Source organism: Bacteroidota bacterium, assembly GCA_017303975.1.
GTDB lineage: Bacteria > Bacteroidota > Bacteroidia > JAFLBG01 > JAFLBG01 > JAFLBG01.
The window spans coordinates 1-57,671 of record JAFLBG010000003.1 but is presented as its reverse complement, the minus strand read 5'-3'; the positions used below and the strand labels follow the sequence as shown (position 1 = coordinate 57,671).

Annotated in this window: 42 protein-coding genes (1 of these 42 running past the window's edge); 18 read left to right on the top strand and 24 right to left on the bottom strand. The window is 36.4% G+C overall.

Annotated features, from left to right (window positions below; all coding sequences use genetic code 11):
• From J0M08_01975 to J0M08_01945, 7 genes are all read left to right on the top strand, one after another.
• Nucleotides 1-3,902 carry the 3' portion of a T9SS type A sorting domain-containing protein gene (locus J0M08_01975; protein MBN8701803.1) on the top strand. The gene continues 1,000 nt to the left of window position 1, outside the view, so the window shows 3,902 of its 4,902 coding nt (coding positions 1,001-4,902); its start codon lies off the left edge, out of view; the stop codon is at nt 3,900-3,902.
• A 156-nt stretch (nt 3,903-4,058) separates the two neighbouring features.
• Nucleotides 4,059-6,251 carry a tetratricopeptide repeat protein gene (locus J0M08_01970; protein MBN8701802.1) on the top strand — a complete coding sequence of 731 codons (2,193 nt, stop codon included), beginning with the start codon at nt 4,059-4,061 and terminating at the stop codon, nt 6,249-6,251.
• A 72-nt stretch (nt 6,252-6,323) separates the two neighbouring features.
• Nucleotides 6,324-7,304 (top strand): SDR family oxidoreductase, encoded by a 981-nt coding sequence (locus J0M08_01965; protein MBN8701801.1) that lies wholly within the window; start codon nt 6,324-6,326, stop codon nt 7,302-7,304.
• Between the two features lie 3 nt (nt 7,305-7,307).
• On the top strand, nt 7,308-7,709 hold the full coding sequence (locus J0M08_01960; protein ID MBN8701800.1) for a hypothetical protein: 402 nt from the start codon (nt 7,308-7,310) through the stop codon (nt 7,707-7,709).
• 3 nt (nt 7,710-7,712) lie between these two features.
• The gene (locus J0M08_01955; GenBank protein MBN8701799.1) at nt 7,713-7,988 is read left to right on the top strand and encodes an acylphosphatase; all 276 of its coding nucleotides are present in this window, start codon (nt 7,713-7,715) and stop codon (nt 7,986-7,988) included.
• A 9-nt stretch (nt 7,989-7,997) separates the two neighbouring features.
• A complete protein-coding gene (locus J0M08_01950) occupies nt 7,998-9,113 on the top strand; it encodes a pyridoxal phosphate-dependent aminotransferase (protein ID MBN8701798.1) in 1,116 nt (371 codons plus the stop codon).
• Between the two features lie 35 nt (nt 9,114-9,148).
• Nucleotides 9,149-11,179, top strand: coding sequence for a family 10 glycosylhydrolase (locus tag J0M08_01945; GenBank protein ID MBN8701797.1), 2,031 nt, complete (start codon nt 9,149-9,151; stop codon nt 11,177-11,179).
• Nucleotides 11,180-11,185: 6 nt separating this feature from the next.
• On the opposite strand, the gene rsmA is transcribed toward J0M08_01945, so the two are convergent.
• The 5 genes from rsmA to serS all read right to left on the bottom strand — a co-directional run bounded on the left by rsmA (nt 11,186) and on the right by serS (nt 16,131).
• Nucleotides 11,186-11,962, bottom strand: coding sequence for a 16S rRNA (adenine(1518)-N(6)/adenine(1519)-N(6))-dimethyltransferase RsmA (gene rsmA / locus J0M08_01940; protein MBN8701796.1), 777 nt, complete (start codon nt 11,960-11,962; stop codon nt 11,186-11,188).
• Entirely contained in the window at nt 11,959-12,273 is a 315-nt protein-coding gene (locus J0M08_01935; GenBank protein MBN8701795.1) for a DUF4286 family protein, read from the bottom strand. The genes rsmA and J0M08_01935 overlap by 4 nt, the downstream gene beginning before the upstream one ends.
• A gap of 173 nt (nt 12,274-12,446) precedes the next feature.
• On the bottom strand, nt 12,447-14,270 hold the full coding sequence (locus J0M08_01930) for a tetratricopeptide repeat protein (protein MBN8701794.1): 1,824 nt from the start codon (nt 14,268-14,270) through the stop codon (nt 12,447-12,449).
• Nucleotides 14,260-14,850 (bottom strand): hypothetical protein, encoded by a 591-nt coding sequence (locus tag J0M08_01925; protein ID MBN8701793.1) that lies wholly within the window; start codon nt 14,848-14,850, stop codon nt 14,260-14,262. Before J0M08_01925 ends, J0M08_01930 begins: the two co-directional genes overlap by 11 nt.
• 9 nt (nt 14,851-14,859) lie before the next feature.
• The gene (gene serS, locus J0M08_01920; GenBank protein MBN8701792.1) at nt 14,860-16,131 is read right to left on the bottom strand and encodes a serine--tRNA ligase; all 1,272 of its coding nucleotides are present in this window, start codon (nt 16,129-16,131) and stop codon (nt 14,860-14,862) included.
• 168 nt (nt 16,132-16,299) lie between these two features.
• Here serS and J0M08_01915 point away from each other — a divergent pair, with 168 nt between their 5' ends.
• From J0M08_01915 to J0M08_01900, 4 genes are all read left to right on the top strand, one after another.
• Nucleotides 16,300-16,482: a hypothetical protein gene (locus tag J0M08_01915; GenBank protein MBN8701791.1), complete on the top strand. Its 183-nt coding sequence runs from the start codon at nt 16,300-16,302 to the stop codon at nt 16,480-16,482.
• A 76-nt stretch (nt 16,483-16,558) separates the two neighbouring features.
• Nucleotides 16,559-18,955, top strand: coding sequence for a T9SS type A sorting domain-containing protein (locus J0M08_01910; GenBank protein ID MBN8701790.1), 2,397 nt, complete (start codon nt 16,559-16,561; stop codon nt 18,953-18,955).
• A 9-nt stretch (nt 18,956-18,964) separates the two neighbouring features.
• Nucleotides 18,965-19,714: a hypothetical protein gene (locus tag J0M08_01905; protein MBN8701789.1), complete on the top strand. Its 750-nt coding sequence runs from the start codon at nt 18,965-18,967 to the stop codon at nt 19,712-19,714.
• An 81-nt stretch (nt 19,715-19,795) separates the two neighbouring features.
• Complete coding sequence (locus J0M08_01900; GenBank protein MBN8701788.1) at nt 19,796-21,574, top strand: choice-of-anchor L domain-containing protein; 1,779 nt, start codon at nt 19,796-19,798, stop codon at nt 21,572-21,574.
• Nucleotides 21,575-21,595: 21 nt separating this feature from the next.
• On the opposite strand, the gene J0M08_01895 is transcribed toward J0M08_01900, so the two are convergent.
• From J0M08_01895 to J0M08_01855, 9 genes are all read right to left on the bottom strand, one after another.
• Nucleotides 21,596-23,590 carry a carboxy terminal-processing peptidase gene (locus J0M08_01895; protein ID MBN8701787.1) on the bottom strand — a complete coding sequence of 665 codons (1,995 nt, stop codon included), beginning with the start codon at nt 23,588-23,590 and terminating at the stop codon, nt 21,596-21,598.
• 241 nt (nt 23,591-23,831) lie between these two features.
• The gene (locus J0M08_01890) at nt 23,832-24,104 is read right to left on the bottom strand and encodes an HU family DNA-binding protein (protein ID MBN8701786.1); all 273 of its coding nucleotides are present in this window, start codon (nt 24,102-24,104) and stop codon (nt 23,832-23,834) included.
• Nucleotides 24,105-24,269: 165 nt separating this feature from the next.
• Complete coding sequence (locus J0M08_01885; protein ID MBN8701785.1) at nt 24,270-25,676, bottom strand: TolC family protein; 1,407 nt, start codon at nt 25,674-25,676, stop codon at nt 24,270-24,272.
• 7 nt (nt 25,677-25,683) lie between these two features.
• A complete protein-coding gene (locus J0M08_01880; protein MBN8701784.1) occupies nt 25,684-27,030 on the bottom strand; it encodes a biotin/lipoyl-binding protein in 1,347 nt (448 codons plus the stop codon).
• A 12-nt stretch (nt 27,031-27,042) separates the two neighbouring features.
• A complete protein-coding gene (locus J0M08_01875) occupies nt 27,043-28,761 on the bottom strand; it encodes an ATP-binding cassette domain-containing protein (GenBank protein ID MBN8701783.1) in 1,719 nt (572 codons plus the stop codon).
• A 50-nt stretch (nt 28,762-28,811) separates the two neighbouring features.
• Nucleotides 28,812-29,102, bottom strand: a complete 291-nt coding sequence (locus J0M08_01870; protein MBN8701782.1) for a hypothetical protein — start codon at nt 29,100-29,102, stop codon at nt 28,812-28,814.
• A gap of 90 nt (nt 29,103-29,192) precedes the next feature.
• Nucleotides 29,193-29,486, bottom strand: a complete 294-nt coding sequence (locus tag J0M08_01865; protein ID MBN8701781.1) for a hypothetical protein — start codon at nt 29,484-29,486, stop codon at nt 29,193-29,195.
• A 44-nt stretch (nt 29,487-29,530) separates the two neighbouring features.
• On the bottom strand, nt 29,531-29,842 hold the full coding sequence (locus J0M08_01860) for a hypothetical protein (protein ID MBN8701780.1): 312 nt from the start codon (nt 29,840-29,842) through the stop codon (nt 29,531-29,533).
• 29 nt (nt 29,843-29,871) lie between these two features.
• Entirely contained in the window at nt 29,872-31,308 is a 1,437-nt protein-coding gene (locus J0M08_01855; GenBank protein MBN8701779.1) for an NADP-dependent isocitrate dehydrogenase, read from the bottom strand.
• Between the two features lie 89 nt (nt 31,309-31,397).
• Here J0M08_01855 and J0M08_01850 point away from each other — a divergent pair, with 89 nt between their 5' ends.
• From J0M08_01850 to J0M08_01840, 3 genes are all read left to right on the top strand, one after another.
• Nucleotides 31,398-32,318 carry a LysR family transcriptional regulator gene (locus J0M08_01850; protein ID MBN8701778.1) on the top strand — a complete coding sequence of 307 codons (921 nt, stop codon included), beginning with the start codon at nt 31,398-31,400 and terminating at the stop codon, nt 32,316-32,318.
• 401 nt (nt 32,319-32,719) lie between these two features.
• Complete coding sequence (locus tag J0M08_01845) at nt 32,720-33,421, top strand: response regulator transcription factor (GenBank protein MBN8701777.1); 702 nt, start codon at nt 32,720-32,722, stop codon at nt 33,419-33,421.
• A gap of 25 nt (nt 33,422-33,446) precedes the next feature.
• Nucleotides 33,447-34,493, top strand: a complete 1,047-nt coding sequence (locus J0M08_01840) for a sensor histidine kinase (protein ID MBN8701776.1) — start codon at nt 33,447-33,449, stop codon at nt 34,491-34,493.
• Here the strand turns inward: J0M08_01840 and J0M08_01835 are convergent.
• Complete coding sequence (locus J0M08_01835; GenBank protein ID MBN8701775.1) at nt 34,468-35,478, bottom strand: glycosyltransferase; 1,011 nt, start codon at nt 35,476-35,478, stop codon at nt 34,468-34,470. The genes J0M08_01840 and J0M08_01835 overlap by 26 nt on opposite strands.
• Nucleotides 35,479-35,516: 38 nt before the next feature.
• Between J0M08_01835 and trmB the strand changes: the two genes are divergently transcribed.
• Entirely contained in the window at nt 35,517-36,188 is a 672-nt protein-coding gene (trmB, locus tag J0M08_01830) for a tRNA (guanosine(46)-N7)-methyltransferase TrmB (GenBank protein MBN8701774.1), read from the top strand.
• A 1-nt stretch (nt 36,189) separates the two neighbouring features.
• Here trmB and J0M08_01825 read toward each other — a convergent pair whose 3' ends face one another.
• The 9 genes from J0M08_01825 to J0M08_01785 all read right to left on the bottom strand — a co-directional run bounded on the left by J0M08_01825 (nt 36,190) and on the right by J0M08_01785 (nt 53,204).
• Nucleotides 36,190-36,594, bottom strand: a complete 405-nt coding sequence (locus J0M08_01825; protein ID MBN8701773.1) for a hypothetical protein — start codon at nt 36,592-36,594, stop codon at nt 36,190-36,192.
• A 10-nt stretch (nt 36,595-36,604) separates the two neighbouring features.
• Nucleotides 36,605-37,297 (bottom strand): DUF2306 domain-containing protein, encoded by a 693-nt coding sequence (locus J0M08_01820; GenBank protein MBN8701772.1) that lies wholly within the window; start codon nt 37,295-37,297, stop codon nt 36,605-36,607.
• Nucleotides 37,298-37,315: 18 nt separating this feature from the next.
• Nucleotides 37,316-37,666 carry an MmcQ/YjbR family DNA-binding protein gene (locus J0M08_01815; protein ID MBN8701771.1) on the bottom strand — a complete coding sequence of 117 codons (351 nt, stop codon included), beginning with the start codon at nt 37,664-37,666 and terminating at the stop codon, nt 37,316-37,318.
• 39 nt (nt 37,667-37,705) lie between these two features.
• The gene (locus tag J0M08_01810) at nt 37,706-45,148 is read right to left on the bottom strand and encodes a T9SS type A sorting domain-containing protein (GenBank protein ID MBN8701770.1); all 7,443 of its coding nucleotides are present in this window, start codon (nt 45,146-45,148) and stop codon (nt 37,706-37,708) included.
• A 215-nt stretch (nt 45,149-45,363) separates the two neighbouring features.
• The gene (locus tag J0M08_01805) at nt 45,364-46,362 is read right to left on the bottom strand and encodes a nitronate monooxygenase (GenBank protein ID MBN8701769.1); all 999 of its coding nucleotides are present in this window, start codon (nt 46,360-46,362) and stop codon (nt 45,364-45,366) included.
• A gap of 17 nt (nt 46,363-46,379) precedes the next feature.
• Complete coding sequence (locus J0M08_01800; GenBank protein MBN8701768.1) at nt 46,380-47,039, bottom strand: DNA alkylation repair protein; 660 nt, start codon at nt 47,037-47,039, stop codon at nt 46,380-46,382.
• A gap of 1 nt (nt 47,040) precedes the next feature.
• On the bottom strand, nt 47,041-48,159 hold the full coding sequence (gene carA / locus J0M08_01795; GenBank protein MBN8701767.1) for a glutamine-hydrolyzing carbamoyl-phosphate synthase small subunit: 1,119 nt from the start codon (nt 48,157-48,159) through the stop codon (nt 47,041-47,043).
• A 157-nt stretch (nt 48,160-48,316) separates the two neighbouring features.
• Entirely contained in the window at nt 48,317-51,076 is a 2,760-nt protein-coding gene (locus tag J0M08_01790; protein MBN8701766.1) for a T9SS type A sorting domain-containing protein, read from the bottom strand.
• A gap of 139 nt (nt 51,077-51,215) precedes the next feature.
• Nucleotides 51,216-53,204, bottom strand: a complete 1,989-nt coding sequence (locus J0M08_01785; protein MBN8701765.1) for a T9SS type A sorting domain-containing protein — start codon at nt 53,202-53,204, stop codon at nt 51,216-51,218.
• 146 nt (nt 53,205-53,350) lie between these two features.
• On the opposite strand from J0M08_01785, the gene J0M08_01780 reads away from it, so the two are divergent.
• The 3 genes from J0M08_01780 to J0M08_01770 all read left to right on the top strand — a co-directional run bounded on the left by J0M08_01780 (nt 53,351) and on the right by J0M08_01770 (nt 57,442).
• Nucleotides 53,351-55,198, top strand: coding sequence for a 2-oxoacid:acceptor oxidoreductase subunit alpha (locus J0M08_01780; protein MBN8701764.1), 1,848 nt, complete (start codon nt 53,351-53,353; stop codon nt 55,196-55,198).
• Between the two features lie 60 nt (nt 55,199-55,258).
• Nucleotides 55,259-56,290: a 2-oxoacid:ferredoxin oxidoreductase subunit beta gene (locus J0M08_01775; GenBank protein ID MBN8701763.1), complete on the top strand. Its 1,032-nt coding sequence runs from the start codon at nt 55,259-55,261 to the stop codon at nt 56,288-56,290.
• Between the two features lie 102 nt (nt 56,291-56,392).
• Entirely contained in the window at nt 56,393-57,442 is a 1,050-nt protein-coding gene (locus J0M08_01770) for a site-specific integrase (protein ID MBN8701762.1), read from the top strand.
• The last annotated feature ends 229 nt before the right edge of the window (nt 57,443-57,671 follow it).

The following is a 57,671-nucleotide window of genomic DNA, read 5'->3' as shown; positions in this document are numbered from 1 at the left end:
ATGATGCCGGAATACTGTTAAAAGGCTCTCAAAGCACAGGGAATACGATAAAGGGTAATTTCATAGGATGTTCAAAAACAAAAAATCAGGTAACGGGATTCCCTTACCAGAAAGTAGGGATTAGGTTTGAGGGAGGAGCTAATAATAATTTAGTGGGAGGGCCTTTACTAAACGACTCTAATCTTGTTTTTTATAATGACCTAAACGGAATTGAGCTAGACGGTTCCGGAACATACGCCAACAGAATAACTCAAAATATTATAAAAGCTAAAATAGGGAATGTTTCATTTAAGCCAATTGTATTGCAAAACAATGCACAAGGGGTGGTACAAACCCCTACTATTACAGCAACAGACCTGTATTATATTTCAGGAGTTACACCTAATAGTGGCTATGATCAAGACACCGTAGAGGTATATAAATCAGATCTCTCTAATTGTAATTCAGCACTACAATTTTTAGGGAAAGCAGCTGTTTCCGGCAGTAGTTGGACTTTGTCCGGCAATTACAATCTGCAAAAGAATATAGATAAGGTTTTTGCCACTATCACAAAAAAATCGCCCAACAATAACACCTCCGAATTTTCTGCGTGTTTTACTTATACAAACAGTTGCGACTTAGCTGCAACTATAATCCATACTAACGTTAGCTGCAAAGGCGATAGCAATGGTGTTGCCACCGTAAATCCAATTGGAGGATCATTGCCATATACCTATCAATGGTCTAATGGAAAAACAACGCAAACGGTCAATAATTTGGCATCAAATTCGTATAACGTAGTTGTAACAGAAAATAATGGGTGCACGACAATTGCTTATACCTATATTTCACAACCATTCAAGGCATTACAAATAGATAGTTTAAATATGAAGCCTGCCACTTGCCTACAAAGCAATGGAGAGCTTAATGTATTCCCTAGTGGAGGTTGGCCAAGCAATGGACTTGGAGGCTATCTATTTTCATGGAGCAATGGTGGATCCACCGCACCTATGATTAATGGACTTGCTGCCAATTTTCAAAGTTCTGTTACGGTTACAGATTCATTAGGCTGCTCTATTACCTCCACAAATCAAACAGTTGGTTTAATTCCTGGATTTAGTGCTACACTTACACCTACCAATGTAAATTGTAATGGTAATTCTTCTGGTAGTATAAACACCTCCTTAGCAAATGGTACCGGTCCATATAACTATCTGTGGTCTTACGGAGGTTCTACCACAAGTAACATTAACGGGCTTTTAGCAGGCACCTATAGCGTAACAATAGAAGATTTAGGCTTATTGGGATGTATAAAAACATTTACAACACAAGTTACTCAACCGGCAGCATTAACAGCGGCAGTTACAAGCTCCATAAATGTAGGATGCTTTGGAAATGCAACAGGTGTGATAGATATTGCTCCAGTAGGAGGGACTTACCCTTACACGTTCTTATGGAAGAATGGTGCTACAACCGAAGATGTAACAGGATTATCAGTAGGAACCTATTCTGTGCATATTACTGACAATAACAATTGTGTATTTGACTTGACAAACATTTCTATTACACAGCCTGCAAGTGCTTTAACAGCGGTAGTTTCAAGCTCCTTAAATGTTGCCTGCTTCGGAACTTCAACCGGATCAGTAGATATTTACCCAATAGGTGGAACTTTCCCTTACTCATTCCTATGGAAGAATGGTGCTACAACCGAAGATGTAACAGGACTATCAGTAGGAACCTATTCTGTACATATTACTGATAATAACAATTGTGTATTTGACTTGACAAACATTTCTATTACACAGCCTGCAAGTGCTTTAACAGCGGCAGTTTCAAGCTCCTTAAATGTTGCCTGCTTCGGAACTTCAACCGGATCAGTAGATATTTACCCAATAGGTGGAACTTTCCCTTACTCATTCCTATGGAAGAATGGTGCTACAACCGAAGATGTAACAGGACTATCAGTAGGAACCTATTCTGTACATATTACTGATAATAACAATTGTGTATTTGACTTGACAAACATTTCTATTACACAGCCTGCAGCGCTATCTACTTCAATCAATATAACTAATGTTGATTGTTTTGGAAAATCAACAGGCTCAATTGATATAACTCCTTCAGGAGGTGTTGGAAATTATTCCTTTATTTGGAGTAATGCATCGACAGCGGAAGATGTTACCGGTATTCCTTTAGGTACATATTCTGTACACATAACAGATGGCAATGGATGTTCAATCGATTCTATAAATATAATAATCACTCAGCCTAATCAATTTAGTTTGAGTATTACTGGAGATTCTACTGTTTGTTTCGGTCAAGCTGCAAATCTATCAGCAACGATTGGAAGTGGTTATGCATACCTATGGAGCTCAGGGAATACAACAAGTGCAATAACTACAAGTACTTTATCTATAGATACAACGTATTCGGTATTAGTTACTAATGCAAATGGATGTACAAATACCGCAGCTATATCGGTTACAGTGAATTCATTACCTGCATTAACAATAACAGCGTTAAATACAACAACTGTTTGTTCTGGTACCAAAGTCGGATTAATAACAACCGGAGCAAGTTACTATGCGTGGAATACCTCAGTTAATGGAACGTTTAACGAACTACAAAACGACACTGTATTCTTTACCCCCACAATACCAGGCAACGCTATAACTAGCTTAACCGTATTTGGTACTGACTTAAATACCTGTATAAATACTAAGACAATTGCCATTATTTCTATTGCTGCACCTAGTGCTAATATCGTTTATGCAGATACATTAATATGTAAAAGCGGTACAGCCCTTTTAAAATCAACTAATTCTACAAACTATTTATGGATGCCAGGAGGATTCAATGGACAAAATTATTTTGTTTCACCAACCACAAATACAACTTATTCTCTTGTAATACAAAACAGCAGTGCAGGTATAACTTGCAGTGACACGGCAACAACTACAGTAAACGTAATCCCTGCAGGAACCCTTACAGGTTCCGTAACCTACAGCGGAGGAGCGGTAACACAAGGAACGGCAGTATTACTACGTTATAGTTTTGGTAGCAAAATGGATACCGTACAATTGGTAAATTTAAATGCTACAAATGGCACTTATACCTTTACCAATATTTTACCAGACTCCTTCATTGTATTTGCCGAAGCCGATAAGTCGATTGGAACATACAGCAATACCTACGGCACTTTTTATGCAATACCAAACGATACCATTGCTTGGGATAAAGCCACAAAGCTTGGCGTACAGTGTGCAAACACCTATACCGCAGATATTACTCTATTTGAAGTAGTTCCACCAACCGGCTTTGCTAGAATTGCAGGTACCGTTTTAGAAGGACTAGGCTTTAAGAAAAAAGGAGACCCAGTAACAGATGTAGATGTTAGTCTTGGAAAAAAACCTTCCGGAAGTATTTCGGCTGTAACTCAAACAGACAGCACAGGTCAGTTTGAATTTGAAAACATAGACATTGGAAATTACTTTGTTTATGTAAGCATACCCGGACTTCCAATGGATACCACCTACAGTATTTCTGTAACTCCAACCGACACCGTCTTTACAGGAATAGATTTTGCTGCAGATTCTAATCTAATTACGATTACATCTGCTACACTTACCTCTATTCCAAAATCGGTAATGAGTGATGGATTTATTAAAGTGTATCCAAATCCATATTACGGAAGCACTACAGTAGAGTATAAAATTTCGGAACGCGCAAACGTTTCTGTTAAAGTGTACAATTTACTTGGCGAAGTAATTGCAGAATACAACGAACAGGAGCAATTACCAAATACCTATAAAGTACCGTTCTCTGCTTCAGAGCTAGGACATGGCTGCGGAACATACATGGTAGAGATAAACATAAACGAGTTCAGACAGATAACCAGAATAATCGAATTGGGCGGAAAATAATTGAATTGTAAAAGCTTGGGGGCTGCATGCGATTCTCGCATGCAGCCCCCAAGCTTTTAAGGCTTTTGCGATATTGCTCATTTGTTAGTAATATTATAGATGCTTTTTAAACCCAAGAACTATTCTTTAGTAACAATTGTGTGCATATTTTTTTTATTGCATAGCACATTTGTATTGGGGAAACAAAGTAAGCTTGATAGCCTAAAGCAAATTATTAATAGCACAGCAGAAGACAGCACGCGAGTAATAGCAAAAACAAAAACTTCTAATCTTTTATTAAATACCGATGTCGATGCAGCCTACAAAGAAGCATACGAAGCGCTGCAACTTTCCGAAAAAATAGAATTTAAGAAAGGTGTTCGCATAGCTACACAAGCCATGGCAGAAGCCTTTTTGTACAAAGGCGACTATAAAAGCTCCTTAAACTACTACAACAAAGTAATAAAGTTGTGCTATGATAACAATACAATTGAATCGTTAGTATCGGCTCAAACAGGAGTAGCCGATGTATATATGAACGAGGGCAACTACGACAAAGCAATACAAACACTTAACTACATTCTATCGAACTATAAAGAAATAATTACGACCAATCAAAAAATTATTTGCTACAATTACTTAGCCTCCAGTTACTACTACAAATCAGATTATCAAAATGCCTTGAGCAATTATATACAATCGGCTAATATAGCGGAACAAACAAAAGACAAAGCAGCCCAATCGCAAGGACTCCTAAACATTGGCAACATATACCTTGCACAAAAATTATATACCAACGCACAAAAATACTACCAAGAAGCCCTAAAATTAAATAAAGAAATAAAGGACGAGCGAGATATTGCGTTATGCTACAACAACATTGGTCTGACATATCAACATCTTAATGAATATGATAAAGCACTTGAAAATCATTTCATGTCATTAGAATTGAAAAAAAAATTAAACGATAGAAAGGGCGTTGCAAAATCACTAAACAATATTGGAGCAATATACACCATCAAACAAAAATATGACGAAGCTTTAAAGCTTTACAATGAAGCAATTGAAATACACGAAGAAATTGGAAATGCATCAGGAGTTGCCAAAATGCAACTTAATATAGGTAGCACATTAATTAAAAAGGGGAAAAGCTCCCAAGCATTTAATTATTTAGAAAAAAGCTTGGTGTATTTTAAAGAAATAAACAACAAAGATCTTCAACAACGATGCTACGAGGAATTATCCACTGCAGCATATACTGCGGGCGACTATAAAAAATCATATCAATACTTAGAAAAAAGTGTTGCGCTAAAAGACAGTATTTACGAAGAAGAAAATGCATCTATAATTGCCGAAATGCAAACCAAATACGATACCGACAAAAAAGAAAAAGAAATAGCACTTCTCACAACCGAACAAGAATTGAAAAATTCGAAAATAAAACAACAATTATATATAAATATTGGAATTGCAATTTTACTTCTAGCTGCATTACTTGGCGGAGCATTTATCTTTAGAAACTACAAACAAAAGCAAAAAATAAATGTACAGCTGGCCGAAACTATCATTAAACAGCAGCTTACCGAAGAAGAGCTTCGACACAAAAATGATGACATAACTGCCAGTATTAAATACGCTAAAAAAATACAAGAAGCTATTTTACCTAAAACAGAAAAAATTAGCGAAATATTGCCCGAATCTTTTATTTTATACAAACCTAAAGACATTGTGAGTGGCGATTTTTACTGGTTTTACGACAAAAACGAAGTGTACAGTTTTATAGCAGCAGCCGATTGTACCGGACATGGTGTACCAGGAGCATTTATGAGTATGATTGGAAATAATATTCTTAACCAAATTGTTGGCGAGTCTGTGGTAACCAATCCTTCTTTCATTCTAAATAACCTACACGATGAAATTACAAAAGCATTAAAACAAAATATTCCCGGTTCAGAATCGCGCGATGGAATGGATATTGCACTGTGCAGAATAAACAAACGCACTAAACAAATTGATTTTGCCGGAGCAAACAGACCTCTATACGTAATAAAAAACAATATACTATCCGAAATTGCCCCAACAAAACAACCTATTGGTGGAGGACACATTGAGCGAGTTCCGTTTGTTAACCAAACACTTCAAATGGAAAAAGGAGATATTGTTTATATGTCGTCCGATGGATATGCTGATCAGTTTGGTGGAGCGCTCGGAAAAAAATACATGACAAAAAATTTCAAACGCTTTATTTCTGAAATTGCCTATTTACCAATGCCAATACAAAAAGAAAAACTCAATAATGAGATTGAAGAATGGAAGGGAGACAAGGAGCAAATTGATGACATATTGGTTATTGGTGTGAAATTTTCCTAATTACAGGTCCCCTCCAAAATTTATTTTCCCTACTAAAACGTTTTGCTTAAATTTAGGGCAAGTAAACCAACCATGTCGAAACAAGAACGAGTTTTAATCACAGGTGCTGCGGGCTTTTTGGGCTCCCACTTATGCGATAGATTTATAAAAGAAGGCTACTATGTGGTGGCAATGGACAATCTTATAACAGGCGACCTTCGAAATATTGAACACCTATTTAAGCTTCCCAACTTTGAATTTTACCATCACGATGTTTCAAAATTTGTATATGTACCGGGCGATTTAAAATATATTTTACATTTTGCATCACCGGCTAGCCCAATTGACTATTTAAAAATACCTATTCAAACCTTAAAGGTAAGTTCATTAGGCACTCACAATCTACTTGGTTTAGCCAAAGCAAAAAAAGCGCGCATATTGGTTGCTTCTACATCCGAGGTGTATGGAGACCCAATAGTGCATCCACAAACAGAAGAGTATTGGGGGAATGTAAACCCTGTTGGGCCGCGCGGGGTATATGACGAAGCTAAGCGATTTATGGAAGCCATGACAATGGCATACCATACCTATCATGGACTAGAAACTAGAATAATTAGAATTTTCAACACCTATGGACCGCGTATGCGTTTAAATGATGGACGTGTATTGCCTGCGTTTATTGGCCAAGCACTTAGAGGCGAAGATTTAACCATGTTTGGAGATGGCTCTCAAACACGCTCATTTTGCTATGTGGATGACCTTGTGGAAGGTATTTACAGACTATTGCTGAGTGATTACGCAAACCCCGTAAACATCGGAAATCCGGCAGAGATTACGATAAAAGAGTTTGGAGAAGAAATTTTAAAACTGACTGGTGCCAACCAAAAATTAATTTCGTTACCACTACCGGTTGACGACCCAAAGCAACGTAAGCCAGATATAACAAAAGCCAAACAAATACTAGGGTGGGAACCTAAAGTAGCTAGAGCAGAAGGATTGAAAATAACATTTGAGTATTTTAAAAATTTACCCAAAGAAGAATTATTTAAAAAAGAACATAGACAATTTGCATAATAAATGATTTCGTTTACCTCCAAAATAGCTGATGTTACTATAACAGACAACGTTGTTCACGTTACCTTGAAAGAGGGCGTAAACATTGAGAAAGCAGACCTTGTCTCAATAAATAAGTTGATTTTTGAAAAAATCTCAAACACGAAATACATTTCCATGATTGAACTTGGTAATATCAACCTAGGACACATCAGTAAAGAAGCATTTTCGTACCAAGCAGATAATGAATATGAGCAATATAGCATAGCAGATGTATTTATTGTAAAATCATTAGGATTGAAACTATTGGCAAGTTTTTATTTAGCCACCTTTAAACCCAAAGTGCCAACCAAAGTATTTACCAATTACGAAGATGGTTTGGCTTGGGCAAAAACAATTGAAAAAAAAGCATTAGTAGTTCGATAGTTTATGGCATTCAAAGCAATATCTATAATAGTTACAGGAAAAGTTCAAAAAGTATATTTCAGAGCACTTACACGCGAACTGGCAGAAGGTTTAGGATTAAAAGGACTGGTGCGCAATCAACCAAATGGCAGCGTTTATATTGAAGCGGAAGGAGAAGAAACTCAATTAAATAAATTAATCGAGTGGTGTAAAAAAGGACCTCCGCAAGCTATTGTAGATTCAGTAAATGTTAGTGATGCAGAGCCAAAGTACTATAAGGTTTTTGGCGTTTCGATTTAAATTTTTCTTATGAAATACACAAGAATGCCCATTGAAATTGAATCTCCTGAACAAATGGGATATGAAAACATTAAATACAATCTTACCGAAAGTTCTTTTACGGATGCGGTACTAAAAAATTTGAAAATTGACATATCTACGCTAACTCTTTGTTATGGACACCACGTTGGGAAACAAGAATTATGTGCTTCCATTATTTCAGAAAGCAGCATACTAAAACCAACAGATGTTCTTGTTACGGCAGGTGCGGCTGCAGGCTTATTCATTGTTGCTACATCCTTGCTTGAAAAAGACTCTCACATATTGGTTGTAAGACCCAATTATGCAACTAATATCGAAACGCCTAAAGCAATAGGCTGCGAAATAAGCTATTTGAATCTATCGTTTGACAACAATTTCAAATTAAACATCAACGAGGTTGAAAAATCAATTAAAAAAAACACTGCATACATTAGTATTACAGCACCCCATAATCCAACAGGAACAATAATCTCCGATGAAGACTTAAATAAATTAATTGCATTGGCAGAAAAAAACAATTTATACCTGCTGGTTGATGAAACGTACCGTGATTTATCATTCTCCCAAAAACTACCTATCGCGGCTGAATTATCAGAAAAAGTAATTAGCGTTTCCTCTTTGTCAAAAGCCTATGGATTGCCAGGAATTCGTATTGGGTGGATTATTACGCGTGACACTAACCTTCAAGAACTTTTTTTAGCAGCCAAAGAACAAATTTATGTTTGTAATTCAGTTGTAGATGAAGAAATTGCTTACCAGTTTTTACAAAACAAAACTACAATTTTAGAAAATGTAAAACTTGAAGTAGCCGAAAAAAGAAAAATTTTAGATACTTGGATGCTAAATAATCCTTACCTAGGATGGATTGAACCAGTTGGCGGTGTTGTTTGCTTTCCGAGAATTAAACAAGAAATAAAAATTGATATAGAACTTTTTTACCAAACACTAAACAAAAAATTTGGAACTTTTGTAGGCCCAGGACATTGGTTCGAGCAAGATAAAAGATATATGCGAATAGGATACGGCTGGCCATCTAAAGAAGAATTGCAAATGGGGCTACAGAATATTAGCGAATGCTTTAAACTCTTGCTTCAAAGCAAATAAAGCGTTAAATTCATTTTTGTTTGACACTAACCACTATGCAAAAAAAACTACAACTTCTTTTTTTAATACTATTTTCATTTCATATTATATACGCACAAGCCCCAAAACGAGAACTACGAGGGGCTTGGATAGCAACTGTCTATAATATCGATTGGCCATCATCCACCTCATCTAACGCTAAACAAAGTGAGTTGCGTGAAATACTAGACAGCCTGCAATCAGCTGGAATTAATGCTGTTTTTTTTCAAGTACGACCTTCGTGTGATGCATTTTACCAAAGCTCTATCGAACCTTGGTCTGAATGGCTTATGGGCACACAGGGCACACCTCCACCAAATTCATTCGACCCATTAGCTTTTGCCATTAACGAATGTAGAAAAAGAGGAATGGAATTACACGCCTGGTTAAATCCATTTCGAGCAGTTGTAAGCATTTCTGGTAGTAATATCAGCAACTCACATATTTCTGTTACTCAGCCCACTTGGTGTGTAACGTATGGGAATGTAAAATATCTGAATCCTGGTTTGCCGCAAGCAAGAAAGTATGTGTGTTCCGTGATTAAAGACATTATTACGCGTTATGCTGTTGATGGCATTCACTTTGACGATTATTTCTATCCATATCCAAACGGAAATCCATTTAATGACAATGCAGCATTTGCGGCCGACCCAAGAGGATTTACAAATCAAAACAACTGGAGAAGAGATAATGTAAATCTGTTTATACAAATGGTGCAAGACACCATCAATCATTACAAACCAAGAGTGAAATTTGGAGTGAGCCCATTTGGAATTTGGCGTAACCAAAGCAACGATGCACTTGGCTCTGCAACATCAGGATTAGAAAGCTATGACGACCTATACTGCGATTCTCGACTTTGGCATAAAATGGGATATGTTGATTATACCATGCCTCAGCTCTACTGGAAAATTGGGAACTCTGTTGCAAACTATAGTGTGCTGGCTCAATGGTGGAGTGCTGTACCGAGCACCAATAGCCTTTTGTTTATTGGCCATGCAAGTGAAAACCTCAATCCATTAGGCTCTAATTGGAATATCAGCGAAATAACCAAACAAATTAGATTAAATAGAGGCTCCTACGCAAACGATATTAAAGGCAGCTGTTTTTACAGTGCGAACTCTATTTTATATAACCATAAAAAAATAAAAGATTCGTTGAGCGTAAGATACTATCAATATTACAGCTTGCAACCTACCATGACATGGAAAGACAATGTAAAGCCCAATAGTCCTTCAGGTCTTTCAATTACAACTGCTGTTAATGGATTGGATTTAGATTTAATTTGGACACCACCTACAACTGCAACAGATGGCGAAGGTGCATACAGATATGTAATATATAGAGATACCGGTGCTACCGTAAGCACAAGCCTTGCAGAAAAAATAAGATTTATAACCTACGATAATTTGCCTTACTATACTGATAAAAATGCTGTTCCTGCACCATTTAAAAAAGTAAGTTATAAAGTTACTGCCATAGATACACTGCATAACGAAAGTGCTTTCGCCACAGGCTTTACGTATTGTGCTCCTAATGTAAATGGCGTTTCTATTAACGGACCAACAAATGTAAATTCCGGAACAACAGTTACTCTTTCTGCTTCCGGCAGTTGCTCAAGCTGTTCGTATTTGTGGAGTACAGGAGCTACCACAACTTCTATTTCTGCCGTAATAACAAATAGCACCTCTACAACTTTTTCACTTACCATAAGCAATCCATGCGGAAGCAAAACTACATCAAAACTAATTTATACAAACCCCAGCTCCGTAACAGAAACAGAGGCTGACAAATATTTATCAATCTACCCTAATCCATTTTCAAACAACACAGTTCTGGAACTTAGGTTAGATAAAGCCTCCAAAGTAACAGCAGAATTATATAATACATTAGGGGAATTAACGAGCACTATAATTACAAACGAATTTTATACTTCTGGAATTCACCAACTTGAGTTTACTAAATACATTCCAGAAGGATTTTATACAATTAGAATACAACTTGACGATAAAATTATTTCAAAATCTATACTTAGAATAGAAAAATAAAGAGCATTACTTTTTTTCTATCATCTCTGTAAGACTTATAAAATCAGCAACGGATAGCTGTTCGGGTCGCATTGTGAAAAAAACATGGGAACCAAAATTTGGTTTTATAGTAAATTTTTTAAGTGAATTGCGTAATGTTTTTCTCCGCTGGTTAAAGCCTGTTTTTACAACATCTTTAAACAATACTTCATCGCAACCCAAATCGGCTGCACTATTCCTTTTTAATCGAATTACAGCCGACTTAACCTTTGGCGGGGGAGAAAATACATTCTCATGAACGGTAAATAAATACTCAATGTCGTAATAAGCTTGTAATAGCACAGAAAGAATTCCGTAATCTTTATTTCCATGTTTGGCAGCAATCCTTACCGCTACTTCCTTTTGAAACATACCCACAACCTCCATTGCCAAATGTTTATATTCAATTACATGAAATAAAATTTGTGACGATATATTGTAAGGGAAATTTCCAAGAACCAAAAATGGTTGAGAATAAATAGTATCAAGCTGCGTTTTTAAAAAATCTGCATATATAAAACAAGTGGCTTTATCAGGATATTTATTTTTCAAAAACTCAATCGACTCACTATCTAAATCAATAGCAGTATAAGAAATAGTTTGTTGTTCCTCTAAATACTTTGTAAGTACACCCATTCCAGGCCCCACTTCTATTACACGAGGGTACTCATTTAACAGTGTTAAGCTAGCAACAATTTTACGAGCAATATTCTCATCTCGTAAAAAATGTTGTCCTAAGTATTTTTTTGCACGAACTAGACTCATACTTTTTGATTGCTTACAACTTCCAATAGTGTTCTAAAAGCCACAAACTTATTTGCATATTTCTCCATGTGTTCTTTTTGCATTGCAGCAGCAAACTCTTGTTGATAGCGTTTCATACTATCCATATTTGCGCATGTATATTGAATAGAATAAGTGATGCCTTTTTCTTCATCAACCAATACTTTGCAAATTTTATTATCCAAGAAACACCCTGTACTTAATACGTTGGGAATATGCACACTTTTCATCCAATGTAGCCATTCATCGTGTACATCGGCATCAATATTTACTGTAACGTTATAAATTATCATATTAATAAATTTTATCTCAGTTAAAAAGTTGCAAAATTAAATTGATTACTCATATTTAATTATATTGTTGCCCTCCCTCTAACTAGCCTAAAAAGAAACACCTTCACCAGTTTCTTATTGCTCAATTCTTGACTCTCTCTTAACCAGCATTTCCTTCACCACTCAAAATTCCTTCAAATCCCATCGCCTCTAAGCAATCTAAAACGCTTACGAGCCTCTACCACAAATAAACTGGCCGGAAACTTTGTTAACACATCTTGATACATTGCCATTGCCTTTTCTTTATTATTTAATTTTTGTTGGTACAATTCTGCCAACAAAAATGTGGCATCATCAGCCAAAATATCGTAACTATAATTCGCAATTATTTTTTCTAAATACATAGCGCAACTATCGTATTTACTTTGCTTATAAGCAATTTGATACTTTCTAAAAAGTACATTATCATCCAATGTATGATTAGGGAATAACAAATTAATAGAATCTAATTTTGCAAGTGCACTGGAGTAGTTTGTCTGAAAAAAATACAAGTCAGCCTGCGCAAATAACAACAGCGGAGCCGTATTAGTATCTAATCCTAAATTATCTGCAATTAACAAGGATAAATCCATAGCATCATTAGCAATCAATTTTGAAGTAGCGCCTTTCAACACATCCAACTGAGCTTGCGCCCATTTAAAATCTCCGGTGTAGTATGAAATTTTTGCATTTTTCAATTTAGCCTCCTGTCCTATTGCATCGTACTTATAAGCCTTTTCTACTTGTGAATACGTTAACGATGCTTCCCAAACATCTCCTTTAAACAAATGCACATCACCTAACGCTAGCTTGCATTCTGCTTGTGTAACACTATTTACGCCCGGCAAAGCAATTGCCTCCTGCAAAAGCCCGATAGCGTCTTGATTCTTATTCAAATAAAACGCTTGTATGTGTGCTAATGACTTTAGCAAATTAACGGAAGAAGCCGATTTGCCAATATCTGTAAGTGTTTGAATATAATTGGCTTCTAAGCTTACAATATCTTGCGTTGTGTATATTCCCTTTTCCACAACTTTTTTATACAACACATCCAATAATTGCATGCGTGCATTTATATAGTTTTCATTCTGATTCCCTTTGGCAATAACAAATTCATATGCCTTTATTGCCAAATCATAAGCACCATTCGAGGTAAATATATCTGCTAAACTCATTATCCTTCTCCCCTCTTCTTTTTTTCTTTTATCCAATGCTTTTGCCTGCAATAAAGCTCCTTCAAAATCCTTCTGTTGCATTTGTAACCAAATTAGCAATTCAGAAAAAACAACATTGTCCGATGATTTTTGAATTCTTTTTAGCAGTTCGGTTTTAACTATTTCTATTTTCTTGTCGTCATTCTCTTTGCCTAAAAATGTAATTGCAGCACTCTGCACACTTTGTAAATATCCTTCATTCAACTCCAACAAATCTAAATATTCATTTATCATACTTGCCCAATCGGCTTTAGCCGCATGTACTTCAGCTAATTCGAAATTATAAGGATACATATCCTTCATCATTCGCTGCGCTTTTTTATATGTTGCAATTGCATAATCCCACTCCTTAATTTTCATAAATGCTTGTGCTAGATCTTCTGCCTGCTCTTGACTTGGCTGCAATTGCTTAATTGCTTTTTCGAACTCCTCTTTCATTTTATTTTGCTCGCCTTGTAATCTGTAAAGCCAACCTAAATCAACATTGTAGCGGAGTGTTAATGGATTCTGTTTCACAATACGTTTAACTACTTTCTCTGCGGACTTAAAATCTTTTAGCTCTACCAAACAGCTTAAATAGTTTTCGTAATACGTAATAGGATTTTTAGCAAACAATTTTTCAAAATAAACTAAAGCCTTTTCAAACTCTTTATTCTGAAAATATTGCTGCGCTAATTGTTCATCTACATTTGACTGTGAATGACACAAAGAAGCAAGAAATAAAAAAACAGAAATAAGAAATAAGAATAGTTTGTTAGTTTTCATTCTTCCTTTTTAATTCTAAATCCGTCATTTGCTCAATAAACGTGTTTATTTGCGGTTTCGTATTTTCAAAATCTGCCATTGCAGCTTGGAGTTCATCTACTTTTCTTGGAATAAGTTGTATTAATTGTTCGGCATTCGCTTTCTCTTTTTCATAATATGCGGTGACTTTCGATTCCTCTAATAAATCATGTTTCATGTCGTGAGTCAAACTAGAAATTTGAATTTGAGTAGTATCAACTTCCTTAGTAAAAAAATCTCGTTGAGTTAAAAAATTAGAAAATGAATATTCTAGCAAACTATAGGTAGAAATTAAAGTAGCAGCCGTTTCGTTTAACGTATCATGAAAATTTGTTTGAATAAATAACAAATCCTCCTTAATATCCTTTGCATTATGACGCACCACAGAAGTGTCAATCCTCTGCATGTTCTCAGAAACACTAGTTAGTTGTTTTGACAAACTATCTAAAACAAGTAATTGAGACTTATATTTCTCCTCACCACTTTTGCAAGACACCAATGCAACTAGAGTACAAAAAAATAACGCAATAAAACGAATAGAACTATTACTACCTGCACTCATATACTTAGACTATACTATATAATCGAATCCTGTGTAGGCGGCCAATGCCTTAGGAATAGCAATCCCCCTATCGGATTGGTTATTTTCTAATAACGATGCTACAATTCTAGGCAATGCCAATGCGCTACCATTCAAAGTATGCGCCAACTGAGGCTTTTCAGCACCTTCTCTAAAACGCAATTTCAATCTATTGCTTTGGAACGCTTCAAAATTAGAAACAGAGCTCACTTCTAACCATCTTTTTTGAGCTGCAGAAAACACCTCAAAATCGTATGTTAGAGCCGAATTAAAACTCATATCACCACCACACAATTTCATTATTCTATAAGGCAATTCGAGTTCTTTCAAAAGACCCGCAACAAACTGCACCATATCTTCCAATGTTTCGTATGACTTAGAAGGATGCGCAATTTGAACTATTTCAACCTTATCAAATTGATGTAACCGATTTAGCCCACGCACGTCTTTCCCATAACTTCCGGCCTCTCGTCTAAAACAAGGTGTATATCCACAATTTTTAATAGGCAAATCTTCTGCTTTTAAAATTACATCTCTATAAATATTAGTAATTGGCACTTCAGCGGTAGGAATAAGATATAAACCATCTTCACTTGCAAAATACATTTGCCCTTCTTTATCCGGCAACTGCCCTGTAGCAAAACCAGAATCGGCATTTACCATTATCGGAGGCTGTATTTCCATATAACCTGCAGCAGTGGCTTTATCTAAAAAGTAATTAATTAGCGCGCGTTGCAATCGAGCCCCTTTACCCTTATACACAGGAAACCCCGCACCGGTAAGCTTTACGCCTAATTCAAAATCAATAATATTATATTTTGCGGCCAACTCCCAATGAGGTTGTGCTGTTTCGGGTAATACAGGAATTGTTCCGTGCTCAGCAACCTTTTCGTTGTCTTCCGGCTTTACTCCCGCAGGAACTTTACTGCTAGGCACATTAGGAATTTTAACTAAAATAGACTGAAGCTCCAATTCAACATTTCGTTGCTGCTCTTCCAGCGTTTTTGCAGTTTCCTTTAAAGCAACACTTTTATTTTTTAAATCGTCTGCCTCCGCTTTTTTACCTGCTTTAAATAAATCGCCCACTTGCTTTGCTATTGTATTCGATTCATTTAAAATAGCATCTAGCTCCTGCTGAATTTTTCTTCTATCGGAATCTACCTCAATAGCCTTATCAATTAAATCAAGTTCTTTAAAATTTTTAATTTTTAAGCGAGCAAGCACCTCGTCCTTTTTATCTCGCAAGTAGTTTATTTGTAACATAATGTATTGATTGTAATAATTGCTAAAGTTAAGAATTTGAAAGAGTTAACAAGAAATTTCAACAAAATACTCTCAAAACTATTGTTTTTAAAGAAAGCCATTCTAAACTATTGACTTGTAGCTCATTTTAGATTATATTTACATAACCCATTTTTAACTTAACTTATTATGAAAGCAATTAAAAACAACTGGAGCAATCCATTATTGGTGTTACGTGAATTATTTTCCAATAAAACTCTACTCTCCAAAAAGAACTCGACAGAACAAAACAATTTCTCTCAAGCAAAAAAGAGAATGCACTCCCGTAATTACAATATAATTAGTAATGCGCAACACACACTTGGCTTGTAAAATAAGCCAACACGCACAACTTTTTTTATTGCCGCTAGTTTTGTAAATTTAGAATAGCATTAACAACTATCCTTGTATGAAGAAAATAATTACCCTATGTGTTTATATACTTCTAAGTCACATTTCAATCTCTCAAAATTGGGATGGACTGATAAAAAAAGTTGCATCGGATAGAACAAGCGGAAGCGGCTTTGGGTATTCGGTTGCTATCGATGGAAATTATGCTATTGTTGGTGCGTATCAAGACGATACAGATGCAAACGGAGCAAACACATTAACTGATGCAGGCGCTGCATATATATTTGAAAAAAATTCAAACGGAATTTGGATTCAAAAACAAAAAATAGTCCCTTCCTCCCGCTATTCTTTAGATCAATTTGGGTGGAGTGTAGATATCTCCGGAACCTACGCTGTAATTGGTTCTCATCTTGCACAAGTTGTTTATACCGGACCTACACTTACAGTTCCTGATGCAGGTGCTGTTTGGATTTTTGAAAGACAAGGCAGCGGAACATGGACACAGAAAACAACTTTAATTCCTGATAGAACAGGAACATCTTGCTTTGGATGGTCTGGTTGTACCAACCCACAAACATCAGAAGGGTTTGGATATAGTGTTTCTATTTCCGGGAAAAATGTTGTTGTTGGAGCTCCCGCATCTACCTATTACTACACAGGTACAGACCAAGGCAGCAATTACTTAAACATGGGAAGTGCATTTGTGTATAACCGAAACACTTCTAATACATGGGTTATAACTGCACGTTTAGGGATGGATTGGAATATATACCAAGCCGGAGGGCGATATGGAGAAGCGGTTGCTATTGAAGGGAATCACATCTTAATTGGAGCCCCTAATTATGATATAGCTCCAGTAAACACCTATAGTAATGCCGGTACTGTGTTTGGGTGGCAATATTCAAGCAACACATGGAACTTCGTTCAAACAATTTATAGAACAACACAATATGCAGCCAATGATAATTTTGGAAAATCTATTGACATCCATTATTCAAATGCAATTATTGGAGCGCCAAACGAGGATGAAGACGCAACAGATGCCAATACAATTACCAATGCAGGAGCGGCCTATATTTTCAAAAAAAGCACCATTTCTGGAGCATGGTTACAGTTACAAAAAGTAACAGCAGTAGCGCGTACTGCCAACGATAATTTTGGCAGCTCAGTATCAATTAACTCTAAACTTGCATTAGTAGGTGCATTAAACAATGATAGCGACAAAAAGGAGCTAAATTCACTTTCCAATGCCGGGGCTGCATACACCTACAGCACTTCTAGCCTAGGCGTTTGGGAGCAACTTAACAAACTAACACCTTGTAGCAGAAACACGAGCGACAATTTTGGCTTTGCAGTTGCAATAGATAGTCTTGATGGTTTTATTGGTGTTCCATTAGAAGATGAAGACTCTTTAGAAATAAATACATTATCCGGAAGCGGAGCTATCTACTTAATTACGTCAAACACCAAGCCTATTGCCTCTGCCATAATTAATCAATCTGTATGTGTAAGTGGCGCCATAAATAATATTTCTTTTTCAATTACTGATGAGGACGCCAACTCCGTAACACTTACAGGGTATTCCTCTAACACAACTGTAGTGCCCGATACAGGCATTGTTTTCGGTGGCAGCTCAACGAATAGAAGCATTTCCATCACCCCAAATTCTGGTCAGTATGGAACATCCACAATTTATATTGTTGCCACGGATAATCAGTGTGTAAATGATACAACTTATTTTTCATTAACAGTAAACCCAAGTCCATCAATAACTGTTCAAGCTTCTGCAAATACAATATGCCAAGGGAAAAATTTTTCTGCAACTGCAAGTGGAACAACCAACTATTCGTGGAGTACTGGAGCAAATACAAATAGTATTCAAATACAGCCAAGCACTTCGCAAACATATACTGTTACCGGAACCGATGCAAATGGATGTACTGCAGATACCGCTATTTCTGTAGCTGTAAATGCCCTGCCAACTATAACTTCCGCAGCATCAAGCTATACAACATGTTCAGGAGCCTTAGTTATTTTGTCTGCAAATGGAGCTAGTATTTTTAATTGGCTTCCTATCAATCAAAGCGGTCAATTTGTAAATATAAACCCTACGACTACGACTACTTATACAGTGATAGGAATTGATGCCAATTTATGCACTAACACATCTACGGTAAACGTATTTGTATCCCCTTGTACCGGCATCGACAATAATTTATCCACAGATCAATTTACATTCTACCCTAATCCAACATCAGGAATCTTGCATATAAATAATCCGTTCGGAGAAAATGCAGATATTTCTCTTTTTGATTTAACAGGAAAACGAGTAATCTCCCTTATTAATACGGACAGAAAAACTCTTCTGGATTTAACAAATTTTTCAGATGGCATTTATTTTTTAAGTATTAAATCAACACAACACAGCCTATTCACGAAAATTATTAAACAATAAAATACGTTTATGAATTACTTAAGCAAACTAATTAGTGTTCTTTCAATAGCTTGCATTTTTGCAAATACGAATACATTCTCACAGACTAATAATGTTGGTATCGGGACAAGCGCTCCAGATGCATCATCGGTATTAGATGTTGTAGCAACCAACAAAGGAATGCTAGTTCCTAGATTAACAACCATTCAACGTGTAGCCATACTCAACCCTGCAGATGGTCTTTTGGTTTATGACACAACGGTGGGATGTTTTTATCATTACCAAACTAGCAGTACCTCTTGGATTTCTCTTTGCCCTAGCTCTGGGCCAACAGGGCCGCAAGGTCCAACTGGTCCACAAGGACCTGCAGGTGCAGCAGGAGCTACAGGCCCAGCGGGTCCTCAAGGCCCTCCGGGAATTTCATTAGCACTTACTGGGTATAGCCAAGTAAATGTATATGCAACAAGCCCATTTACACCAACTGCATCTACTCTTATGGGATCTGTTAGCACTACAGTTGGAGCGACTCAAAAAGTGTTTTTACTAATTACCGTTGAAAATAATTCGGCAAATACATACGGAGGTTGTGAGTTTGCTATTTATAGAAATGGCACCTATTTAAAGGCTATAGAACGAAGAGAAGATGGCTACTATACCTTTAGCTGGCTAGATGCATCTCCTGCTTTAGGTTCCAATATTTATGAGGTGCATTACGACAGAAATGGTGGTTGTGGAGGCAATGTATTTACGGGTAGTGTTTATGCATTTGTTATAAACTAGTTGCTAAAATATATACTAGATTTAATTTTTGAGATGAGTTGCTTCAACAAAAAAATTTGGGCTCTCCTTTTTTTATGTTGTTTGCAGTTACTCTTATTCTCACAAAACAACATTCAAACTACCAATACGGTAGATACCAATAAAATTAAAAATGCACTTGCCGGAAACGGTGTTACAATAAGCAATATTGTAGTAAACTGCCCGAGCAGTAGTATGGGACTATTTTCCAATGCAACCACAAGTAATTTGGGGCTTGATTCCGGATTAATACTCACTACAGGAGTTATTTCCGATTTAGACCAAAATAGCAGCTATCAAACCAGTACAGGAAACGGATCTGCCGGAGACCCCGACCTTGGAGGCATTGCGGGGAATAGTGTATTTGATGGGTGTAAAATAGAGTTTGACATAACACCTTACTGTGATAGTTTAAAAATTAGATATGTTTATGGCTCTGAAGAATACCCGGAATATGTAAACTCGGGCTACAATGATGCATTCGCTTTTTTTGTTTCAGGCGCCAACCCATCGGGCGGCAATTATGTAAAAGAGAACATTGCGTTGACACCAGGCAGCAATAGTCCTGTTACTATTAATACAATTAATGGAGGATCCAACAGCTCCCTTTATGTTGACAATACTGCACCAACCCCATCCTCTATTGTGTACGATGGATTTACTGTTCCTTTAGAAGCCAAACTAAATGTAGTACCCTGTAGCACCTACAAAATGATTCTTACCATAAGCGATGCCGGTGATGGTGGTTGGGACTCCGGTGTGATGTTCGAGTATCAAGGATTTACATGCCCCAATCCACCAGTAATTACAGCAAATAATGATACGAGCATTTGTCCGGGAAAAAGTGTATTACTTGCTGCAACCGGAAACCCACAAAACATTTACAATTGGAGTAAAATTGGAACTCCGGGTTATATTTCAACCAACCCACAATTTAGTATAACTCCAACAGACAGCCCTACCATATACAAAGTAGATCCTGGAGCAGGAACTTGCATGCAGCCAGATTTTGTTACCGTAACATTATTTCCAAAACCGGAAGCACAAATTAGTGCAGATACTTTAAGAGGTTGCGGACCTTTATGCGTTTCATTTAGTTATACCGCCACAACATTTCCATTTTCGTGCAAATGGAATTTTGGAGATGGAGACTCCACCCAAACATGCGAAGGCAATCACTGCTACACTACATCGGGTATTTTTGATGTAAAATATAGTTACATAGATACCAACGGTTGCACAACAACATCTGTAAAAGAAAATTATATTGAGGTATATCCTGATGCTGTGGCAGGATTCAGCACCAATTCCAATGAAATGAATTTATTGGAATCGCAACTACACATAAAAGACAATTCTCAAAATTCATCACATTGGGAATATACCATTAACTACGAATCTACTGCGCTAGTTGACACAAACGCCAACCCAATAGTTTGGCTAGACTTATCAAAACCCGACAGTGTATATATTACACAAATTGTCACTACCGATAAGGGATGCAGGGATACTATTTACGATCGTATATATATTAAATCGGCATTTGTAGTTTATGCTCCTAATGCACTAACTCCAAATGGAGATCTTGTCAACGACAAATTTACTATATATGTAATTGGTGCGAAAGCCTATACATTTAGAGTGTTTGATAGATGGGGAGATTTGATTTACCGTGACGAGAACTTAACAATTCAAGACACAGAATTTACTATAAATTGGGATGGGCATGCTAATAGTGGCGAAAAGCTTGCTCAACAAGATGTTTATGTTTGGACACTTGAATTGAGAGATCCCGGAAATAAAATAAAAGATTACATTGGGCACGTATCTATTATCAAATAATAAGCCCAACGTAAAACTCGATTACTTTAAATCGTTGATAATATTTGTTGTTTCGTGCAGATAAAAATCTTTACGTAGATTCTTAACTAAATCCTTATGCTTTGCTCCTTTTAAAGTATCCGATTTGAGTAGGGCATCTTCTACTTGCAAGGCAACTATTTCAAACCCAGATATTTCTTTTGATGTAGCATCTTCAAACTTTTTGCTTTTCTCTTTGCTTTCTTTTTTTTCTGCTATTGCTTTAGAAAGGGTAAGTGGTAAACTCAAATCCTCTTTTACTTCCTTTAACTCCAAGGCTCTTTTTGTAACAGCTGTAAAGCTTGAATTACTTGCTACACGAAGACTACTTGCCTTTTTTATTTTTTCATACTCTATTTTTTTATTCCACAGCTCATACTCAGCCGGTTTTATTTCATCCCAAGGCATTGGATAATCTAAATCCTTTTCACCTGTTTCGATATACGTATATGGATCGGGCAAAATAACATCCGGCACTACTCCTCTGAGCTGAGTAGCTCCACCATTAATTCTATAAAACTTTTGGAATGTTACCTTTAACGAACCAAGTGGCTTTAACGAATCGAATGCCGGTAATAAATAATCATCTAAGTTTATAAAGCGCTGTACAGTTCCTTTACCAAATGTACTATTAGTACCAACAACTATACCTCTTTTATAATCTTGAATAGCTGCTGCTAAAATTTCAGATGCCGATGCACTATTTTGGTTTACCATAACTACTAAAGGGCCATCATAAACCACTTGCGAATCATTATCTTTCAATACTTGCGCAGGATACAATCTTGATTTAACCTGAACAATTGGACCGGATGCAATAAATAACCCTGCCATCTCTACTGCATCTTGAAGCGATCCTCCACCGTTATCACGCAAGTCTAAAATTACACCTTGTACATTTTCCTTTTTTAATTTATTTAACTCCGTACGCACATCAACTGCACAACGCCTTCCGCCCTTCCCGTCAAAATCTGAATAAAAACCGGGCAATTTAATATACCCAATTTTCGATTTGTTATTATTTAAAATTAGTGAGTGCGCATATGTTTCCTCTAACACCACAATATCTCTAACAATTGGAATAGTTGTAATTGACTCGTCTGCTTTTTTTACTGTTAAACGAACCTCAGTACCTTTTTTCCCGCGTATTAATTCAACAGCATCGTCCAAACGCATTCCAACTACATCAACAGGCTCGTTGGCACCTTGTGCCACTTTCAAAATCAAATCTCCGGCCTTTAGGCTTCCTTGGCGCCATGAAGCACTGCCGGGAACCACGTTGGAAACTTTTATATACCCATCTTTCTCTTGCAGCTGTGCACCAATACCTTCAAGCTGACCGGTCATTCCAATGTCAAAATTCTTTTTTTCTTTGGGGGCAAAAAATTCAGTATGTGGATCATAAATAGAGGAGATTGTGTATAGCAAATTATTGTATCTATCTAATGATGATAATTGATTTACTCTTTTAAAAAACTCTTCGTTCGATTTTCGTACTTTCTCCCGTGCATCCTTTTCCATTTCTTCAAAAGATTTTGATTTGAAGGTGGTATCTTTCTTCTCTTTCGCCTTTTCTTGCGCATCAATCATATCGGTAATTCTGGCTAGCACTTGGTATTTTAGCGACTTGCGCCATTCCTCTTTTAATTGATTTTCATCAACAGGATAATCAATTTTATCCGGATCCAACACTACAGATTCTTCTACATCAAAAGTAAATGGTGTGGCAAGAATTTCTTTATAGAAATTTTCGCATTGCTTAATTCGTTGTACATAAAGAGCATTTGCTTTATTGTAAAAATTATGGGTGTGGTCGTTAATGTCATTATCTATTCTATATTCAAACTCACGCAGTTCCTTAATATCCTTTTGCGTAAATATTTTTTTCGAGTAATCTAGTTTTGGCAAATACATTTTAAACACCTTTGCAGATAACGAATCATCCACCGATAATGGTTGGTAGTGAGACGCGCCAAGCGTGCTCATCATCAGTTCCATGGATAATTGACCTCTTTGGACAGAGAATGTCGGAGCTCTAAAAGAAAAGATAAAGACAAAAGCTGTACTTAGTAAAAGAGAAATGAAAATTGGTTTGAATATAGATTTCACTTGTGCTATTTTTAGTTAGTAAATAAACTTACCAAAAAATATTGGGTTTGTGTGGCTTTTAACAGCATTTAACAAAAAGGAGCCCAGTGGTTATAACCACTGGGCTCCTTTTATAAAAAATAAAATATTATTATTTTACTTTAGAAGCTAAATCAGATCCAGCTTTAAATTTTACAACTTTTTTAGCTGCAATTTTAATTGCTTTTCCTGTTTGAGGATTTCTTCCAATTCTTGCTGCTCTTTTAGCAACAGAGAAAGAACCAAATCCGATTAAAGCTAATCTATCGCCTTTTTTTAACGCTTTAGATGTTGAAGTAATAAAAGCGTTTAATGCTCTTTCAGCATCAGCTTTTGTAAGTTTTGAATCTTTTGCAATTGAATCAACTAATTCTGCTTTGTTCATTTTAATTTGTTTATTTATTAGACATTTATTGAATTACAGAGCAAACGTACACCAAAATCCGCCAATAGTCAATAGTTTAAGAAAATACTTTTACACAATTGTTGAAAACAAGGCATTTTAAGCTGCATCAAGCCCAAGAATAAGTAAAATCAAATGTTTTGAGAATTAAAGAGCAAGCAATCCGGCAGACCAATATATAGAATAATACGCCTTTTCATATTTGATTTGCTGCTCTACCAGCTTTAATCGAGCACTTAATAAATTTTGCTCTCGAATATTTATCATAAAAATGGAGCCCTCTCCACTATCAAAATTTGACTTCTCTGCATTTAGCAACCGAAACTGATTTGCCGCTATATTCTTATAAAACCCAACCTGATTGCTTGCATTAACAAACTCCACATAATATGATTTTACCTTGTTGGTATATTCAACTATTTTAAATGTATAATCATAATCTGCGTCTTGCATTTTAGCCTTTGTAAAATTTAAATCGCCCCTTGCTTCCCTTACTAATAAAGGGAAAGAAAAACTAAAACCCCATTTATAATTATTTGAATTATAATTTAAGAGCTGCGAATAATTAGGTGTTACACTCTCGGTTAAAAAATTATAATCTACATCAAGCTTAGGTTTTATCTTCTCGATTTTAAGCAAGCGTTCTGCTTTTAAAAATTGTACTTTATAATTACTGATTTTAATTGCAGGCTGAGTATAAGGAAGGTTCGTAATAATTCTTTCTAACGAATCTTGCTTGATTACTATTTTCTCTTCTAAAGCGGAGAATGAAGCAGGATATGTAGAGCTTGCTAATTGGAGTGGTGTTAATCTTTCTGTCCACAAAAATTCAGATAAATAAATGGAGTTTTTAGCATAGTTTTGCTGTGCTTGAAAATAATCCGCTTTACGTGTTTGATATTGTATAAACGCTTCCACAGTATCAATCTCTGCCCTATCTCCAAATAAATAGCTTGATTTAACTCCATCAAATCTTATCTGAGCTAAATCTAATACATCTTTATATACCAGCAATTGATTATAAGACAAAGCCCATTCCAAATACGCATTAATAGCATCGAACACTAAATTATTAAGCATTAGCTGACGCTCATAAACAGTTGCGTCTTGGTATAATCTTGCTTGTTTTAATGCTGTTCTTCGTTGATCTGTAAACAAGCCTTGCAATAGAGGCACTGAAACTCCACTTGATAAAAGTCCATTGACAGAAGTTGAATTTTCGGGATTCAAAAAAACACCCTCTGAAACATCATAAGCAGCCTTTAGTTTAACTCCAATTCGAGTAGGCATCTCCACCCCATTTTCGTTTATAGAGTAGTAATTTTTATTGTTAAAGTTCTTCTGAGAGAGTTGTGAATAAATATAGGGATCGAACAATCCTTTGTTTTTTAACAACTGCGCTTCACCCATTCTTTTTTGTAAATCGGCTTGCTTTGCGACAGGATGATTTTGCTTTACAATATTTAAAAAATCTTCTAGTGAAAATACGGATAACGAATCTGCTTGAAGCAGCAACGAAAACAATGAAAATAAAATAGCAAATTTAAATTTCATAACTACTTTATTTTTCCTTACTATCTAGTATTGGTTTAGAATTATAATAGTCCGGAGGAAATCCATTAATCTGTCGCCACAGTTCATACCAAATAGGAACATCGTTCATCAAAGCCATGCATTTAGCACCCACACCAATACGTAGTTCTTTAGGCCAAGGCTTGTAGGTTGTATCGGGCACTACCAAAACTCTATATTTTCCATTATCGCTAATAAAGTTGTCAATAGCGGTAACCCTTCCGCTAAACGTACCTACAGATATCTTAGGCCAACCTGAAAAAACAAGTGCAGGCCACCCATCAAACAAAAATCGGACATCTTGCTGTTTGTTTATTAAAGGTAAATTCATTGGATCTACATACATTTCAACCGCTAAATCATACTTAGCTGGCATTATACTAATTAATGCTTCACCTTCCTTAATGGATTCGCCAAGCCCTGTTTTAACAGCCTTTGTTATATACCCATTTTGAGGGGAAGTAACATAGTACATTCCAGACCTAACAGAATAATTCATGTATTGATTCTGCAACTTTGTAACGATTGCTTCTGCATCGTACATACTAGACATGGATGCATATTTTTCTGATTCTGCCTTCCCTAGTTTATCTCTATACTCGTTATCAATAGCACCTAATTCAATTTTAGCATTAATCAATTCGTTCCGTGATGTTAAAAGTTTGTTCTCCGAAGAAATTAACTTAGCATACGTTTCTTGCAACTTAAGCTTTCTAACCTCAAACTCAGTTAACGATTTTAGCCCGTCTTTATAGAGTTTTTCCATTCGTTTAAACTGCTCTTCTGCAACTGCATAATTAGTTTTGGAGGCTTCAAAATCTGCACTGTCGGATGCAATTTTTAAAAGTGCCTGTTGGTATTTATTTCTTGTTTGCTCCAACTTAAGAAGCCGACTTTGAAACAACGCGTCAATTTGAGAATCGAGAGATTTTATTTTTTCTGCGTAGGAAGAAACCGCCATCTCTTTGGCTTTTATTTGTTGGTCGGTATTCTGCAATAAATTAGGGTCGAAATAATCATCTTTTATCTCACTCAAAAATAAAATGGTATCTCCCTTTTTTACATAATCGCCTTCTTTTACAAACCATTTTTCTATTCGCCCAGGAATAATAGAATGAATAGTTTGCGGGCGTTGATCAGGATGCAAGGCAGTTACATTTCCTTTTTCAAAAATATTCTGTGTCCACGGTAAGAAAAGAAATAAAAATAAGAATAAACTTAAAAACCTAATTGCGCGACCAATTTTACGAGTAAGACTTGTAGAAGTAACCTCTTGAAAAGATTCATACGAATCTTCTTTCAATCCTTTCAACTTACTATCAGAAATATTTAACATGTCTTTCTTATTCTATCTAAATACATCTTTAAACCAATCGTACTTTTTAAGCTCTTCCACTTTACCTTCTCCTATAATACTTCCATTTTTTAATACAATTACACGATCAAATTTTTCCGCCAACTCCAAATTATTACTAACAGCTAAAACAGTACAGTCTATTGACCTATCGGATAAAAAATTAACAATTGCATCGGACTTCTTGCTATCAATTTCATCCGTTGGATTTTCTAACAATAAAATTCTGGGGCGATGAACTATACTTCTTGCTAACAGTATTTTACGAACAACACTTCTAGATAATTTTCTTCCTTCGGTTTCTAATATAGTATCAAAACCCTTTTCGGTAGATTTAACAAAGTCGTCCAACAATAGTTTTTCTGATACCCAACGCACCGTATCAAAACTAATTCCACTTCGTCCCATCACAATATTATCATATAATCTTGCCTTAAAAATATTATCATTCGATAAGCTTAATCCAATTTGACTTCTCAAACTTGATTTATTTAGATTTCCACAAGGCAAATTATTAATTAAAATACTGCCGGAGTATTGATTATAAATACCTGCAATCAATTGTAGCAATGTTGATTTTCCGGAACTATTGTATCCTGCAATAACAACTCTTTCGGAGGGTTTAATATCGAGTGATAAATTATTCAGCACAAAACCCTTCTGATTCGGAAACGCAAAAGAAAGGTTTTTGATAGAAATTGATGGACCAGAATTCATCTGCAACACATCTACAGATTCGCCCTCTTCTTTATCTAAAGGCAAATCGGTTAGTGCACTTAATTTTTCAACAGCAGTTAGTACATCGTAAATAGTTTCTGTTGACAGAATCAATTTTTCAACAGAATTTACTACCATTACGATTATTATTTCTGCTGCAACAAATTGCCCTAAATTAATTTTCTGATTTACAACTAAAATACTCCCAATAATAAGCAACCCGCTTGCTACAACAGCCTTAAATGCAATCATACCAAAGTACTGAAGTTGCAAAATTTTAAAATGTTGTTTTCTATAGCCTAAATAATTGGCAGCAACTTCGTCTGTTTTCTGCATTAATAAATCGGTATTAGCCGTAACTTTAAAACTTTTCATTGTACGGCTAATTTCTTCAAGCCAATGAGCCATTTCGTATTTATAATTGGATTCATTAATGCTAGTGGACAAGCCTTTTTGCCCGGTTAGTTTTATAATAAGAAAAATGATAAGTGAAAGTAAAACTCCAAATAAAATAAATGACGGATGGTATAAAGACAACAAAATCAACCCAAATACTATTTGCAGTACCGCTGTTGAAAATTCTATAAGCACCTTCGGCAATCCTTTTTGAATACTCAATGAATCGAAAAAACGGTTTACAAGTTCCGGCAAGTAATATTTATCGGTTGCCTCAAGCTTAATTCGGGGAAGCCTGTAGGAATACTCGAAAGACGTACGTAAAAAAATTCGCTGCTGTAAACTTTCTGTTATTCGAAGTTGCATAACCTGCATAAGTCCTGCAACTATAACTCCTGCAATTACCAACGAAACCAATACTGCCCAAGATGTAGAAAGTTGACCAATAGTAATTAAATTAATGATAGCTTGAATACCTAACGGTAGCGACAATCCAATAATACCAGCCAAAACAGCATACACATATAAATTATATATATCCTTCCTATCGGCCTCTAATAGCTTTAAAAACCTTCGCAAAGGATGTATTTTCGAATGCATAAACAAAATTTAATTAAAGGCCTTAAATATACAACAAAACACAATTAGAACTAAACAGTCGACAACTCTTCTAGTTCAATTTTTACAGAGGCTGTTATCTTTAAACCATTATTGGACTTCCCTGCAAAAGAAACAAGCGCACGTAATTCAGAAGCCGTTTCCCTCAACTCAGCAATTCTTGCTATCGAATTAAAATCTTCCAGACCGGAATGTTCGCGCATTGCTAGAATCTTTTTCTCGTGATATGCAATTTTACTGTTAATCATTGTAAGTAAAACTTCGTTAGCATCTGATGCGTTAAACGAACCTTTTATTAAGCTTAACTCATTTACTGTTTTCATAAATTAATGTTATTTGTTACATGTTTTATAGAAATCCTATGTTTAAAAGAGATGTATGGTTAATTAAAGTTTTGAATGTTATGTTCCTCTCTAATTAGCTACATAATTATTTTTTAACCGATTTTCCTTTTGCGAATTGTTCTTCCCTACCTCTATAGTAGAGTCTAAATAAACAATTCCGGTTATAGAATTTACTGCAGACCTAAGCTCGTACAACTCCTTTTGCAATTGTTTTATCCTAGATTCGCGCATTTTTATATCCTCTTCGTTGTGCGATTTTTGTATTTTATTTTCATGAAACTTTATTTTCACATGAATAATTTGTGTTAGAAGGCTTACCGCATCTTCTTTGCCAAATGCCCCTTGAATTAATTTTATTTTCATTTCAGTTAGTTTTAAGATTTGATATAATTATTTTTTTTGTAGCGCTATATCTTTTTGGTATTAACTCGAATCATGCTATCAAAATAATCGTTGGCAGATACAATAGGAACGGAATTAATAGCGATATCTTGCCCATAGTTAACAGCAATAAATTTTACAATTTCACTAAACAGCAATTGTTTTGTTTGCACTGTAATCACATGATTCAGGGTTTTCACCAAAACTCCTTCTTTAAGAGAATAGGACTCGTTATTATAATCAACAAATGCGGAAGCAACTAACTCCTTTCGAAGTAGTTGCTCCACTACATCTATTGGATTATGATTTTGAGACAAATACAACACTACATTAATCATCTAATTCAGTATTTATAAATTACACCATACTATTGTCCTTGACCCAAAGAAAAACCCTGTACTCCATCAAACGTATAAAGGTTTTCTGTTTTAATTACATCTAAATCGCTATTAAGTGCCTGAGAAATAATTTCCACCACTTCTCTTTTATCTACCGCAGAGCCATCTTTTGATTTGAATCTACATCTCCAATGATCTGTACAAAAAGTTTCCTTGAAACCATCCGGCCAAACTTTAATGCCTCTATTGGTAATCATATTCAGCTCTAAATTTTTGGAACCTAATTTCCGAACCTGCTCTCCTAGTTTATTTACATCTACCCCTCTCCAATGTAGAAATGCATCAAACCCAACAAGCTCTTTCTTCTTGCTAGATTTTCGACTATACGGTTTTAAAACAAGAGCCTCTGATTTAGAATACGTAACAGGTTTTAAAATTGTTGGAAATTGACCTAATCTATCAATAACAGCATCGGCAAATTCAGTAGTACTTACCTTCAATTTACTTATACCTTGCTTATAAATATCATACGTGTGTACTCCATCTTCAAGAGTCTTTAACCAAGCATTCTGAATTTTTTCTGCAATATCGGACTGCCCAATATGATTTAACATCATAATAGCACCTTGCAACAAACCGGATGGATTTGCTACATTCTGCCCTGCCCTTCTAGGGGCCGAACCATGGATAGCCTCAAACATAGAACATTCTTCTCCAATATTTGCAGAACCCGCCAAACCAACAGAACCAGCTATTTGCGCTGCCACATCCGATAAAACATCTCCGTACAAATTAAGCGTAACAATTACATCAAAAGACTCGGGAGTATCTGCCATTTTCGCAGCACCAATATCTATTATCCAATGTTCTTTTTCAATTTCGGGGTACTCAATACCAATTTCATCAAACACTTGATGGAACAAACCATCTGTTTGCTTCATTATATTATCCTTCGTGAAGCAGGTAACTTTTTTTCTGCCTGCCTGTTTTGCGTACTCAAAAGCATAGCGAATAATTTTTTCGCAACCCGGTCTACTTATTAATTTCAAACATTGAATAACTTCATCTGTTTGTTGATGTTCAATACCTGCATATAGATCTTCTTCATTCTCCCTAATTATTACCAAATCCATTGCCTTATGCTTTGTTTCTACAAATGGATGAAAACTTTGACATGGCCTAACATTGGCGTACAATCCCAACATTTTGCGAGTAGTTACATTCAAGCTCTTATAACCTCCACCTTGTGGAGTTGTTATTGGAGCCTTTAAAAATATTTTATTCTTACGGATACTATCCCAAGACTCTTTTGCGATACCGGAAGTATTTCCTGAGAGATAAACTTTCTCACCCACTTCAATTTCCTCGATTTTAATTCTAGCTCCTGCAGCAAGTAGAATTTTGATAGTAGCATCCATAATCTCCGGACCGATACCATCTCCTTTAGCAACTGTTATAGTATTCATGTTAAAAATATTTAGTTATGGCACAAATCTATATACATCTATTCATAAGTTTTTATTTATATTTATTATAGTTATCATAATTTATATTTATGCATTATACTTTACATCAACTACAAATATTCTTAAAAGTGGTATCAACACAGAGCGTTACAAAAGCTTCGGAAGAATTATTTATGACACAACCAGCGGTTTCTATCCAACTAAAAAAATTACAAGAGCAATTTGAAGTTCCTTTAACAGAAGTTATTGGAAGAAAAATACACATTACTGAATTTGGCATTCAACTTGCTAAAATGGCCGAAAAAATACTAAACGAAGTGTATGCCATAAATTACAAAACACTAGCATACAAAGGCGTTCTGGCAGGCAAGGTAAAAATAGCATCGGTATCAACCGGAAAATACATCATGCCCTACTTCATAAGCAGATTCTACAAATCCAACCCCGGTATAGATTTCGTTATTGATGTAACCAACAAGGCAAAAGTAATTGAGAGTCTTGAAAACAATGAAACCGACTTTGCACTCATTTCAACCATACCTAAAAACCTTAAACTAGAAGAGGAGATTCTACTTGAAAACAAACTTTATCTTATAGGAAACAAAGACGCAAATAAGAAGAATGTAACTACAAAAGAACTAAACTCACTTCCTTATATTTTTAGAGAAGATGGCTCAGCAACACGCTTAGCAATGGAAGGATATCTCGACAAACAAAATATTTCTGTTAGAAAAAAAGTAGAATTAACATCTAACGAAGCAGTTAAACAAGCTGTAATTGCTGGACTTGGCTATTCAATAATGCCATTAATTGGAATTAGAAATGAATTAAAGAACAAAGAATTATACATAATAAAATCGCCTAATCTGCCAATGAAATCAAATTGGAGATTGGTATGGCTAAAAAAGAAAGAGCTATCGCATGCTGCAGCAGCATATTTAGAGTACATTAAAAAAGAAAAACAAACCATTCTGTCTACAAATTTCAAATGGGTAACCCAATTCAAATAATAAATTGACACACTATAAAATTCTCTATTGAAAGCTTTTCAACTTAATGATTGCATCATTTAACTAATCATTTTAGGGATTTGGGGCACAATTGTTATGCTATTTTCCTCTTTGCAAATGACAAAAGAATATAGGTAAATAACAATAATCGAAAACAGAATATAAACGAACAGAACATAAAAAAACACTCAAGAAACTAGTAAAGTAAGAGAAGCTACAAATTAAAAGCTCAAATGGACGTATTAATACAACACAACCCAAGGACAAAACAATTAATTAAGGAAGAAAAACCTTGAATACAAATGCAAACACAACACTTCATACTATTTTAACCCATTGTTAACAGTTTAATAATTTTGAGCACGGTTAAATACCTTAAATTAGAGGTAAATAAAAAGCGTATGAGTAGCGAGCATAACCCCATATACAAAATACTGCTGGTAGATGATGAGCCGGATATTTTAGAATTTCTGACATACAATTTGAAGAAGGAAGGGTATGAAGTATTTTCTGCCGGAAACGGCAGAGAGGCTGTATCAATAGCAAAAAAAACAAATCCCCATTTAATTATATTAGATGTAATGATGCCGGATATGGATGGTATGGAAACGTGCAGAGAACTTAGGCAAATCGACTCGTTAAAAAATACACTTATTGCATTCTTGACTGCACGTAGCGAAGATTATTCGCAAATTGCAGGCTTTGAAGTGGGCGCAGATGATTATATAAATAAGCCCATTAAACCTAGGGTTTTAGTGAGTCGCATTAAAGCACTGTTAAGACGCTATAGCACGAGCGAAAAACAAATTGACGAAATAAAAAATGTTGATTTAGATGGACTTGTAATTGACAGAGAGCGCTACGTTATTATTAAGGATGGTGTAGAGATTACCCTACCAAAAAAAGAATTTGAGCTACTTGCATTACTAACTTCAAAACCCGGAAAAGTATTTACTAGAGAAGTAATTCTTGATACAGTATGGGGCGGAGAAGTTGTTGTAGGCGACAGAACAATTGATGTGCACATACGCAAACTAAGAGAAAAAATAGGTGAAGACTGTATAAAAACAGTGAAAGGAGTTGGTTACAAATTTGAATCTTAGCACATTTTACCTATCTTAATTTTCAATGAAACTTACTTCTGCTAGAACCAGCTCTCTTGTTATTGCATTGCTATTAGATTTGTTTCTACTCGCACTACTCATTGGTGTTCGTATTACCAATTATTTTCCTATTTCTACTATTGCTATTATTTCAGCACTGCTTATTTTTGGAGCGGTTTCTTACTATACTGTTCTAATCATTCACAGGCATTTTTTTTACAAAAAAATAAACTCCATAATTGACGATTTATATACTAATGATGCCATAGACAAACGATTACTTTCTCACAAAAACAACAATTCACTTGCTATACTAGAGCTGGCTGTTAGTAGTTGGATTGCAAATAGAAAAAATGATTTAGAAAAAACTAAAAAACTAGAGCTACACAGAAAAGAATATATTGGCAATGTTTCTCACGAACTAAAAACGCCCATCTTTAATATTCAAGGATATATTTCAACCCTGCTAGATGGTGGCATCAACGACCCATCAATAAACGTTAATTTTTTGCAACGTGCAGAAAAAAGCGTAGATAGAATGATTAGCACAATTGCCGATTTAGAAGCTATATCACAACTAGAAACAGGGCAACTGGTACTTGAGTATGAAAAATTTGATTTAATTCCACTTATAAAAGATGTTTTTGAGGCTCAAGAAATAAAAGCCAAAAACAAAAAAATACAACTCTCACTAAAAGACAAATCAGAAAAATCTGTTTTTGTATTTGCCGACAAATTTCGAATTAGACAAGTGTTTACCAATCTCATTGTAAACTCTATTAACTATGGAAAAGAAGGCGGAGAAACAAAAATCAAATTTAGCGATACAGGAACCAACATACTTGTTCAAATTTCAGACAATGGAATTGGAATGAGCAAAGAGCATTTGCCACGAGTATTCGAACGTTTTTACCGAATAGACAAAAGCAGATCTAGAGATCAAGGTGGCACAGGATTAGGCTTGGCTATTGTAAAACACATTATTGAAGCGCACAACCAACATATTGAAGTAATGAGTACCGAAGGCGCTGGCTCTATTTTTTCGTTTACCCTGAAAAAGGCGGTTGGTTAAGCACTTGCTCAAAATCAATTTCATTCTGCTTTTGAAAAACAAACAAATCGCTTTCTTTATGAAACTCAGCCAAGTATTCTTGCTCAGTTTGTCCGGGAGTCGGAATCAATAGCGCTTTTTTATGTAATACATGTAAATCCATTATAGTAGAATAACCCGACCTAGCTACCACAACTTTTGATTGACTTAAAATGGTTTCTAGCTCATTGCCTGTTACCAAATATTTAACTGTTGTATTGGCATTCCATTTTCCGATAGTGCTTGCATTGGTTGTTCCTCTTACCACAAGTACACGTTCTTTTCTAGTATACAATTCCTTCGCTATTTCTTTTTCTAGATTTGTTCTTTGTGGTTCCGGACCACTTAATACCACTGCAATATCGTACTTGCATTCTACCACTTCACCTTTCTTAGAAAATCTAGAAAGTGGATTTATGTATTTACAATTAGTTGGCAAATTTTTTCCATGTGATAAATCCCCTGACAATGAAACCAAAGAATCTACATAATCCGGAATCCAACACTCATTAAATTTTCCAATAAAATATCTATTACCAAAATTCACTATACTTTTAAAAAAGGGCATTCTAATATAAATTTGATGTGTAATAAAAATTGTTCTTACACTTTTATCCCACAATCCATATCTATTATCCGAAATAATAACATCAACAGAATACTTTTTTCTAATTTTTTTTACGGCAATATGTTCTCGAAAAATTGCTAAAAATATTTTAGGTAGCTGCATAAAAACAGACAACAACATGCCTATGTTATAATACTTAACATTGTATGCAGGCAACTCCATAAAAGTCAAATGCGGAAATTCCGCCTTAAGCAAATCCAAAGCAATACCATCAGACGCAATTATTATGCGATTTGACACCTCCAGCTCTTTAATTATTGGAATACAACGTGTAGCATGCCCAAGCCCCCAATTTAAAGGACAAATTAAAATTGTTTTTTTTGTAAATTCGCTGAGCATTTATTAAAAGTAAGATTTTATTCTCGGTTTAAAAGAAAATGGCAACAAGCAAAATAGAACGATTTGAAGAAGTAAAACAATTCCCTAACTGCTTTTACCATTCCTTTGAACAATCACTAAAAGGATCTGTTATGAAGGGCAAATGGAATGAAAATTATTTCAATAACAACAACCCTATTGTGCTTGAATTGGGATGTGGGAAAGGAGAATACACAGTTGGGTTAGGAAAAAAATATGTATCGAAAAATTTTATTGGCGTTGATATTAAAGGAAATAGGATATGGAAAGGAGCAAAAGAATCTTTAGAAAACAATATAAAAAATGTAGCCTTTCTAAGAACTCGCATCGATTTTATTGAAAGTTGTTTCGCTGCCAATGAAGTTTCTGAAATTTGGATAACATTCCCCGACCCACAACCACAAAAAACTAGAGAACGTAAAAGACTTGTATCCACAATGTTTACCAACAGATACAAAAAGCTAATAGTACCGGGTGGTCTTATTCATTTAAAAACTGACAGCGAAGGATTATATTTATATGCATTAGAAATAATAAAACAAGAAGGTTATTCTACGGTTCTTTCAACTGCAAATCTTTACAACGAGACACTTCCTATATTTGATGAGGCAAAGGGAATTCAAACGTTTTACGAAAGCATTTATTTAAAAAAAGGTGTTCCCATTAAATATATTCAGTTTAAAATATCATAAGTCATTTTTTATTCTTTACGTCTGAATAAAGCCTCAACCAATCATCCACAGAAACAAACTTGTTGCTAACCCAATCTTCTACCAACACCACATTATCCTTTTCGAAAACTTTTACCTTGTATTGGTCTATTACAAATGAACCTCTGTATTCTCTCAAAACAAATAAATAAAATAAATCTCTTCCGGCAGGCTTTTTTACAAGTTCATACTTCCAAACAGAACCAACAAATGCCCTTGAAAACATGGCTGCGTTTGCGGGGTCATGCATTGCTTTTATCTTAACAAGTAGTTTATCTTCTATAGCAGTTGAAACTTTCGGTGGAATATTTACAACAACTTCTTGTGAGCTCACACTAAAATTATAGAGTAAGAACAAAGCAACAAAAAACATTTTCAGCTCGTTCATAGTTAATTAATTAACGTAAAGTAAAACTACTTGTTCTTTTAAAAATATATTTTTTGTAGTAAAGTACAGCTATTTCACCAAAAACAACATTTGCAAACAAGCTCAACCAGAGAGACGCAATATAATTATCTATTGGAGCAATTTCCGTACCATAATACAATAGAATCTGAAAAATTCGAAAGGTAACGGCAGAAAGTGTAATTGCAAATGACCTAACCATCCACAAACTGTGCAAATAATAGTTTTTAGCACGAATGTACTTATAGGCGACAAACGTAGTTGTAAACCACAAAATGGCAATCGACATAAAAGGAATAACACCCAAAGCTCCTCCCTTTGTAAAAAAAGACAAATAAAATCCTGCCGGACAAGATATATTTAAAACTGAGGCAATATAAATTTTGCCCAATCCATTATGCACAGATTTATACTTGCGTAATATAGAACGAAAAAATTGTGGAATACCCGATATAATACAAATCATGGCTCCGGTTATATGCACATAAAATGAAGCTCTCCACAAAAACGAGTCGAGCAAATCACTTTTTTCGAGCAAGAAAACATACTTGCCTTGAATAGCATATTCTTTTAAAAGTGAAGAATCGAAAAAATAATAGGGAAAGGAATTATAAATAATAAGAATTGAAAATACAATTATAAGAAGCCAGTAAACTATCCTTAAAATTTTATACACCCTTTGCATGCCACAATTTACATTCTTTTACAGCAAAGTAATTCTAATTTTTTTAGGTAGCGATTCTACTACCAGGTTATAAGAATCGTCTATCCATTCTCTCAAGAGATTGTCTGCCACTTCGCCATTTACCAAAACTGTATTCCAATGCTTTTTACTCATATGATAACCAGGTAACACAGAAGAATATTGGTCTCTTAAATCAATTGCTTTTTGAGGATCGCATTTCACATTGAACTGAAGCGAACTGTTATCAATAGGACAAAGTAAAAAAACTTTGCCTCGCACCTTAAACACTAGCACATCCGGACCAAAGGGAAGAGTTTCTTCTACTCCACGTTTAGAAAGGCAATAATCACGGAGCTCTTCGATATGCATTAGGATTAGATTAAAATGATAATCTAATTGCTAGAAATTTTACTTAACAATTAGCTTTTCAATGATTACTTTTCCTTGCTGCTCAACAGAAACAAGATAAACTCCTACTGCCAATCCGGACACCTCAATACTATTCGAAATACTGGAAGTTTGTTCAGAAGTAATCGAATTATTTTGAAAAACAATCTTACCACTAATATCAGTAATTACTAATTTATCTATCGCTGTATTTTCTGATACTTTTATAGTAATGCTACCATCTAAAGATGGATTAGGATAAATAGAAACAACACCACTAATTGCATTATTGATTGAAACTGGCTTAGAATAAGTATAAGAACCATCAAAGTTTGTTTGCTTTAATCTATAATAAGAAATACCCTTAAATGGGTTCTCATCAACTATTTGGTAGGATATAACCTCACTGGAGTTGCCTGCACCGTCAATTTGCTGTACTGCTTCAAAATCAATTCCATCAGCAGATTTTTCAACCGTAAAATATTCGTTATTTATTTCTGTAACGGTAGTCCATGAAACATCTACCGTTTTATGCTCATTTAATTTTGCACTAAACTCAAGCAATTCAATAGGCAATGGGGTTTGGTCTTTATCTGTTGTGCCCGGATGCCAAGTACCCACAAGCTCTGCAGAGGAAATTTGGTACTTATATACTTTAGGGCTTGTTACAGAACCTGTACTAACAGAATAAGTGCCAGGCGCTGCAGAACCTGCCAAAGAAGGACGTATATGACTTAACGAGCTTGTTCCCCAATTACTTAAACCGGTAAACGTCATAGCTACATCAAAAGTTCCGGCAAGCAATGAGAGACCTGAGGAAGGGTCTCCATTTTTTGCCAAAGCACCAGGAACAGATATCACGTTATTCATATTATGAATACGCTCGATAGTAGCTCCATCGGAAGCATCTACATAACTTACATCTGTTACCGTTACGGCATCATAATGACGAACATTTAATAATCCGGCAGCAGAAACGTTTGTGTTGCTAACTTCAACCGGACGATATTCTGTAGAAGTTCCTACCGGAAATAAACCATAGAAACTACCCGAAGTGCTTGTGATTGCTCCCGTTGGTAACCACCTTGAAAATGTTCCTCCGTAACAAATTCCGGAAGTACGAGACAAGGAAGCGCCTGCACCACTACCTAATGTCAGTGTTTGACCATTCAAATCGAAATTCCCACTTGTCATATTTAACTGATTAGTTACAACCATATTATCTCCTGCAGCAAGTTGCGTAGTACCTCCGTTAGATCGAGTAAATTGATAAAATGTTTCTTCGGTAACGGATGTCCCTGCTGTAATTACCTGCGTACCTGCCCCATTAAAGGTTACTAAACCACTGTTCTGAACAAAAGGATCTGCTGCGGAAGATGAAACGGTCCAATTGCCCCCCACCGTAATATTTCTATTTACGCCAGTAGATAAAACTGCAGTTCCGGATATAGTAAGGTTTCCGCTTACAGATAAATCATTGTTCAAGGTTTTTGTAGCGGCATTTGCAAACTCTACATCTGCGTAGGAAGCGTTATTAGAACCGGGAGTTCCTTCAATCGTTTGAACATTGTTTCTATTGAATGTAATTTTTGAACCTGCTGCTAATGTAAATACTCCTGTCATTTCAGGAACCACAGCTGTACCCGTGTAAAACTGAAGTTCCGATCCTGCTGCCATCGTAACCGCACCAGCACCAATAAGGTTAGTTCCTGCTCCAGAAACATACATTACGCCTGACTGTATATCCAACAAAGTAGCAACAGACATATCTACAGAGAAACTAACTGTGTTAGCCCCAGCAATGCCTGTATTAGTTATTTTTAGCGTTCTAAACTGGGTGGCTACATTGATTGTTTGATTTTGTGTTCCATTAAACTCTACGGTATTTTCGCCCAAACTTGTGGCATCAAAATTTGCCATAGTCATGTTTCTTCCTATTTGAATTAGATTACCCGCATCATTCGCCAGACTTCCTCCTCCACTTACATCTCTACCTACAGTTAGTGTGTTTGTATAGTTTGTATAACTTCCGCTTATTACTAAATCGTCTGTAAATATTAAGCTGCCCAAATCAGCATAAAAACCTTTGGCTGCACCTGTAAAAGTTAAATTACCGGTACCCATGTCAAAATTAGATTGAGCAGGAACTAACGAAAACGTACCGGCAATAGAAACAGCAGTATTACCCGTATTTGTCCACGAACCTGTCGCTCCAATGGTAACATCTCCGCTCAATGTTTTTACACCATTGGCATTACTCCAATTTAAAGGTCCGTTTACAGTGGTTGCTCCTGCATTATTCATTGTACAGCGACCAATAGTAGAATTTACCGCAGCATTGGAGGTTATTGTTTGGCAACTTACTACAGAATTTTGATTCCCACCCATTGTTCCTCCATTTAAAATTAGATCTCCGCAGGTGAATGTTCCTGTTGCGTCTGTTGCAAAATCAATAGTCCCTCCGGTAGAAATGGTTACATCTTCAGCAGTATTTACACTCACAGCGATACCACTTCCTATCCTCAAAATTCCTCCGGTAACATTTAAATAACCGTTACAGGTAATATTAGCGGCTGCAGTAAGCACCGATGTTGTTGTTGAATTTTCAATTATTAAATTAACATACGTTGTTCCTTTTACACTTTGCGCAGCCGATCCGTTGTATCTTACAATATTATTAGCAGTATTTGCAGTTAATCCAGTAATTGTAGCATCCCCTCCAATATAAAGAGTTTTAGAAGCTGCATTAGTGATTGTGCCCACTCCGGTTAAATCATTATAAATAGTAAATGAATTTACATTATTCTGAACGGAGACATTTACTTGTAATGAATACATATGTAAACTTCCGCCTGTACTGTTTATTGTTTTAGCTGTTCCTGTCATCACGTAAGCTCCCGCTGTTGTTCCGCCACTCCATGTTCCACCATCGTTGGTTACGTTTCCGCCAATCGTAAATCCTTCGTTACTTGAATTATTCCATGTACCTGTTCCATTTACCAATAAATTACCTGTTATGGTTTTAGTTCCGGTAGCATCGTCCCACTCTAAAGAACCATCGATAGTGGCATCATTGTTACAGGTAAAATCTACATCCCCAATTCGAGCAGTAGCTCCAGCAGCTACAGATAAAAACTTACAAAACACATCACCGGTATTGTTTCCTGTGTCACCAATTCTTGCAGCTCCTTGCATGGCCAAACCGCCAGTGCCTAAAAAATTAATGGTAACGTCATTTGCATTCACATTTATGTAACCACCTGTCTGAATGATTGAGTTGCCTGCAGCGGCAGGCACATCAAATGTTTCGGTACCATCAAAAAGCATTTCACCACTGGTAAGGGTAAAATTGTTATTTACAGTTACTGTTACCGCATTGGTAAAAACAAAATTGTTAGTAGAAGTTGTATTATTTAACACCAAATTATAAAATGCTTGAGCCTCTGATGAAACTGTTTGTGAAGCTTGATTACCGTTAAACGTAACTGTAGATTGAGCTGCGGTAAATGTTCCGGTATTAAGCCAATCATCGCCAACTTCCATACTTCCAGCCCCTGAAAAGGTTAGAGTCCCATTACCCGCAACGACAGAGGTATAATCATAACCATCTGCAATATCAAGCACACCGGTACTAATTGTTATAGTTCCATCATTAGAAACATTGCCTCCATTTACATTTGCAGTTGTCGCAGCCAAGGCCAAAGAACCTCCTGCATCAACAGTAAGTGTACTGCTAAAGTTTAACGTTGCGATTGAGTTGGTATATGTACCTGAAAACACCACAGCTCCTCCAAATGTTACCGATGCCACCCCGGCAGTGGTTGTTATATTCTTAGTAGCTCCTGTAAATGTATAAGTTCCTGTGCCTGAAGAAAAAGAATCGTCCACCTGTAAGCTTCCTCCTATTGAAAAACTTTCGTTACCACTGGATGACCAAGAGCCATCCGTATCGTTTATAATTACATCTCCGGAAAAAGTTTTTGTTCCCGAATTATCACTAAAATCAATTATACCGTTAATGGTAGCAGTCCCCCCACCGGTAACGCTAAAATCACAATCAGCAATTATAACACCGGTTGCAGTGCTTGGTATGGTAAGAGATGTACAATTAATGTCATATGCTCTATTGGCATTGTCGCTAGTTGTATAGGACGTGCCATCCATTGTTAATGCGCCACAGTTTATTACACCATTACTACCTGTACCATGAATAAAGGAAGCTCCATTCATAGTTGTTGCAGTTCCCAAGTTTGCAATGGTACCTGCAGTATTGTCAAGATATAAATGTCCGTTGGTCGCAAAAGTAGTTGCGCCTGAAACAGTTAGCACATCAGCGGTATTTAAAATTATGTCGCCACTAGTAACAGTAAGATTATTACTAACTGAAGTAGTTAGACCATCAGGAAAAGTAAAATCATTTGTATTGGTAGTATTATTAAGTACTAAATTATAGAACGCTTGTGCTTCTGCTGCAACAATTTGTGATGCTTGATTGCCATTGAATGTAACGGTAGAAACATTCGCATTAAAGGTGCCGGTATTATTCCAATCATCTCCTACCTCCATTGTTCCTGCTCCGGTAAATGTAAGTGTACCCAATCCTGCAGTGCCATTATAATCGTACCCATCTGCAATATCTAACAATCCAGTAGCAATTGTAATAGTTCCATCGTTGGTAAGGTTTCCTCCATTTGCATTCCACGTGCCACTTGTAATTACAATATCACCATTATTTGTAATGGTACTGGCACAGTTAACAGTAGTGGCATTTATAGTAATGCTACCACCACCATTGGTTGTAATAGTGCCAGCAAAATTTAATGTAGCTATTGCATTGGTGTATGTGCCTGAAAAAACTACTGGTCCACTGAAAGTAGCAGAAGCTACACCTGCGGTAGTTGTTATGTTTTTTGTAGCACCACTAAAAGTGTATGTCCCTGTACCAGAAGAAAAAGAATCGTCAATAGTTAAATTTCCGGCAATAGAAATACTTTCATTTCCGCTTGAAGACCAAGAGCCATCGGTGTCATTTATAATTACATCCCCTGTAAAGCTTTTTGTGCCTGTATTATCTGTAAAGTCCAAAACTCCATTTATGGTTGCCGTTCCCCCTCCGGTTACAGTAAAATCACAGTCTTCTATTTGTGCTCCGGTGGCAGTAGATGCAACTGTAAGAGAGGTGCAATTAATATCGTGTGTCCTGCTTCCATTATTACCACCCACCGCAGAAGTCCCGTCCATGGTTAATGCTCCACAATTCACAATTGGATTATTATTAGATCCTTCGATTTGTCCTGCTCCATTTATTTGTGTTGTTGCACCCAAGTCGTAAGTGATAGTTCCTGATACACGCAGAGTTCCACCTGTATTAATGGTAGTAGCATTGGTTACAGCCAAATCATCCGTGCTATCAAAAATAAACTCTCCACTGGTAATAGTAAGATTGTTGGTAATAGAAACAGTAGATCCATCCACTACCGTAAAATCATTCGTAGACGTGGAATTATTCAACACCAAATTATAAAAACTCATGGTTTCAGAGGCAACTTGCTGCGTGGCTTGCGTGCCATTGAATGTAACCGTAGAAACGTTAGGCGTAAATGTTCCTGTATTTGTCCAGTCATCCCCCACCTCCATTGTACCTGCTCCGGAAAATGTTAAATTGCCTGTACTTGTATAATCGTAACTGTCTGCAATATCCAAATGACCTGTGGAAATTGTAATTTCCCCAGTATTAACACAATTACCACCAGTTACATTAAGCGTATTGGCCCCAATAACTAAGGTTGGACCTAAACTAACTGTAAGGGTTCCACCAACATTAGTAGTGGCCCCACCCAAAGTTTTATTTCCGCTTGTAGATAGTGTTAAATTACCATAAGTGGGGACTGAACTAACTGTTTGAGCTGTATTAGCTTGATACGTAACTGTACTTGAAGCGTTTAGTGAAATATTCCCTGCGGTAAAGCCAGAAGGAAAAGCAACTGCAACAGCAGAACCTGTGTTGCCAACTCTGAGCGCAGTAGAAGCAGCCATAGTAAATGTACCCACTGCATTCCCAGCAATATCAAATGTGCTCATGTCAAGTGTTCCGGTTTGAATCCAAAGGTTGTTGTTGACCGTAATAGCACCGCCAAGTGTTTTTACAAAGGCTCCTCCCGAAAAAATTAAATTGTGATAAGTGGTAGATTTTACCGTTTGGGTGTTTCCTCTTGCATAATTGAACGTACAATTCGCTTGATCAGTATCTAGGGTCGTAACATCTAAGGAGGTTCCTGTACCAGCACCAGAATAGTTAATAGTAGTTCCGGCAGCTACTACAAATGTGCCAGCTCCTGCAGATGTTTGCAAACTCGTACTAATATTTAAGGTTGTTAAATTATTTGTTAAGGTTGTTCCGCCATCAACTGAAATATAAGCAATTGTTGCACTGGCTTGATCCCCCAGTATTTGTTGGGCACCACCACCATCAAAATAATAAATACCATTTCCTGAAGTAAAAGTGCCGTCTATATCTAAATTTCCTCGTATTCTAAATGATGGGCTAGCTGTGCAATTCCAATTGCCTCCGGCAGCAATATTTGCATTTCCACCAATTGTTTTAGTTCCTGTTCCGGACGAGAAAGTTGCAGTTCCGTTTACATTAAAATTGCCGGTAACGTTCCAAGTAGAACGACCAATGGAGGTAGTTCCCGCTCCAATAGTTACGTCTCCTGATGCATTTATGGTTGGAGTGTTTCCTCCCAGTGTATTAAAGTCCGCTCCGGTCAAATTAACTGTAGTTACAGCAAACGTTTCATTTATTGAAACAAAACTACCCGTTGAACTAATACTTAAAGCTCCTAATGACTTTGTACCGGTTGTACTGGCAAAATTAACCGTGCCATTTATATTGGTACTAGTAAATGTGTAGCTTTGTCCATTGAAAGTAATAGAAGCCCCGCTAGTAACTTCCATTAGAGAAGCAGAGAGAGAACGGGTATTATTATCTCCGGTTATAGAACAGGTTCCACTCACACTAAACGTACCAGCAGCGGTGCTTATGGTATTGTTGTTATTACCGAATGCAGTAGTACCCCCATTATATATTATGTTTCCTGTAACCACTAAATCTGTATTAGCTGATGTGGTATTGAGAGTCCCCTCATTTTTTATATACCCACCAACACTACTATCGTGACCATAAGTCAACGACCCTCCAAATGAAACCTCCACACTGCCTGTTACAGCCCAAGTTGCGGAAGTTGTCATCGTGCTTCCATTTCGTACAATAAAGACATCGCCTGCTGTAGTAAAATTGGGAGGTTGAACCCCGGCCGTGCCATCAGAGTTTTGAGTCCAGCTTGCTGTTGCATTAGGGTCTGTAGCAGCAATTACAGAGTAATAATTGGCAGAGTAACTATTCATCCACACCAAAAAAAACGAGAAAAGAGAAATATAAAATTTAAAGATTTTATTGACCATAACTATAACTATAACTATAACACTAACTACTTATACTTAGATTATCCTACTTAAGTTACGAAAAAAAGGAATAAAAACAGAAAAAACACTAGCTATTAAACTTAATTTACAAACATTTGTAGGTTAATAAACGTAAGAAAAAAACTAAGTAGACTAAATACGGAACTGGGTGTTCAAAAAAAGCAGAATCACTTTTAAAAAATAGCCGCTATTTGCTAGTGAACAAGATTGGTAAGATTTTTCAATGCAACACTCGTCTCTGATTTCATTTTATCAATTACTTCTTTCACAGAACTTATTTCGTTTATCAATTCTACACTTTGTCCGGCACACCACAAATTATTATAATTACCGGGCTTCACAGCGTTTTCTAAATTTTTCATTCCACGAAACTGCACCAACATTTTAAAATATTTTTTCGTACGCTTGTTGTTTGACAATAATTTTTCGAACCAATTTTGTTTGTAGCCAATCTTTTTAGCAAATGGAGTATTTATAATTGTACAGGGAGTTCCGGAAATTTTTTCTGTGAGCACAATATCATCCATTTTTGCATCAACAATAGCATTTTTATATTCGCTGCTAACAGAAGCTTCTTTAGTAGCAATAAATCGTGTACCCACCGATACGCCCGCTGCGCCCAATGCCAACATAGAAAGCACACCTGCACCGGTTGCTATCCCTCCGGCTGAAACAACAGGCGTATCAGGAAATTTATTTTTTAGCGCAGGCACTAAAATTTGTAAAGATATAGAACCCGCATGGCCTCCGGCCCCCTGCCCCACTGCAATAAATCCATCACAGCCCAATTCAAAACATTTTTGTGCATGCACAATATTAGTAACATCGCAAAAAACTTTAGCTCCATAGCTGTGTGCCATATCAATTACTTGCTTTGGGCTACCGAGCGATGTTATATAAAAAGGCACCTTTTTCTCCACACAAATTTTCAAATGCTTTTCGTAATATATATTTGTTTTTTGCACGATTAAATTAACTCCGTATGTTCCTTTTGCTACCTTATTTTTTTCTGTATTTAGTTTATCAAGTATTTCTGCCAACTCTTTTTCGTCTCTGTAATTCAAAGATGGGAATGACGCTGCAACTCCCGATTTCATACCCTCTACAAGCATAGATTCGTTACTTACCAAAAACATGGGAGCCATAATTAATGGGAAGTCGATATTTAATAGTTCAGTAAGTTTAGTTTGCATTAGTCTTAATTTAGTGGTTAGAATTTCTTGCTTTTTAATTCTCGTATTGCATCTGTTGCAATCCATTTTGCCGATTTTGATTCTTGTGTTAAGATACTCTCAGCACACAAAAGAGCGGCCCTATTTAGTTTTTTATTTCGCTTTCCAATTTGCCGGAGAGCCCAATTAACAGCCTTTCTAACAAAATTTCGCTCATCATTTGCTTCTCGCTGAATGATTGGCAAGAAATTTATAAAAACTGCATCGTCTGCTTTTTTATCATGAACGGCAAGTGCAGCCATCAAGACAAACCCGGCACGTTTTACATATTCTCTTTTATTCTTAGAGAATTCAATTGCTTTGTCAATCGCAAAAGGTGTTTTGTCTAATAAGTTTCCGCATGTTTGATCGCACAAATCCCAAGAGTTAAAATCTGCAACCCACTTATTAAACAAGGATTTGGTTACTTGTTTCGAATCTGCAATCATAGATGCCAATATTCTAGCCTCGTGAATTTCTGTATCCCACAATTGCAATGCTAGAGAATGATTTGTTTTTATTTTTTTTGCAAGTGCTCTAACATTTGGAATAGAAACACCAATTGCTTTAGATACATCAATACCAAAGGAACTCATGCCGGACAACCGACTTGCATCACTTACTTTTTTTAATTCTTTGATAACATCCGAAACTGTCATCCTAGTTTGCAAGCTGCTTAACACTCGACATGTTTTTTACAAAATCATCAAACAAATAACGTGCATCGTAAGGCCCGGGACAGGCTTCCGGATGGTACTGTACTGAAAACACGTTCTTATCTGTCATTCGCAATCCTTCGATGGTATTGTCGTTTAGATTAACATGTGTTATCTCTATATTCTTTACTTTTTTCACATCGTCTGCATGTACCGAAAACCCATGGTTCTGTGAGGTAATTTCAGATTTTCCTGTAAGTATATTTTTCACCGGATGATTTATTCCTCTATGACCCGAATGCATTTTAAATGTAGAAATCCCATTTGCCTCTGCAAGCAACTGATGCCCCAAACAGATACCAAACACAGGCAATCCGGCATTAATAATTTCTTTTACCAATTTAATTTCATCTTTCATCACACCCGGATCTCCAGGACCATTTGAAATCATGAATCCGCTAGGTTCCCAAGCTAACATAGCTGCAAGTGTTGATTTCATTGGAAATACATGTACTAAACAATCTCGTTCTACAAGACTTCTAATAATATTTTTCTTTACACCCAAATCCAACAACGCAACTTTATGTTTTGCATTTGCATTACCAACAGTATATGATTTTTTAGTTGCCACTTTCGAAGACAGCTCCAACCCTTGCATAGATGGCACTTTGGCCAATTGTTGTTTTAGCAACTCTACATCTGTTATTTCGGAAGATATAATCGCATTCATAGCGCCTTTATCTCTGATATAACGCACCAATGCGCGCGTATCAACATCACAAATAGCAACAATATTATCTCGTTCAAAATACTCTTTTATAGAAGTGTAAGCAGCGGCACGAGAATAAAACTCACTAAACTGGCGACAAACAAAGCCGGCTATTTTTACCGTTTCGGACTCTACTTCCTCGGCATGAATGCCGTAATTGCCAATATGTACGTTGGTTGCTACCAAAATTTGACCAAAATAAGAAGGGTCGGTAAATACTTCTTGATAACCTGTCATGCCTGTATTAAAGCAAATTTCACCGGTGGTAGTCCCAATTTTTCCGGCTGCTTTCCCATGAAAAACTTTTCCATCTTGCAAAACTAAAAGTGCATTTGAGCGAGGAGTGTATTTCATATCACGTTATGATTAAATTTTCGCTTAAAAATAAGTAGGCTTTTGGTTATAACCAACTACTCTTATATTTAAACATTACTATTTTACAAACAAGCATAAAAAAAGGAGGCTGTCTCTACGAAACAGCCTCCTTTATATTTCAAATTTCTCAATTTAATTATTCTACTAATAAACGTTTAGTGGTAACACCTTCGCTAGATACACACTGCACAAAGTAAATACCTTTTGCTACATCCGAAATATCAAATGTATTTAGCGCATTTGAACCTTGAGCCGAAAACTCTTTTATAATCTGTCCTTGAGTATTTACAAAAACAACTTTTGCGTTTTTATCTGTCGAGCCGATTACCATATTAACAGATGCACTGGTTGGATTTGGGTAAACCAACACCTCTGCTCCTTGCACAGCTTCTTCAGCAATACCAACACTTGGATCATTGTAAGCACAGATGCTGAATGAAGAAGAATTACTTCCTGTACCTGCATCATATACTCTAACATAATAAGTAGCACCAATAGTTACGTTTGACTGAATAATCTCAGAACCTCCAACACCAGTTGCATTTTTACAAGCTTGTCCTGCAGAAGGATTACAAGCAGTAAACAACTGTATTACCGGATCGAAACCAGCCTGACCTTGCACATAAACAGCCATTTTTCCATATGTTGGCGTAAATTTATACCACACATCATCGTCTGCATTTCCGGAACAACCAGTATACGTTTGAGTTGCACCGTTGGTAGAACCTGTTATCATATTGCAATTTGTTCCGTTTACAGTTAATGCGGTAGCATTAGAGCAATCGTCATTTGAAGAAGCTGCAGATTGGGCAGAATATACACAAATACCAAACGCACCTGTTCCGCCAAAGCTTTCGTATGCACGTATAAAATAAGTTTGATTAGTTGTTAAACCAGTTATTTTACCCATTTCAACTGCACCACCACCTGTTGAATCTACACAAGCTAAGCTATTTCCACTACAAGCATCTAATACTTCAAAACCTGCATCAAAAGAACCTTGCCCAGCCATATTGATATACATAGTAGTAGCAGTTGCAGTAAACTTATACCATACATCTTTAGGCGAGAAGAAATTACCACAAGGTAAAAATCCTGACATGGTTGCACCAATATTAGACGCTGTAGTATAATTACAAGAAGCGCTTGCTGTTAATGTAATTGCATTGCCACACGCATCGTTAGACGCATTTGAAGAAGCAGAAGATACCACACAAATATTAAATGTACCTGTTCCTCCTGCATAGTCGTACACACGAATCAAATAGGTGTTCCCAACAGTTAAGCTGCTTAATCCCTCCGTTTCTATGCCACCATTATTTGTATCGTAATCAACACAAGTAGAAACTCTTGTTCCGTTACAGTTTGAATACACCTCAAATACCGGATCGAAGGATGAGCCTCCAGCAACTGTAACTGTTGCAGTTGATGCAGTTGCGACAAATTTATACCACACATCTTTTGCGGCATTACTTCCATTGCTACAATTAACGTACACTTGAGTAGCATTAGCACTATTACCCGGTGTATAACTGCAAGAAGCATTAACATTTAGAGTAGTAGCTGCACTACAATTATCGTTTGCAGGAGGATTTCCTGATGATGTTGCCGAAGCCACACAAATAGTAAATGCATCTGCAGAGCCATTAAAGCCATACACCCTAATATAATATGTAGAACCAACAGTTAAGCTGCCGTGTGCATTAGATTCTGTACCGCCTTGAGAAAAATTATTATCAACACAAGTGCCTAGATTAGAAGTCGAAGAGCATGATGTGTACAGTTGATAAACCGCATCTAAATTAGAACCTGGAGCTACTGTAATTGTAGCAGTAGCGGCTGTTGCGATAAATTTATACCAAACATCTTTTGCACTTGAACCTAAACATGCTGCATAAGTTTGAGTTGCATTTACGTTTGTTCCAGATGTTGGAGAACAAGATGTACCTGGAGTTAAGGTTATCGCATTAGCACATGCATCATTTGCAGGTGCTGATGGCGCTGCGGATTGAATACAAAGATTAAATGCTCCTGTTGCTCCGCTCCACCCATAAACTCGAACGTAATACTGTGTTCCTATTGTCAACCCATTTTGGACAGATGTTTCTGTGCCCGAACTTCCGTTGTCAACACAGGGGCTAAAAGTACTTGTACTTACACAAGCTGTATATACTTGATAAACAATATCCATAGATCCGGTTGGCGCTACAGATATAGTTGCTGTTGTAGCTGTTGCGGTAAACTTATACCAAACATCTAATGCCGAAGAACCTCCACAGGGCGCATACGATTGTGTTGCATTAACATTCGTCCCGCTTGTATAATTGCAGGTTGTTCCTACTGTTACTGAAGTTGCATTTGAACAAGCATCATTTGCTGGTGGAGTTGCTGCTAAGCTAGTAGTATAAACACACAAATCGAAATATCCGGAATTTGGAGATCCGGCTAAAAATGTTCTTACGTAATAGGTATTCCCAGGTGTTAATCCTGAAACAGAAGCTAAATCACTTGTGCTAGCCACATTTGCGTTACATGCAATTTGTGTAAGGCTTGAACATGAACCACTATATATAACAAAACCTGGTCTCCATGCTGCTGCATTACCGTTGTCGTTATAAACATTGCTTACAGAAAAATAAGCGTTATAACCTGTTGCAACAAATTTGTACCACACATCATCATCTTGTGATGACGTTACACACGTTGCACTTGCTGATGACTGAGTTGCACCCCACGTATCTACGTTTAGGCTATACGTGCCACAAGAACCGGAGTTAGGTGCTACTGAAATAGTTATTGCGCCACTACACTCATCGTTAGACGGAGCCTGCGAAAATGCATTAAAGAGGAATAAAAAGAAGAGGGTTGTTACTGATAGTAATTTTTTTGCTTTCATTGTTTTTGAGTTTATTAACATTCAATTGTTGAAATCACACGAGCAAAGGTACTTTAAGAAACACCTTTTGTATGTTAAATTAATGTTAACAAAAACAGGAAACCCAATAATAATGGTATTCTAATGGAACTTAAACAGCTTAATCTAAAATCAATTTATTGATATACAGGTGTTTGCTGTTGGACGTACGTACAATATATAGCCCTCTTGGTAAATCAGAAACAGATACCAAAATTTTCTCCGCTGCAACAGTCTCTTTTTTAACCACTTGTCCGTTTGTATTTAATATAACAACCTCATTTACACCATTTTCTAATGAAAGGTTTTGTATTTCAACTTTATTGGTTGCCGGATTTGGGAAAACAGTAATTATGTTTACTTGGTTGGTAATGATTGAATTTGCAGTTATAGAATCGAATATACAAATATCAAAACTGTTGCCTGCGGTTGACGGAAAATAATCGTACACCCGAACATAGTACGTATTGTTAGGTACTAAATTGGTAAACGATAATTGTTCGGTTGCGGCAGGAGCCGAAGGATTATCCGAACAGCCCAACGCGACAGTTGAAGAGCAGGTTGAATACACTTCAACAACTGCATCAAAATTAGTTTGTCCGCTTACTTTAACGGTTGCATTGGCTGTTGGAGCAACGAATTTGAACCACACATCTTCGGCCACATTACCTCCCGAACAAGATGCTGGCGGGTTTTGAGCAGCAGCACCTGCAGTATTGTGCGTGCTAAAATTGCATGATGTACCTACAGATAGCGTTATAGCTCCAGTACCGCATACATCATTAATTGCGGCAGGAGAGGTTTGATACGCACAAATATTGAATGTACCCCTTGTAGAAGAGCCATTATAACCGGTTCTAACGTAATACGTATTTCCTACAACTAATCCCAATAAAAGTAGCGTATCTCCTGTTAGCTGCGACCTGCATTTTATTTCAGTTCCACTACAACTACCGCTATAAACAGACATAAAGGCGTAGGTACTAGTGCTACTCCTATTCAAAACTTTTAATCGAATGGTACTTCCTGTTGCCACAAACTTATACCATACATCATCGTCTTGAGAAGAGATAAGACAATTGGAAGGATTTGATGATTGCGTTGCATTGTTTGTATTTACAGCCGTTCCGGAACAGGCATTGGCATTTGCTCCAACATTTATCGTGATAGCTCCGCTACAATTATCATTTGGAGGAACTGTTGATGTGGGCGCAGAATCGTATATACAAATATCAAATTGCGAATTAGATGGCACTGTATTATTATAATCTGCTACTCGCACAAAGTAAAAACTACCAACGGTAAGCCCCGTAAGCCTTACCTTCTCTGTAGCACCTGCGGCAAAAGAATCTTGACACGCCACCAAAGAACCGGCAGAGCAGCCACTGTACACTTCTACTACGGCATCAAAATTTCCCAGTCCGGTAACTTCTACCGTTGTATTTGCGCTATATACATAGAATGTAAACCATACATCATCATCCATATCAACAGCACTACCACAACTACTTTCGGCTATAGCACTTGCTGTAGCATTGGAAGTAGTGCCTCTATACGAACTAAGTATATTGCAAACCGGACCAATTCCTGTTGACAGGTAGGTGGGTGTGGCACACTCATCGTTCGATGGAGCATCTTCAAACGCACACAAATCAAATGTTCCGCTGTTGGGGCCTCCCCAAAAAAATGTTCTCACATAATAGGTTTCTCCTATAATTAAACTATGCAGTTGCAATGTATCATTCGTACCGCCATTATCAGAAACACGTGCATCACATCTAATTTCTGTTCCACCGCAACCGGCTTCGTAAATCACAAATCCAGGCGCATAAATTGTATTGTTCCCATTGCTCGAATTTACATTGGATACCTTAAGCGTAATATCCGTACTTGTTGCCACAAACGAATACCAAACATCATCGTCTTGCGAAGTACTTATACAAGAAGCCGCATCGGAAGACTGTGTAGAACCTGCAGTATTTACCGAAGTTGACACACAAGACGAAGCACTATTAGCAACCGGAACAGCTAGTGCATTTGAACAATCATCGTTTGCAAGCAGACTGCTAAAAGTAAACAGCGCAAAGATTAGAAAAATAGTATTTCGCATAAAAATATCAATAAAGCATTCACTAATATAACGCAAGAATCCCAAAAACGCAAAGGAGACTCAATAAACGCAATCAATTAATGATTGTTTTTATTATTTTACACTAACTTTGCAACATTATTTTTAGCAATTAGTTATTTGTGGGTATGAGCACTACAATACAAGACAAGAAAAATGTTGTGATTCTTTTCGCTGGCGATTCCGGTGATGGTATTCAACTAACAGGTTCCCAATTTACTTCTACTTCTGCACTGGTAGGAAACGACATAAGTACATTCCCTAATTTTCCGGCTGAGATTCGTGCTCCGCAAGGAACATTGGCAGGCGTTTCCGGATTTCAATTGCATTTTGGCAGTGTAAATGTTTATACCGCAGGCGATGTGTGCGATGTGCTAGTAGTTATGAATGCTGCAGGTTTAAAAGCCAATTTGAAGACATTAAAAAAAGGTGGAATTATAATTGCAAATACCGATGGTTTTGATCCTAAAAATTTATTGTTGGCAAAATTCCCAAAGGATGTTAATCCTTTGACAGATGGGTCTCTTAACGAGTACGAGCTTAAAACTATTGATGTAACAAAGCTTACCAAAACATGCTTAGAAGGTTCCGGACTTGGCACCAAAGAAATAGACCGATGCAAAAACATGTTTGTGTTAGGTTTTGTGTATTGGATGTACAACAGGAATATCGATTTCTCTATTGATTATATAAAAGAAACTTTTAAGAAAAAGCCTGAAATAGCAGATGCAAATATCAAAGTACTGAAGGCCGGCTACAGCTATGGAGATACTACCGAAACATTTATGAATAGGTATGTTGTAAAAGCTGCACCAATGGCTAAGGGCACCTACAGAAGCATTACAGGGAATCAAGCAGCTGCATTAGGCTTGATTGCTGCGGGTGACAAATCAAAACTCAAGTTATTTTACGCTACCTATCCAATTACTCCGGCATCGGATATTCTGCACGAATTATCGAAACATAAAAATTTTGGCGTGGGCACCTTTCAAGCCGAAGATGAAATAGCTGCTGTAACTGCTGCAATTGGCGCCTCATTTGGAGGCTCGCTTGGCGTAACAGCATCTTCCGGGCCTGGAATTGCACTTAAAGGTGAAGCCATAGGATTGGCTACTATGTTAGAATTGCCGTTGGTAATTGTAAATGTGCAACGTGGCGGACCAAGCACAGGATTGCCTACCAAAACAGAACAAGCAGATTTGTTGCAAGCTTTGTTTGGAAGAAACTCCGAATGCCCGGTTCCGGTTATTGCAGCACAATCTCCGTCCGATTGTTTTGATGCTGTTTATGAGGCATGTCTTATTGCAGTGCAGCACATGACTCCTATCTTTTTTCTTTCTGATGGATACATCGCCAATGGTTCTGAACCCTGGAAATTCCCCAAAGCAAAGGATTTGAAAGACATTCACGTAAAATTTACTACCGAAAAAAATTCAGAAAATACGTTTTTGCCTTATAAGCGGGATGAAAAACTATCTCGTCCGTGGGCGTTGCCTGGCACAAAAGGCTTACAGCACCGTATTGGCGGACTAGAGAAAGAACATGAAACGGGCAATATTTCATACGACCCCGATAACCATGAATTCATGGTACGTTTGAGGGCACAAAAAGTTGAAAAAATTGCTGACTATATACCCGAACAAAAAATTGAACAAGGAAACGGAAAAGGGAAAGTGCTTGTACTGGGCTGGGGCTCTACATTTGGCTCTATAAAAACAGCTGTTAAAGAATTGATAGACGAAGGTCATGATGTATCACAAGCGCATATCAGATACCTAAATCCGCTACCAAAAAATTTAGGTACTATTTTACGTAATTACGAAAAAGTACTTATCCCAGAAATGAACATGGGGCAACTGTTGATGCTTATTCGTTCGAAATATTTGGTAGATGCAATTGGATTAAATAAAATAAAAGGAATGCCATTTACAGCAGCAGAAATAAAAAACAGAGTAATTCAACTATCTAAATCCTAATATCTAAATCCGGAATAAATTATTTTTCGAATGTAGATATTAGACATTCTATTTTAAAACATGGATACATTACTAGATAAACCACTTACAGCAAAAGATTTTACTACCGACCAAGATGTACGTTGGTGCCCGGGTTGCGGAGATTATTCTATATTAAAACAAGTACAAAGCGTATTGCCCGAAATTGGATTGAAGCGCGAAGAAATTGTATTTGTATCTGGAATTGGCTGTTCATCGCGCTTTCCGTATTACATGGAAACCTATGGCATGCATAGCATACATGGTCGTGCAACAGCAGTTGCTAGCGGACTTAAAGCCGTGCGCCCCGATTTAAGCGTTTGGATTGTAACAGGCGATGGCGATGCACTTTCTATTGGAGGCAATCACTTAATACATTTACTGCGTAGAAATTTTGATGTAAATATTTTATTGTTCAACAACGAGATTTATGGACTAACAAAAGGACAATACTCTCCCACATCGCCTATTGGGAAAGTGGCAAAATCTACTCCATACGGCTCGCTAGACCATCCGTTTAATCCACTAGCATTGTGCTTAGGAGCAGACGCTACGTTTGTAGCACGCAGCATGGACAGAGACCCTAAACATTTGCGAGAGCTTATTTTACGCACTCACAAACACAAAGGCACTTCGTTATTAGAAATTTATCAAAACTGCAATGTATTTAACGATGGGGCTTTTGAAGTGTTTACCGAAAAATCGAGCAAGAAAAACGAAACCATTTTTGTAGAACAAAGCAAACCATTGCTATTTGGCGACAACAACGAAAAAGGAATTAAGTTAGACGGCTTTACTCCGATTGTGGTAAATGTAAACGAAGCGAATGTATCTGCAAATGATTTGTGGATACACGATGAAAAAGACAGAGTAAAAGCAGAAATGTTGGTACGCTTTTTTAATGATGCTACTGCAGATAATCATTTACCACGACCATTTGGCGTGTTTTACGAAGAGGAAAGAAATACCTACGAAGAAGATTTTAACCAACAAATTGAAAATACTATCCAACAAAAGGGGAAAGGAAATTTAGATGATTTGTTGAGAGGGAAAAACACGTGGGAGATTAATTAACATAGCAATTTATTGCAGCTTACTGTTACCATAAAACCAATAGAACACCGAGGACAAAAAGTTTTTGCTGTTGTATTCCCATTTAATAAAGAATTACAAGCTATATTAAAAACAATAGACCATGCACGTTGGAGCCAAACCAATAAATGTTGGATAGTAAATAACACCAAAGAAAATCTAAAAGAAATCCTCAGACTGCTTAAAAACATAGCTACCATAGAGGTTATAGGCCCTATTCCTGAAAAAATTGAAGATTCCGCTAACGTACTTGTTAGCCACAAAAAAATAACTAGCAATGAACTCTCCAAAGAAACACTAAGCAAAATATTAAAATACAAATATTGGTTGCGCAGCAAAAGATACAGCGAAAGCACTATTAAAACATATACAGAAGCTTTGCAATCGTTTTTAAAATTTTATTCTAGTAAACCGATTTCCGAAATAAATAACAACGATGTTATTATTTACAACAATGAGTTTATTTTAAAAAATAACTTATCGGCATCGTATCAAAATCAAGTAGTGAATGCGATAAAATTATTTTTTAGCAAAATTGAGAATACTAAAATCAATGTTGAACAAATTCATCGCCCTAAAAAAGCATTTAAACTTCCTCAGGTATTAAGTTTAAGTGAGGTTGAAACAATGCTGAACGGCTTAAGTAATATTAAGCATAAAACCATGTTGGCATTAATATATTCAGGAGGCTTAAGAAGAAGTGAACTCTTGAATATGGAAATTAACCATGTGGATTCAAAACGAATGATAATTACAATAAAAGATTCAAAAGGTAATAGAGATAGGATTGTTCCTTTGTCTGAAACAATTTTAGAAATGCTACGAAAATATTATGTAGTATATAAACCAAAAAAATATTTATTTGAAGGGCAGAAAGGCGGTAAGTATACCGAAACTAGCCTTGAAGAGGTATTTCATAAGGCAAAAAGATTGGCTAAAATTAATAAAAGTGTTAGCTTGCATACACTAAGACACAGTTATGCAACCCACCTATTGGAAGGTGGAACTAACTTAAGGTATATACAAGAATTATTGGGGCATAAGAATCCAAAAACAACTCAAATATATACACATGTAAGTAGTGAAGGGCTTGGAAAAGTAACAAGTCCAATTGAAAAATTGAAGTTAAAATAATGATAAATAATAGAGGGGTCAAAAAAGACAAAACCGGGGAAAGCCTACCAATTTTGGAAGGCTTTGTAGGGTTTTTAGATAGAAATCCCTTTATATAAAAGAGTTATGCCTAATTTTAAAAACATGAGACACCTGAAAACAATCATCTTAATTTTTGCGACTTTTTTTTCTTTGCAATCTTGTCGGCAGGACAAGACACCAAACGACCTGGACGAAATATTTTTGAGCA

Bases quoted from the DNA above. Each gene is read 5' to 3' on its own strand.
- J0M08_01780 (MBN8701764.1), top strand. From the start codon at position 53,351: ATGAGCACTACAATACAAGACAAGAAAAATGTTGTGATTCTTTTCGCT.
- J0M08_01805 (MBN8701769.1), bottom strand. From the start codon at position 46,362: ATGCAAACTAAACTTACTGAACTATTAAATATCGACTTCCCATTAATT.
- carA (MBN8701767.1), bottom strand. From the start codon at position 48,159: ATGAAATACACTCCTCGCTCAAATGCACTTTTAGTTTTGCAAGATGGA.
- J0M08_01875 (MBN8701783.1), bottom strand. From the start codon at position 28,761: ATGCATTCGAAAATACATCCTTTGCGAAGGTTTTTAAAGCTATTAGAG.
- J0M08_01885 (MBN8701785.1), bottom strand. From the start codon at position 25,676: ATGAAATTTAAATTTGCTATTTTATTTTCATTGTTTTCGTTGCTGCTT.
- J0M08_01880 (MBN8701784.1), bottom strand. From the start codon at position 27,030: ATGTTAAATATTTCTGATAGTAAGTTGAAAGGATTGAAAGAAGATTCG.
- J0M08_01775 (MBN8701763.1), top strand. From the start codon at position 55,259: ATGGATACATTACTAGATAAACCACTTACAGCAAAAGATTTTACTACC.
- J0M08_01865 (MBN8701781.1), bottom strand. From the start codon at position 29,486: ATGAAAATAAAATTAATTCAAGGGGCATTTGGCAAAGAAGATGCGGTA.
- J0M08_01825 (MBN8701773.1), bottom strand. From the start codon at position 36,594: ATGAACGAGCTGAAAATGTTTTTTGTTGCTTTGTTCTTACTCTATAAT.
- J0M08_01925 (MBN8701793.1), bottom strand. From the start codon at position 14,850: ATGAGTGCAGGTAGTAATAGTTCTATTCGTTTTATTGCGTTATTTTTT.
- J0M08_01850 (MBN8701778.1), top strand. From the start codon at position 31,398: ATGCATTATACTTTACATCAACTACAAATATTCTTAAAAGTGGTATCA.
- trmB (MBN8701774.1), top strand. From the start codon at position 35,517: ATGGCAACAAGCAAAATAGAACGATTTGAAGAAGTAAAACAATTCCCT.
- serS (MBN8701792.1), bottom strand. From the start codon at position 16,131: ATGTTACAAATAAACTACTTGCGAGATAAAAAGGACGAGGTGCTTGCT.
- J0M08_01835 (MBN8701775.1), bottom strand. From the start codon at position 35,478: ATGCTCAGCGAATTTACAAAAAAAACAATTTTAATTTGTCCTTTAAAT.
- J0M08_01960 (MBN8701800.1), top strand. From the start codon at position 7,308: ATGATTTCGTTTACCTCCAAAATAGCTGATGTTACTATAACAGACAAC.
- J0M08_01910 (MBN8701790.1), top strand. From the start codon at position 16,559: ATGAAGAAAATAATTACCCTATGTGTTTATATACTTCTAAGTCACATT.
- J0M08_01950 (MBN8701798.1), top strand. From the start codon at position 7,998: ATGAAATACACAAGAATGCCCATTGAAATTGAATCTCCTGAACAAATG.
- J0M08_01895 (MBN8701787.1), bottom strand. From the start codon at position 23,590: ATGGAACTGATGATGAGCACGCTTGGCGCGTCTCACTACCAACCATTA.
- J0M08_01860 (MBN8701780.1), bottom strand. From the start codon at position 29,842: ATGATTAATGTAGTGTTGTATTTGTCTCAAAATCATAATCCAATAGAT.
- rsmA (MBN8701796.1), bottom strand. From the start codon at position 11,962: ATGAGTCTAGTTCGTGCAAAAAAATACTTAGGACAACATTTTTTACGA.
- J0M08_01815 (MBN8701771.1), bottom strand. From the start codon at position 37,666: ATGCATATCGAAGAGCTCCGTGATTATTGCCTTTCTAAACGTGGAGTA.
- J0M08_01890 (MBN8701786.1), bottom strand. From the start codon at position 24,104: ATGAACAAAGCAGAATTAGTTGATTCAATTGCAAAAGATTCAAAACTT.
- J0M08_01915 (MBN8701791.1), top strand. From the start codon at position 16,300: ATGAAAGCAATTAAAAACAACTGGAGCAATCCATTATTGGTGTTACGT.
- J0M08_01790 (MBN8701766.1), bottom strand. From the start codon at position 51,076: ATGAAAGCAAAAAAATTACTATCAGTAACAACCCTCTTCTTTTTATTC.
- J0M08_01945 (MBN8701797.1), top strand. From the start codon at position 9,149: ATGCAAAAAAAACTACAACTTCTTTTTTTAATACTATTTTCATTTCAT.
- J0M08_01800 (MBN8701768.1), bottom strand. From the start codon at position 47,039: ATGACAGTTTCGGATGTTATCAAAGAATTAAAAAAAGTAAGTGATGCA.
- J0M08_01935 (MBN8701795.1), bottom strand. From the start codon at position 12,273: ATGATAATTTATAACGTTACAGTAAATATTGATGCCGATGTACACGAT.
- J0M08_01820 (MBN8701772.1), bottom strand. From the start codon at position 37,297: ATGCAAAGGGTGTATAAAATTTTAAGGATAGTTTACTGGCTTCTTATA.
- J0M08_01930 (MBN8701794.1), bottom strand. From the start codon at position 14,270: ATGAAAACTAACAAACTATTCTTATTTCTTATTTCTGTTTTTTTATTT.
- J0M08_01955 (MBN8701799.1), top strand. From the start codon at position 7,713: ATGGCATTCAAAGCAATATCTATAATAGTTACAGGAAAAGTTCAAAAA.
- J0M08_01845 (MBN8701777.1), top strand. From the start codon at position 32,720: ATGAGTAGCGAGCATAACCCCATATACAAAATACTGCTGGTAGATGAT.
- J0M08_01785 (MBN8701765.1), bottom strand. From the start codon at position 53,204: ATGCGAAATACTATTTTTCTAATCTTTGCGCTGTTTACTTTTAGCAGT.
- J0M08_01810 (MBN8701770.1), bottom strand. From the start codon at position 45,148: ATGGTCAATAAAATCTTTAAATTTTATATTTCTCTTTTCTCGTTTTTT.
- J0M08_01965 (MBN8701801.1), top strand. From the start codon at position 6,324: ATGTCGAAACAAGAACGAGTTTTAATCACAGGTGCTGCGGGCTTTTTG.
- J0M08_01855 (MBN8701779.1), bottom strand. From the start codon at position 31,308: ATGAATACTATAACAGTTGCTAAAGGAGATGGTATCGGTCCGGAGATT.
- J0M08_01840 (MBN8701776.1), top strand. From the start codon at position 33,447: ATGAAACTTACTTCTGCTAGAACCAGCTCTCTTGTTATTGCATTGCTA.
- J0M08_01870 (MBN8701782.1), bottom strand. From the start codon at position 29,102: ATGAAAACAGTAAATGAGTTAAGCTTAATAAAAGGTTCGTTTAACGCA.
- J0M08_01905 (MBN8701789.1), top strand. From the start codon at position 18,965: ATGAATTACTTAAGCAAACTAATTAGTGTTCTTTCAATAGCTTGCATT.